At 43.2% G+C, this 57,671-nt stretch carries 54 protein-coding genes and 1 pseudogene (1 of these 55 running past the window's edge); 40 read left to right on the top strand and 15 right to left on the bottom strand.

Annotated elements, in window-relative coordinates; translation table 11 throughout:
• From ACM5QX_RS23515 to ACM5QX_RS23505, 3 genes are all read right to left on the bottom strand, one after another.
• Positions 1–614: the beginning of an NAD(P)(+) transhydrogenase (Re/Si-specific) subunit beta gene (locus ACM5QX_RS23515; RefSeq protein WP_414755751.1), read on the bottom strand. It extends 790 nt beyond the left edge of the window; 614 of the gene's 1,404 nt are visible here — the first part of the coding sequence; it begins with the start codon at positions 612–614; its stop codon lies off the left edge, out of view.
• Positions 611–904, bottom strand: coding sequence for an NAD(P) transhydrogenase subunit alpha (locus tag ACM5QX_RS23510; RefSeq protein ID WP_414755750.1), 294 nt, complete (start codon positions 902–904; stop codon positions 611–613). The genes ACM5QX_RS23515 and ACM5QX_RS23510 overlap by 4 nt, the downstream gene beginning before the upstream one ends.
• Positions 905–985: 81 nt before the next feature.
• Complete coding sequence (locus ACM5QX_RS23505) at positions 986–2,143, bottom strand: Re/Si-specific NAD(P)(+) transhydrogenase subunit alpha (protein ID WP_414755749.1); 1,158 nt, start codon at positions 2,141–2,143, stop codon at positions 986–988.
• A 731-nt stretch (positions 2,144–2,874) separates the two neighbouring features.
• On the opposite strand from ACM5QX_RS23505, the gene ACM5QX_RS23500 reads away from it, so the two are divergent.
• The 7 genes from ACM5QX_RS23500 to ACM5QX_RS23470 all read left to right on the top strand — a co-directional run bounded on the left by ACM5QX_RS23500 (position 2,875) and on the right by ACM5QX_RS23470 (position 7,029).
• On the top strand, positions 2,875–3,387 hold the full coding sequence (locus ACM5QX_RS23500; RefSeq protein ID WP_414755748.1) for a DUF2808 domain-containing protein: 513 nt from the start codon (positions 2,875–2,877) through the stop codon (positions 3,385–3,387).
• A gap of 145 nt (positions 3,388–3,532) precedes the next feature.
• Complete coding sequence (gene rpmH, locus ACM5QX_RS23495; protein ID WP_010997562.1) at positions 3,533–3,667, top strand: 50S ribosomal protein L34; 135 nt, start codon at positions 3,533–3,535, stop codon at positions 3,665–3,667.
• A 25-nt stretch (positions 3,668–3,692) separates the two neighbouring features.
• Positions 3,693–4,115: a ribonuclease P protein component gene (rnpA, locus tag ACM5QX_RS23490; protein ID WP_414755747.1), complete on the top strand. Its 423-nt coding sequence runs from the start codon at positions 3,693–3,695 to the stop codon at positions 4,113–4,115.
• Complete coding sequence (locus tag ACM5QX_RS23485; protein WP_011320155.1) at positions 4,102–4,485, top strand: PH domain-containing protein; 384 nt, start codon at positions 4,102–4,104, stop codon at positions 4,483–4,485. The genes rnpA and ACM5QX_RS23485 overlap by 14 nt, the downstream gene beginning before the upstream one ends.
• A gap of 206 nt (positions 4,486–4,691) precedes the next feature.
• Entirely contained in the window at positions 4,692–5,834 is a 1,143-nt protein-coding gene (gene yidC / locus ACM5QX_RS23480) for a membrane protein insertase YidC (RefSeq protein WP_011320156.1), read from the top strand.
• Positions 5,835–5,837: 3 nt separating this feature from the next.
• Positions 5,838–6,356: a protein jag gene (locus ACM5QX_RS23475; RefSeq protein ID WP_011320157.1), complete on the top strand. Its 519-nt coding sequence runs from the start codon at positions 5,838–5,840 to the stop codon at positions 6,354–6,356.
• Between the two features lie 163 nt (positions 6,357–6,519).
• Positions 6,520–7,029, top strand: coding sequence for a YceD family protein (locus ACM5QX_RS23470; protein WP_414755746.1), 510 nt, complete (start codon positions 6,520–6,522; stop codon positions 7,027–7,029).
• A gap of 241 nt (positions 7,030–7,270) precedes the next feature.
• Here ACM5QX_RS23470 and ACM5QX_RS23465 read toward each other — a convergent pair whose 3' ends face one another.
• Positions 7,271–8,746 (bottom strand): site-2 protease family protein, encoded by a 1,476-nt coding sequence (locus tag ACM5QX_RS23465; RefSeq protein WP_011320159.1) that lies wholly within the window; start codon positions 8,744–8,746, stop codon positions 7,271–7,273.
• A 348-nt stretch (positions 8,747–9,094) separates the two neighbouring features.
• On the opposite strand from ACM5QX_RS23465, the gene ACM5QX_RS23460 reads away from it, so the two are divergent.
• Positions 9,095–9,781, top strand: coding sequence for an MBL fold metallo-hydrolase (locus ACM5QX_RS23460; RefSeq protein ID WP_414755745.1), 687 nt, complete (start codon positions 9,095–9,097; stop codon positions 9,779–9,781).
• A gap of 178 nt (positions 9,782–9,959) precedes the next feature.
• Here the strand turns inward: ACM5QX_RS23460 and ctpA are convergent, their stop codons facing one another.
• Positions 9,960–11,213 carry a carboxyl-terminal processing protease CtpA gene (gene ctpA / locus ACM5QX_RS23455; RefSeq protein ID WP_414755744.1) on the bottom strand — a complete coding sequence of 418 codons (1,254 nt, stop codon included), beginning with the start codon at positions 11,211–11,213 and terminating at the stop codon, positions 9,960–9,962.
• Positions 11,214–11,581: 368 nt separating this feature from the next.
• Between ctpA and petB the strand changes: the two genes are divergently transcribed.
• The 11 genes from petB to ACM5QX_RS23400 all read left to right on the top strand — a co-directional run bounded on the left by petB (position 11,582) and on the right by ACM5QX_RS23400 (position 21,056).
• A complete protein-coding gene (gene petB, locus ACM5QX_RS23450) occupies positions 11,582–12,229 on the top strand; it encodes a cytochrome b6 (RefSeq protein WP_010997571.1) in 648 nt (215 codons plus the stop codon).
• 170 nt (positions 12,230–12,399) lie between these two features.
• The gene (gene petD / locus ACM5QX_RS23445) at positions 12,400–12,882 is read left to right on the top strand and encodes a cytochrome b6-f complex subunit IV (RefSeq protein WP_011320162.1); all 483 of its coding nucleotides are present in this window, start codon (positions 12,400–12,402) and stop codon (positions 12,880–12,882) included.
• Positions 12,883–13,205: 323 nt separating this feature from the next.
• On the top strand, positions 13,206–13,649 hold the full coding sequence (locus ACM5QX_RS23440; protein ID WP_414755743.1) for an ATP-binding protein: 444 nt from the start codon (positions 13,206–13,208) through the stop codon (positions 13,647–13,649).
• A 378-nt stretch (positions 13,650–14,027) separates the two neighbouring features.
• Positions 14,028–15,032: a GDP-mannose 4,6-dehydratase gene (locus ACM5QX_RS23435; protein ID WP_011320164.1), complete on the top strand. Its 1,005-nt coding sequence runs from the start codon at positions 14,028–14,030 to the stop codon at positions 15,030–15,032.
• 63 nt (positions 15,033–15,095) lie between these two features.
• A complete protein-coding gene (locus ACM5QX_RS23430; protein ID WP_414755742.1) occupies positions 15,096–16,262 on the top strand; it encodes a glycosyltransferase family 4 protein in 1,167 nt (388 codons plus the stop codon).
• A gap of 83 nt (positions 16,263–16,345) precedes the next feature.
• Positions 16,346–16,717 (top strand): hypothetical protein, encoded by a 372-nt coding sequence (locus ACM5QX_RS23425; RefSeq protein ID WP_414755741.1) that lies wholly within the window; start codon positions 16,346–16,348, stop codon positions 16,715–16,717.
• 83 nt (positions 16,718–16,800) lie between these two features.
• On the top strand, positions 16,801–16,998 hold the full coding sequence (gene rpmI / locus ACM5QX_RS23420) for a 50S ribosomal protein L35 (RefSeq protein ID WP_010997577.1): 198 nt from the start codon (positions 16,801–16,803) through the stop codon (positions 16,996–16,998).
• Between the two features lie 26 nt (positions 16,999–17,024).
• On the top strand, positions 17,025–17,381 hold the full coding sequence (gene rplT, locus ACM5QX_RS23415; RefSeq protein ID WP_414755740.1) for a 50S ribosomal protein L20: 357 nt from the start codon (positions 17,025–17,027) through the stop codon (positions 17,379–17,381).
• Between the two features lie 12 nt (positions 17,382–17,393).
• Positions 17,394–18,209: a transporter substrate-binding domain-containing protein gene (locus ACM5QX_RS23410; protein WP_414755739.1), complete on the top strand. Its 816-nt coding sequence runs from the start codon at positions 17,394–17,396 to the stop codon at positions 18,207–18,209.
• A 203-nt stretch (positions 18,210–18,412) separates the two neighbouring features.
• Positions 18,413–18,937: a tetratricopeptide repeat protein gene (locus tag ACM5QX_RS23405; RefSeq protein WP_011320169.1), complete on the top strand. Its 525-nt coding sequence runs from the start codon at positions 18,413–18,415 to the stop codon at positions 18,935–18,937.
• A gap of 136 nt (positions 18,938–19,073) precedes the next feature.
• The gene (locus tag ACM5QX_RS23400; RefSeq protein ID WP_414755738.1) at positions 19,074–21,056 is read left to right on the top strand and encodes a primary-amine oxidase; all 1,983 of its coding nucleotides are present in this window, start codon (positions 19,074–19,076) and stop codon (positions 21,054–21,056) included.
• Here ACM5QX_RS23400 and ACM5QX_RS23395 read toward each other — a convergent pair.
• The gene (locus ACM5QX_RS23395; RefSeq protein ID WP_414755737.1) at positions 21,045–22,523 is read right to left on the bottom strand and encodes an ATP-binding protein; all 1,479 of its coding nucleotides are present in this window, start codon (positions 22,521–22,523) and stop codon (positions 21,045–21,047) included. The two genes, ACM5QX_RS23400 and ACM5QX_RS23395, sit on opposite strands and share 12 nt — an antisense overlap.
• Positions 22,520–23,194, bottom strand: a complete 675-nt coding sequence (locus ACM5QX_RS23390; RefSeq protein WP_190567659.1) for a winged helix-turn-helix domain-containing protein — start codon at positions 23,192–23,194, stop codon at positions 22,520–22,522. The genes ACM5QX_RS23395 and ACM5QX_RS23390 overlap by 4 nt, the downstream gene beginning before the upstream one ends.
• A 146-nt stretch (positions 23,195–23,340) precedes the next feature.
• On the opposite strand from ACM5QX_RS23390, the gene ACM5QX_RS23385 reads away from it, so the two are divergent.
• The gene (locus ACM5QX_RS23385; RefSeq protein ID WP_414755736.1) at positions 23,341–23,922 is read left to right on the top strand and encodes a hypothetical protein; all 582 of its coding nucleotides are present in this window, start codon (positions 23,341–23,343) and stop codon (positions 23,920–23,922) included.
• A gap of 46 nt (positions 23,923–23,968) precedes the next feature.
• Here the strand turns inward: ACM5QX_RS23385 and ACM5QX_RS23380 are convergent, their stop codons facing one another.
• From ACM5QX_RS23380 to ACM5QX_RS23370, 3 genes and pseudogenes are all read right to left on the bottom strand, one after another.
• Positions 23,969–24,709, bottom strand: a complete 741-nt coding sequence (locus ACM5QX_RS23380; RefSeq protein WP_414755735.1) for an isoprenyl transferase — start codon at positions 24,707–24,709, stop codon at positions 23,969–23,971.
• A 64-nt stretch (positions 24,710–24,773) separates the two neighbouring features.
• Positions 24,774–25,703 carry a ferritin-like domain-containing protein gene (locus ACM5QX_RS23375; protein ID WP_414755734.1) on the bottom strand — a complete coding sequence of 310 codons (930 nt, stop codon included), beginning with the start codon at positions 25,701–25,703 and terminating at the stop codon, positions 24,774–24,776.
• A 319-nt stretch (positions 25,704–26,022) separates the two neighbouring features.
• Positions 26,023–26,115: pseudogene (locus tag ACM5QX_RS23370) on the bottom strand (transposase); the annotation flags it as partial.
• Positions 26,116–26,155: 40 nt separating this feature from the next.
• Between ACM5QX_RS23370 and ACM5QX_RS23365 the strand changes: the two are divergent.
• The 4 genes from ACM5QX_RS23365 (at position 26,156) to ACM5QX_RS23350 (ending at position 30,166) form a co-directional block, all read left to right on the top strand.
• Complete coding sequence (locus ACM5QX_RS23365; RefSeq protein ID WP_041456296.1) at positions 26,156–26,563, top strand: hypothetical protein; 408 nt, start codon at positions 26,156–26,158, stop codon at positions 26,561–26,563.
• A 428-nt stretch (positions 26,564–26,991) separates the two neighbouring features.
• On the top strand, positions 26,992–27,816 hold the full coding sequence (locus ACM5QX_RS23360) for an alpha/beta fold hydrolase (RefSeq protein ID WP_414755733.1): 825 nt from the start codon (positions 26,992–26,994) through the stop codon (positions 27,814–27,816).
• 115 nt (positions 27,817–27,931) lie between these two features.
• Positions 27,932–28,681 carry an SDR family NAD(P)-dependent oxidoreductase gene (locus ACM5QX_RS23355; RefSeq protein WP_414755732.1) on the top strand — a complete coding sequence of 250 codons (750 nt, stop codon included), beginning with the start codon at positions 27,932–27,934 and terminating at the stop codon, positions 28,679–28,681.
• A gap of 108 nt (positions 28,682–28,789) precedes the next feature.
• Positions 28,790–30,166, top strand: coding sequence for a dihydrolipoyl dehydrogenase family protein (locus ACM5QX_RS23350; RefSeq protein WP_414755731.1), 1,377 nt, complete (start codon positions 28,790–28,792; stop codon positions 30,164–30,166).
• 244 nt (positions 30,167–30,410) lie between these two features.
• On the opposite strand, the gene ACM5QX_RS23345 is transcribed toward ACM5QX_RS23350, so the two are convergent.
• Together ACM5QX_RS23345 and ACM5QX_RS23340 are read right to left on the bottom strand one after the other, a co-directional pair.
• Positions 30,411–30,608, bottom strand: coding sequence for a hypothetical protein (locus ACM5QX_RS23345; protein ID WP_414755730.1), 198 nt, complete (start codon positions 30,606–30,608; stop codon positions 30,411–30,413).
• A 113-nt stretch (positions 30,609–30,721) separates the two neighbouring features.
• Positions 30,722–31,051, bottom strand: coding sequence for a low molecular weight protein tyrosine phosphatase family protein (locus tag ACM5QX_RS23340; protein ID WP_414755729.1), 330 nt, complete (start codon positions 31,049–31,051; stop codon positions 30,722–30,724).
• Between the two features lie 251 nt (positions 31,052–31,302).
• Here ACM5QX_RS23340 and ACM5QX_RS23335 point away from each other — a divergent pair, with 251 nt between their 5' ends.
• From ACM5QX_RS23335 to ACM5QX_RS23310, 6 genes are all read left to right on the top strand, one after another.
• A complete protein-coding gene (locus tag ACM5QX_RS23335; RefSeq protein ID WP_414755728.1) occupies positions 31,303–33,711 on the top strand; it encodes a tetratricopeptide repeat protein in 2,409 nt (802 codons plus the stop codon).
• A 251-nt stretch (positions 33,712–33,962) separates the two neighbouring features.
• The gene (bchB, locus tag ACM5QX_RS23330; protein WP_414755727.1) at positions 33,963–35,489 is read left to right on the top strand and encodes a ferredoxin:protochlorophyllide reductase (ATP-dependent) subunit B; all 1,527 of its coding nucleotides are present in this window, start codon (positions 33,963–33,965) and stop codon (positions 35,487–35,489) included.
• Between the two features lie 257 nt (positions 35,490–35,746).
• On the top strand, positions 35,747–38,344 hold the full coding sequence (locus tag ACM5QX_RS23325; RefSeq protein WP_414755726.1) for a PAS domain S-box protein: 2,598 nt from the start codon (positions 35,747–35,749) through the stop codon (positions 38,342–38,344).
• Positions 38,345–38,493: 149 nt separating this feature from the next.
• A complete protein-coding gene (gene pabB / locus ACM5QX_RS23320; RefSeq protein ID WP_414755725.1) occupies positions 38,494–40,638 on the top strand; it encodes an aminodeoxychorismate synthase component I in 2,145 nt (714 codons plus the stop codon).
• A 69-nt stretch (positions 40,639–40,707) separates the two neighbouring features.
• Positions 40,708–41,697, top strand: coding sequence for a DNA polymerase III subunit delta (holA, locus tag ACM5QX_RS23315; protein ID WP_414755724.1), 990 nt, complete (start codon positions 40,708–40,710; stop codon positions 41,695–41,697).
• 100 nt (positions 41,698–41,797) lie between these two features.
• Complete coding sequence (locus tag ACM5QX_RS23310; RefSeq protein ID WP_414755723.1) at positions 41,798–42,271, top strand: DUF4168 domain-containing protein; 474 nt, start codon at positions 41,798–41,800, stop codon at positions 42,269–42,271.
• A 401-nt stretch (positions 42,272–42,672) separates the two neighbouring features.
• Here the strand turns inward: ACM5QX_RS23310 and ACM5QX_RS23305 are convergent, their stop codons facing one another.
• A complete protein-coding gene (locus ACM5QX_RS23305) occupies positions 42,673–43,260 on the bottom strand; it encodes a helix-turn-helix transcriptional regulator (protein WP_011320190.1) in 588 nt (195 codons plus the stop codon).
• A gap of 567 nt (positions 43,261–43,827) precedes the next feature.
• On the opposite strand from ACM5QX_RS23305, the gene ACM5QX_RS23300 reads away from it, so the two are divergent.
• From ACM5QX_RS23300 to minE, 8 genes are all read left to right on the top strand, one after another.
• Positions 43,828–44,784, top strand: coding sequence for a homogentisate phytyltransferase (locus tag ACM5QX_RS23300; protein WP_414755722.1), 957 nt, complete (start codon positions 43,828–43,830; stop codon positions 44,782–44,784).
• Between the two features lie 4 nt (positions 44,785–44,788).
• Positions 44,789–45,256, top strand: coding sequence for a tetratricopeptide repeat protein (locus tag ACM5QX_RS23295; protein WP_414755721.1), 468 nt, complete (start codon positions 44,789–44,791; stop codon positions 45,254–45,256).
• A 53-nt stretch (positions 45,257–45,309) separates the two neighbouring features.
• On the top strand, positions 45,310–46,863 hold the full coding sequence (gene cobA, locus ACM5QX_RS23290; RefSeq protein ID WP_414755720.1) for a uroporphyrinogen-III C-methyltransferase: 1,554 nt from the start codon (positions 45,310–45,312) through the stop codon (positions 46,861–46,863).
• 169 nt (positions 46,864–47,032) lie between these two features.
• Complete coding sequence (locus ACM5QX_RS23285) at positions 47,033–47,698, top strand: hypothetical protein (RefSeq protein ID WP_414755719.1); 666 nt, start codon at positions 47,033–47,035, stop codon at positions 47,696–47,698.
• 101 nt (positions 47,699–47,799) lie between these two features.
• Positions 47,800–49,125 carry a four-carbon acid sugar kinase family protein gene (locus ACM5QX_RS23280; protein WP_414755718.1) on the top strand — a complete coding sequence of 442 codons (1,326 nt, stop codon included), beginning with the start codon at positions 47,800–47,802 and terminating at the stop codon, positions 49,123–49,125.
• An 80-nt stretch (positions 49,126–49,205) separates the two neighbouring features.
• Positions 49,206–50,306 carry a septum site-determining protein MinC gene (gene minC / locus ACM5QX_RS23275; RefSeq protein ID WP_414755717.1) on the top strand — a complete coding sequence of 367 codons (1,101 nt, stop codon included), beginning with the start codon at positions 49,206–49,208 and terminating at the stop codon, positions 50,304–50,306.
• A 45-nt stretch (positions 50,307–50,351) separates the two neighbouring features.
• Complete coding sequence (gene minD / locus ACM5QX_RS23270) at positions 50,352–51,158, top strand: septum site-determining protein MinD (RefSeq protein WP_010997606.1); 807 nt, start codon at positions 50,352–50,354, stop codon at positions 51,156–51,158.
• Between the two features lie 33 nt (positions 51,159–51,191).
• Positions 51,192–51,485, top strand: coding sequence for a cell division topological specificity factor MinE (gene minE, locus ACM5QX_RS23265; RefSeq protein ID WP_011320197.1), 294 nt, complete (start codon positions 51,192–51,194; stop codon positions 51,483–51,485).
• Between the two features lie 228 nt (positions 51,486–51,713).
• Here minE and ACM5QX_RS23260 read toward each other — a convergent pair whose 3' ends face one another.
• On the bottom strand, positions 51,714–52,988 hold the full coding sequence (locus tag ACM5QX_RS23260) for a hypothetical protein (RefSeq protein WP_414755716.1): 1,275 nt from the start codon (positions 52,986–52,988) through the stop codon (positions 51,714–51,716).
• A gap of 899 nt (positions 52,989–53,887) precedes the next feature.
• On the opposite strand from ACM5QX_RS23260, the gene fmt reads away from it, so the two are divergent.
• Positions 53,888–54,892 (top strand): methionyl-tRNA formyltransferase, encoded by a 1,005-nt coding sequence (gene fmt, locus ACM5QX_RS23255; RefSeq protein ID WP_414755715.1) that lies wholly within the window; start codon positions 53,888–53,890, stop codon positions 54,890–54,892.
• Here fmt and ACM5QX_RS23250 read toward each other — a convergent pair.
• A complete protein-coding gene (locus tag ACM5QX_RS23250) occupies positions 54,875–55,243 on the bottom strand; it encodes a DUF6464 family protein (protein ID WP_011320200.1) in 369 nt (122 codons plus the stop codon). The two genes, fmt and ACM5QX_RS23250, sit on opposite strands and share 18 nt — an antisense overlap.
• 200 nt (positions 55,244–55,443) lie before the next feature.
• Between ACM5QX_RS23250 and ACM5QX_RS23245 the strand changes: the two genes are divergently transcribed.
• On the top strand, positions 55,444–57,671 hold a 2,228-nt coding region (locus ACM5QX_RS23245; protein ID WP_414755714.1), incomplete at its 3' end, for a tetratricopeptide repeat protein.

Below are 57,671 nucleotides of genomic sequence, written 5' to 3'. Positions count from 1 at the left end.
ACGAACATCACGCCCAAAACTAGGGAAACAGCAACGACTGCTAAGAAGACAGGTAGGCTATCTGGTGTGACGATTAAGTAGGCGCTTCCCGCTAGATACGCACCCAGAAGCAAGAGGTTAAATGGTTGCTGTAACGGAAAGGTAATTGGCGAACCGCTAATTAATCCTTGCAATTTGGCGAAGGCGAGGAAACTACCTGTGAAGGTGACACCACCAATCAACACATCCAATAACATGGAAATATTGACATCTAAGGGTACAGGTGCGCCTGCATCCAATAACCGCCAGAACTCAGCCACAGCAACTAAGGCGGAAGCCGCACCGCCCAAACCGTTGAGTAAACCCACCATTTGGGGCATTTCTGTCATCTGGACTTTGTAGGCAGCGATCGCACCAATACCTGAACCAATCGCTAAACCTAACAAAATCATTTCATAATTGAGGACGTGCTGATCTAACATTGTGGCGACAATTGCCAACAACATCCCCACAGCCGCAATTACATTCCCGTTACGCGCTGTCGCCGGAGAACCTAATTTTTTCAAACCTAGAATAAATAAGGATGCAGCGACTAAGTACGTCAGCTGTATTCCAGTTGGTAAAAAGTCGCTCACGCTTTCATCTCCTTCTTCTTGAACATTTGCAACATTCTGTCGGTAACGAGAAACCCACCGACTACGTTGACTGTCGCCAAAATAACGGCAATCAAACCGAGAATTACAGATAAATTGGTGTTTCTTTCTCCGGCTGCTACTATCGCCCCAATCACAGCAATGCCAGAAATTGCATTTGAGCCTGACATTAAGGGTGTATGTAGAGTGGGTGGTATTTTGTTGATGACTTCAAAGCCAATAAAAGATGCCAACACAAATACAAACAAAGCTGCAATTAATGCCTCTGTCATTTAAAACTCCTTTTTGTAATTGGTAATTGGTAATTGGTAATTGGGTATTAGGGATTTATCTTTCCTATTACCTATTACCTATTAGCGAACTACCACAGCTTGCAACGCATCTTTGACACGTTGATTGCGAATTTCCCCAGCGTGAGTAATGCAAGCAGCATCAATGATGTCGTCGGTAAAATCTACTTGTAATGCTTTATCTTTAATGAGCAATTGCAGCAAAGATGTGAGGTTCTTGGAATACAATTGGCTGGCGTGGACTGGCATTGATGAAGGGAGATTAATCGGGCCGATAATTGTCACCCCATTCCAGACAATATCTTTACCGGGTTCGGTACAAGCACAGTTACCACCTTGTTCAGCAGCTAAATCTACAATCACTGAACCGGGTTTCATTTGTGCAACCATTTCTGCTGTAACTAGCAATGGTGCTTTTCTACCTGGTACTTGGGCAGTTGTAATGACTACATCAGAATTTTTGACGTGTTCGGCGACGACTTCTTGGGTGCGCTGTTTGCTGGCTTCAGAAATTTCTTTAGCATAACCACCTTGGGCTGTGGTTTCTTCTTCGAGTTTGACTTCGACAAACTTTGCCCCTAAGCTTTGCACTTCTTCTTTCACCGCCGGACGAATATCAAAGGCTTCTACCACTGCGCCCAAACGTCTAGCTGTGGCGATCGCTTGCAATCCCGCTACACCAGCCCCCATAATAAATACTTTCGCTGGGGCAATTGTCCCTGCGGCTGTTGTCAACATGGGGAAATATTTTGGTAACGCCGCCGCCGCAATTAATACCGCTTTATAACCCGCCAGTGACGCTTGTGAAGATAAAGCATCCATCGATTGCGCCCTGGTAGTTCTGGGGATCAGTTCCATACTCAAGGCTGTGACTTTACGATTCACTAGTTGCTGCGCCACTACCGGATTACCCAAGGGATTCAGGAAACTAATTAAAACAGCACCTTCCCGTAATAAATCAATCTCTAAGCGCCCATCTTCCCGTTCTTGTGGTGGGCTAACTTTCAACAAAACATCTGTTTCGCCCCATAATTTACCAGCATCACCAACAATTGTCGCTCCTGCTGCTACATAGGCAGCATCATCAAAAAATGATCGCTCTCCTGCGCCTGCTTCTACCCACACCTCTAAACCTTGTTTTACCAATCGGGCAACAGTGTCAGGATTTAAGGCTACACGTCGTTCACAAACTTCAATTTCTTTAGCAACGGCTATTCTCATGAAATCTCCTGAAGATAAATACCTAATCTCTGCAAAATCTGCAACTTTGCTTATGAGGAATGTCATTTACTCATGGCTCTTTCTTTGAGCTATGAAAAATTGATTTTCCTTTTTGATTGAAACTTGAGCGTTCCCCTTGACTCTGGTGATGCAACAGACAAAGCTTTTCTGAGCATCTGGCAAAATTTCCAATTTGCTGATAGTTGCCAATCGCTTACATATTGCAAATTCTATTTTGATACCCCAAGTTTTATCCTTCTCTTTAGCTTATTTTCGGGATTGCAAAATTTTTATGTTTCTTTTCTATTACATACCGCAATATTCAGCAAACTTATATTTTTTTAGCTTGATTGTTTTCTAACAAATGTTTAGTTATTTTTTGAATGGTTATTGATATGATTCAAGCTGATTTTTACTAATCTATCTCAACTTAACAGGCGATCGCTAATTAGATAGCTCAATTTTTATAACAAACAACCTAAATTAAGATACACTTGTACATATTTAGAAACAAAATCACTTGTTAAGTGTGTTTCTATTTACTTTAAGTACTAGTGTTTTTACTAACAGTTGTGATTCCAGAAAAAATGGCACTTTTTGCCTCCACTGAACGTCTAAAGTGTATCACATGAAGCAAAACTAACAGAAACCTTACGTAAAACCTAGATTGAGTGCTTTTATACGTAAGTCTCGTGATATCTATAAAATTACCTTGGTGGAGGAGCCTAACTATGAAACGTTTACTTTCAGCTTTAGCCGTTACTAGTTGTGTAATAGCCGGTTTACCAACTATTACCTCGGCACAAAGTCTACCTGGATTTACATTATTTAGTGGTGTTAAAAGCGAAAATCAGCTGCCCTTTCGTTTAGATTTTGGTGGACAGAGCAATAGCTGGGATAGATATATATTAAGGATTCCTGCCAATAAAATGAAATTGGCAGCTGCTCAATTTGCCATTACCTACCCGGATTACTATAAAGGAATTTTTGATACCAAAGATATTGAAATCAGAGTGGGAGACAAAAAAGTTCCTGTCTCCGAAGTGAAATGGGATAAAGAAGGTCGTCTGTTGGAGATTTTCCCAGAAGAGCCAGTACCAGCAGGTAGCAGAGTAGAGTTAGTCCTTTCCAATGTACGTAACCCAGCATTTGGCGGAACTTTTTACTTCAACTGTCAAATTCTCTCACCGGGAGATGTCCCCTTACTACGATACTTGGGAACCTGGATTTTAAGTATCAATTAATTGAGAAGATAAAGGTAATCTAGGGATAAATGCTGACTCAGCACCTACTACTCCCTAATTACCTCTTTATAGACTATTAGCTATCCACAGTGATAAGATAATAGATTGTGATTTTTTATAAAAAATCGTCTAAGAGGACAAAAGTATGCAGAGAACGCTTGGTGGGACAAACCGTAAAAGAAAAAGAACTTCTGGGTTCCGTGCCAGAATGCGGACTCCAGATGGCAGAAACGTCATCAGAGCCAGAAGAAAGAGAGGTCGTCATCGTTTGAGCGTGTAGGGTATTTTAGGCGCAAAGAATAGCTGTGGCATTGCCCAAAGCAAATCGATTAAAATCCCGGCATGATTTTCAGGCAGTTTTCCGAGAAGGGCTGAGACGAAACAGCTCTCATTTCACATTGCGAGCATTAAAACCGTCATCTGCCAAAAAGTCTTCTTTGGATACTGCCGCCAAAACCCAACCAGTAGATGACGTACAAGATATACCTAGTACGCTTATTGGTGTTTCGATTAGTACCAAAGTTAGTAAGAGAGCGGTTGTGCGTAACCGCATAAAACGGCAAATTACGGCTGCTATGCAGCAATTATTGCCGAGATTAGCACCAGGGTGGAAATTAGTAGTAATTGTGAAGCCAACAGCCGCAGAAAGTAAGTGCGGAAGCCAGCAATTTCTGCAAGAATTAGAGCAGTTGTTGGCACAAACTGAGGTATTACATGGGCATTCGTGAAGAAGTTTATTATGAAGGCGGCCCCCACATTGGGGATCTAATTTTGAATATACTAGTTGGGCTAACTGTTGTAGGTATTCCCTTAGCAGTTGGAGCAATTGTGAGAGCATTATGGTTACGCTACCGCATCACCGATCGCAGAATATCTGTGATGGGTGGTTGGATGGGACGCGATCGCTCAGACGTAATTTATTCAGAAATTACCAAGATAGTCAAAGTTCCCCGTGGTCTTGGCATTTGGGGAGATATGGTAGTTACTTTAAGAAACGGTAGTCGTTTAGAACTGCGGGCTGTTCCCAATTTCCGCGAAGTTTATGACTACATTAATGACAAAATTGCTGCCAGAAATCCTCAATATACTGCGAAGTAGGGAATAGGGAGTGGGGAGTAGGGAATAGAAGATTTGCTTATATAAAATAAAAAATTCAGAAAATTCCCCATTACCAAACACTACTCACTACTCCCCATTTATCATCTTGTGCGGCTATCCGTAGCAGAAGATAGTCCCACAGTCATCCCGATTTAGATAAATTAGATTCAGTTCAGTTTACAGTACCTCAGGTTGAATTCAGAATAATGGATTTTGGTATCGGGTTTCTCTCGAACAACGTCATGTTGCCGATCATAGACTTTTTCTATAGCGTTGTGCCGAGCTATGGATTGGCGATCGTTGCCTTAACATTGATAATCCGCTTCGCGCTCTATCCCCTGAGTGCTGGTCAAATTCGCAATATGCGGAAAATGCGAATTGTGCAACCCCTCATGCAAAAGCGGATGGCAGAAATCAAAGAGCGCTATAAGGATGATCCGCAAAAGCAGCAAGAAGAAATGATGAACGTCCAAAAGGAGTTTGGTAACCCCTTAGCCGGATGTTTGCCGTTACTGCTGCAAATGCCAGTCCTGTTGGCTCTGTTTGCCACTTTGCGGGGTTCACCATTTGCTGGAGTAAATTACTCTGTTAACCTGCAAATCTTCCCCTCTGAGCAAATCGAACGTATCCAACCTCAAGCATTCGCCACTCCCCCCCAAAATATTTACATTGCCGATGGGGAGCATACCAAAGTTACAGCCATCCTCCCTGGTGGTAATAAGTTAGCGGTAGGCGAAAAAACTAAAATTCAATATCAGACCCTAGAGGGTAAACCATTCCCAGTTCTATTGGCCGAACACCCAGAGAGTAAACTTTCGCCTGAATGGAAAATTACCAAGGGTGAAGACCGAATTAAAATCGATGCCGAGGGCAATATAGAAGCCTTACAGCCAGGAGATGTCACCATTCAGGGTACAATTCCCGGATTAGCGGCAGATAAAGGATTTTTATTCATTGATGCTTTAGGTAGAGTAGGCGCAATCGACCCCGATAACACCATCCACTGGGATATCGTGGGAATGATCGTCTTCTTTGGTATCAGCCTGTACTTTAGCCAAATGCTTTCTGGGCAAAATTCTAGCGGTGGAAATCCTCAACAGGATACGGTCAACAAAATCACTCCCGTGATCTTTTCTGGGATGTTTTTGTTCTTCCCTCTACCGGCTGGTGTACTCATGTACATGGTGATTGGTAACGTTTTCCAAACCTTACAAACCTATATCCTCTCCCGCGAACCTTTACCAGAGGAAATACAAAAAATTGTAGAAACTCAGGAAAAACAAGCGCAGGCTGAACAAAAGACATTACCTTTTGAGCCAAAAAGTTCCAAGAAAAAGACCACAGGTTAATAAATGAGCAATAATCCCATGCAGAGAGGTCAGCAGTGGTTACAATCACTGCTGGAACTCACTGGGGTATCAGCTGAGATTCACGGTAGTGTAGAAACTGCTCAATCTCACAACGAAGATTCCCAAGAAACAGATGGTTACTGGTTGACAATTGACGCAACTAATTTAAACCCACAGCAAATTCAAACTTTAATTGGTGCTGACGGCTCTGTATTAGATGCAATTCAGTATTTAGTTAATTCCACTCTCAATATCAATCAACCCCAGGAAGGACAAGCTTCCTACACCGTGGAATTGAACGGTTATAGGGTTAAACGACAAGCCGAAATTCAACAAATCGCAGAAACAGCCGCCGAGCAGGTACGTTCTACAGGTCAAGAAGTAGAGATTAAATCCCTCAGTTCTGCGGAACGGCGTTTAGTACACACTTTCCTAAAAGACTTTGGCGATTTAGAAACCTTTAGCCGTGGTAAAGAACCCCATCGTCATTTAGTTGTGCGTCCGGCTGTGAATGAATTATGAGAGGCTAGAATTTAGAGGCTAGAGGTTAGAAAACACATATTTTACCTAGTCCCCAATCCCCAGTCTGCATATTTATTCTTCCTAAAAGCTAAACTAAAAATGGATTATCAGCAGAATTGCTGATGATTGACATAAATTCTTGTAATGATGTTTTACAAATCCTATGGACGCAATCTTTATTCCGCAGCTAACTAAAGCCCCGGAGCGGACAGAGGAAGTTCAAGTTAAAGAGTTTCTGCCAGGGTTAGAGACTTTGACACCTGTACGTGGCCTTGTCCGCGTGCAGCACTATGGTAATTACCTGCAAGTCTCGGCTAAGGCAGAAGCAATTATTACTTGCACCTGCAATCGCTGCTTACAGCAGTACAATCAGCGTTTAGCTGTAGATACTCAAGAAGTTATTTGGTTGGATGAGGCTGTCGAGCAAGAGCAAAACTTACCCTTAGAACGGGAAGTAGCGATGGAAGATTTGCTAGAAACCTTATCGCCTAATGGTTATTTTTATCCCAGCGAATGGTTGTATGAACAAATGTGTTTAGCGCTGCCACAACGTCAGTTATGTGACATTAATTGTCCGGGAATTTTAACTGATAATAGCGCTGAAAGTTCAGATCAAGGAATTGATAATCGTTGGTCTGGTTTGAAGGCACTGAAGAAACAGTTACCTGGATAATAATATTTTGCCAATGCAATTTACAAGTGTTTGTAGTAAAGACTTTAGTACTGAGGAAAATTACAATTAAAGTTTTTACTACTAATACCAAGATGAAGCTGCGCCAAATAAATAATGTAGAGACGTTGATGCAACGTCTCTACAGTACAGAATAAAGTGCATCTATGGCTACGCCAGACAAGCTACATCAAGAAACGGTATAACCTGCTTTATATGCAAAATAAATTGTTCCTTGTGATATTTAGATTTGCAATAAATTAGCGATCGCCTCTGGCATGGGTAGCACAATAATCACCAATAAAGCCATTGCCAACAAACCTAAAATATCGCGTTTGGTGTCCAATTCAGTCACATCATTTAAAGCTGGTTCATCGACTAAGGGAATGAACAATAAGATAATTGCCCATACGAAAAATTCAGATTGAACTAAAGACAGCAACAACAGCAACAGGCGGGCAATTTGACCAATAAACATAGCAGTTCTTTGCCCAAACATCGCATGGACAATATGACCACCATCTAATTGCCCCACGGGCATAAGATTTAATGCTGTGACAATTAATCCCAAAAAACCAGCTACTGCGACTGGATGTAAATCAATCGCTAATTTTGCTGTTAAGGCGCTTCCTAAAGCTAATTTAGCCAGTAAAGCCACAAGGATTGAATATTTAGGATTCAGTGCATCAGGGTTTAACAAACTAGTATTTTCAGTCAGGGGAACCAAATCTGAATGAGCCAAACCCCAAATAACTAGCGGTAATGTAGCGATGAACCCGGCTAGAGGTCCAGCAATACCAACATCAAATAAAGCCTTACGGTTGGGAATTGGACTCCGCATTTGAATAAATGCACCAAAAGTTCCCAAGAAAAAAGGTATGGGGATAAAGTAGGGCAGGGTCGAGCGAATTTTATAGAATCTAGCGGTGAAGTAATGACCCATCTCATGGATACCCAAGATAGTCATTAAAGCTAAAGCATAGGGTAATCCCTGTAAAAGTAATTTCGGGTCAGATTGCAGCCTTGTAGGGTCAATCCCGGCGATTTTTACACCTACCAGAGTGGTAGTTACCAAAGTAGCCACTAACAGTAATAAAGCCAACCCTGGGCGTGTTAATGGCTCGGATTGTCTAGCATTAGCTTTAGCAGCTTGGCTGTTGGGAACCAATACAAAGAACGGCTTACCATTAAATCCTTCTTGAAAGATGAGCAAGAAGCGATCGCCAAATTGAGCTTCAATGTTAGCTCTAATCTGCTGGTAAGCTTGAGTTGGTGTAGTTCGCAACTGCCCTCGGCAAATCACCGCCTGGGGTCTATACTCAATGTTTTGGACGTAGTAAATAGACCAGGGAAAACAGTTTCGCAGCTGGGTTTCTTCCGTGGGTTCAATGGGACGTACAGGCACTGGTTCTGCGGTAGGATGATTAGCCGATTGTGATTCTGTGGTTTGGGGTGCAGTTTGTGTATCCCTCGGCAATTGCCGTCCCCACTGAAACAAAAGCCAGTATAACAAAAGGCAGATAATTGACGGCCAAAATATCAGTGCTGGCGGCGGCGGTTGTTTTACCCCATAAACTAGTGTCCATCCAGTTAAAACCAACGCAGGTGTCATCAACACCAGCCATAACAGCCAGATGGGTGTTTTGGTGATGTTAGCAACACTGCGCTGCACCATCAGATAAGTAGCTATTCCCAATAGGAGGAGAAACCAGAATGTCATGTTTTCTACAGTAATTTTGAAAAGTGCCGTGCAAGTAGTGTTAGCACCACAGCCACCGCTACAAAGCCGACCCGCGACCCCAGATTTTTAGATAAAGTTCAACAAGGTTGATTAACTTTTGGCGCGTCAGTTGTCAGTTGTGAGCCAGTAAGGTCTTGGGCGTTTCCCCCATGAGTAACTGGCGAATCCGGAAGATCAGTTGTTTTTGGATCTGGTTTCATACCTCGTCCCCTGATTGAATAGTCTTCACCCATCGAAAACCACTGACCACTGACCACTGACTACTGACAACAACAAATTCAACTCTGTAACTATATTTTCATAACTCCTCAGGTTTGGTTTTTTCTTATGTGTCCCTTACCTCAACAGCCTAGTCATGTAGCTAAGTCACCACGGGATGTCTTGGACGGTATTTTTGCTTTTCCACCAAATCGGGACACATTAGGGGGAACCTCTTATCTCATTGTAGGAAATGAAGGGAATATCCTCATAGATTGTCCCGCCTTAGACCAAACAAATTTAGATTTTTTGCGATCGCATGGTGGCGTAAAATGGCTATTCCTCACCCATCGTGGCGCTATTGGGAGAACAGCAGAAATTCAACAAAATTATGGCTGTGAAGTTATGATTCAAGAACAAGAAGCCTATTTGCTACCAGGCTTAACTGTTACTACCTTCACTCAAGAATTTGACCTCACCCCCACAGCCAAAGCTATCTGGACACCCGGACACTCTCCAGGCTCCTCTTGCTTGTACTATAACTACCAGGGCGGTGTACTATTTTCCGGTCGCCATTTACTTCCCAACCAACAAGGCGAACCCGTTCCGTTACGCACCGCTAAAACTTTTCATTGGCCCCGACAAATTAAGAGCTTACAAACAATCTTAGAAGCCTTTACCCCAGAAACCCTGCAATACATCTGTCCCGGTGCTAACACTGGTTTCCTCAGAGGTAAACGCTCTATAGATACAGCCTACCAGCGCCTATCCTCCTTGGATTTAAAAGCTTTACTCCAAACACAACCGCTAATTTAGGGACTTCTAGATCAAAAAATGTCTCAAGTGTAGGGTGCGTCAGTGCAAAAAAACTAGCTGTACCGAGAAATTATTCATACTGACGCACCCTACTAATCGTCAATTTGGCATAATTTATGTTTTGGTCTTTCCTTAAGAGAGTGGGGAGTTACTGAGAACTTATCACTCCCCCAGCCTCCTAGCTTTTATTCCCAATCCCGGCTACTACAGAATTTTTACTCAACAGATCCAATGCTGCTTGATATTGCAAATCTGTTTCTGTGGCAATTTCATCGCGGGTGAGTATTTGCTGGGTAACAACTGTATCCGGTTTAATGCCTAACTTGTTAATATCTCTGTGATTAGGAGTTTCATACTTAGCAATTGTCACCGCCAAGCCAGAACCATCGGATAATTCAAATAAAGACTGGATTAAACCCTTGCCAAAGGTAGTTTCACCCACCAACTGAGCGCGACCGTTATCTTGGAGTGCGCCGGCGAGAATTTCGCTAGCACTGGCGGTTCCTTGGTTAACTAAAATTATTAATGGATCATCTGTCAAAGCAGGGCCAAAGGCTTCAAAGCTACCCTGAATACCTTGGCGATTGACAGTGTAGACAATTGTGCCGGAATCTAACCACTGACGGGCAATCTCAATGCCGGCTTGCAGTAAACCGCCTGGATTATTTCGCAAATCCAAAATGTAGGCAGCAGCACCTTTTTTCTCTAGACTAGAAATAGCGTGTGCTAATTCCATTGAGGCATTGGCATTGAATTGAGTGAGGCGAAGATAGCCGAAAGACTTACCTTCGGGGGATGAACGTAATTCTGCCACAACAGGATTAAGAGCAATGCGATCGCGCACTATTCTGATTTCTTTTTCCCCTTCTCCGTCACGTTCAATTACAAGGGTGACTAAACTACCTATGGGGCCGCGCATCCTGGTGGCTGCTTCATCAAGAGTCAAATCTGTCGTGGAAATGCCTTCAATTTTCACAATGTGATCGCGCGGTTTAATACCCGCTTGATCTGCTGGCGAACCCGCAATCGGAGAAACCACTTCCAACTTTCCACTCTGTGGATTTAAGGCGATTTGTAAACCCACTCCGGTCAGTTCTCCAGAAGTACTAACCTGTAAGCTGCGGTATTGCTCAGGGTCTAAAAATCTCGTAAAAGGATCACCTAAAGTCTTGAGCATATTCTGAATCGCCCCATAAGCAGCTTTATGGTCTGTAAGGGGCTTTTCCAATGCCTTCTGTCTCACATTCGCCCAATTTTGATGGTTAAACGTCTCATCCAAATAAGAGCGATTGACAATTCGCCACACTTCCGAAACTAGTTTCTGTTCCTCTGTCAATGCTGTGGCTGGTTGAACTACTACTCCTACAGCCAAACTCAAAGCCACCAATAGCGAAAATCCTAGCCGAAAAAACTGTTTTTGCATGAACCCCATTTGCAGTTTTACCTCAACCGAAATTGCCTAGAATTGCCCAGTTGCATGATCAATAATGAAATCTATCTCTCGACTATGTTACTTTTTTTATAGAAGTGGTGCATTATTCTCATCAAGTTGTTAAGGCAGCTGATATTAGTGCATCCCCTTTACCAAAAGGATTATGATCTACTTTGTACCCACCAATCGGGTTGGCTTGCAAAGAGAACGCAATATATTCCATATTTACAGAGTGTTAAGTTTGTGAAAACTCTTGACATTCTGCAAGAGTGAAAAACAGACGAAAAACTCCTCTTAAAAGAAAATCCCAAAATTGCCAATTGGGAGATTGAATCAACCGCAACCGATTTTTAGGAACTTGAGATTGTATGGCCAACGTTTACGACTGGTTTGAGGAACGCTTAGAGATCCAAGCAATTGCTGAAGATGTCACAAGCAAATACGTCCCTCCCCACGTCAACATCTTCTACTGCTTGGGTGGTATTACCCTAGTTTGCTTTCTAATCCAGTTTGCCACTGGATTCGCTATGACGTTCTATTACAAGCCAACAGTTGCTGAAGCTTACTCCTCCGTTCAATACATCATGAACGAGGTGAACTTCGGTTGGTTAATTCGTTCCATTCATCGCTGGTCTGCCAGCATGATGGTGTTGATGATGATTCTGCACGTCTTCCGCGTCTACCTAACTGGTGGTTTCAAAAAGCCCCGTGAATTAACCTGGGTAAGTGGTGTGATCCTAGCTGTCATCACCGTTTCTTTCGGTGTTACAGGCTATTCTCTACCTTGGGATCAAGTAGGTTACTGGGCTGTGAAAATCGTTAGTGGTGTACCAGAAGCGATTCCTGTAGTCGGTGTACTCATCTCCGACCTACTGCGTGGTGGTTCCAGTGTTGGTCAAGCAACCCTGACCCGCTACTACAGCGCCCACACATTTGTACTACCTTGGTTGATTGCAGTATTTATGCTGTTCCACTTCTTGATGATCCGCAAGCAAGGTATTTCCGGGCCTTTGTAATCCAGCAACCAGTTCTCAGAGCCAGTAGTTTGTTTTAAACTGATGAAAAATCAGCAATTAAGACTCATAAGTCAAAAACACTAGTATCTGAAACTCAAAGCTGTTAAAAACCTCAATAAAGGTTTGACCAAGGCTTTAACTGAATTTTAAGCAGGAGAGCGCATTCAAAAATGGCTACACAAAAAAAACCCGATCTGAGCGATCCTACGTTAAGAGCTAAACTCGCCAAAGGCATGGGTCACAACTACTATGGTGAACCAGCTTGGCCCAACGACTTGCTGTATGTATTCCCAATTGTAATCATGGGTTCATTCGCTTGTATCGTGGCTCTAGCCGTACTAGACCCCGCTATGACAGGCGAACCAGCAAATCCTTTCGCTACACCACTGGAAATTTTACCAGAGTGGTATTTGTACCCAGTATTCCAAATTTTGCGATCGCTTCCTAACAAATTGTTGGGAGTATTAGCAATGGCTTCTGTACCTTTGGGACTAATCCTCGTTCCCTTCATAGAGAACGTCAACAAGTTCCAAAACCCCTTCCGTCGTCCAGTTGCAACCACAGTGTTCTTGTTTGGAACCTTGGTAACTCTGTGGTTGGGTATTGGTGCTGCGTTACCATTGGACAAATCTTTGACCTTAGGATTGTTCTAAGCTAGTCACCTAGAAGCTTCTTGACACCTGTAGGTTTCAGGAGCGCATATCTGGAAGTTATGATGTCTAATGACAAATCACCCTAAAGGTGTATGTAGTCGAAAATGCCATTCATATCAAGGATATGCGCTCTTGAAAACACCACACAGGTGTCAATTTTAGTGATAGGGGTTGCTGAGATAAAGTTCCTAGTGTTGACCAATGACTAATGACCAAATTAAATTTTTAGCTTTGGATACAAAAAATCATCCAAAAACTAAAATAGACTGAAGACGATAGATTACATAAAATTCTTACTCATAATTACATGAAACCTACGGTCAATGCTTGGCATAATGCAGCACGACCATTTAACAATTAAGAGCGAACTGAAGCTCCTTAACCAAGTACAACAATGGTTTGAGGACTTTTCCCTAAAATATCTGTCTCAACTCGGCTGGACAGAAGGTCAACTTTATCGCCTCAACTTAGCACTAGCGGAGGGTTTTACAAATGCAGTTCGTCATGCACATCGTACTTTACCGCCAGAAACGACCATAGAAATTGAGGTCAGTCTATGGATTAACAAAATAGAAATTAGAATTTGGGATCATGGCAACCCGTTCGATCCTGATGCGATCGCTGAACCAGTACCAGGTACTCTACAGGTGGGAGGCTATGGCTGGTTTCTCCTCCGACGCTTGGCTGACCGTGTAGTCTATGAACGTAGCGAGGATGGTAGAAATTGTTTGGTCATAGTTAAGTATGCCAAGGAAGGGCAATATTAGGGAAATGAGGGAAGATGAGTAATAATTTTTACTTAGGCACATCTAGATAAAAAATATGAAAAATATACAAGGGTGCATCAGTGGGATAGAACCTAACCACACTCAGAAACTATTCATACTGATGCACCCTACCAAAACTACCAAAACTTCAATTAACCGAGTAGAGTGCTTTTCACTTAAAGCATTTTTGTATAAAAAATTATACTTATAGTAGTAGAGTTAGCATACGAGTTGCTGTGAATGCTTTGTTAAAATTAGGCAAAATTATTGTAGGCGGGAAATTGAACTGAGATGTTTATCGATAGAATAAACCCTCAGTAATTCTTCCCTAGCCTGCTGTAGCTCTTTATTGGTCAAAGAGGAGATAGGGAAGAGAATATGACTAAAACAGCCCTAGTTACAGGTATTACTGGTCAAGATGGCTACTATCTCAGTCATTTGCTCCTCAATCAAGGTTATCGAGTAGTAGGATTAGTTTCACCACATCGCCAACCGAATTTGGCAAAGTTAGGGGATTTGGCAACCAAGGTAGAAATATATAATGTTGATTTGAGAGACCCTGTAGCATTGTTGAATGCGGTCGAGCAATTGCGTCCCCAAGAAATTTATAATTTAGCTGCACCTAGTTTTGTGCCTGATTCGTGGAAAGACCCACTAGGAACTTTGGATTTGATTACTGGGACTGCTACCAGACTGTTAGATGCAGTGCGACAGGTTGGTTTATCTACAAGATTCTATCAAGCTAGTAGTTCCGAAATGTTTGGGGATGTTTTATCTTCTCCTCAAGATGAAGAAACTAGCTTTCGCCCCAAAAATCCCTACGCAGCCGCAAAGCTACACGCCCATTGGACAATGGTGCATCACCGACAGCGCTATGGTTTATTTGCTTGTAGTGGCATTTTATATAACCATGAATCACCTTTACGCCCGCCTCAATTTGTTACGCGTAAAGTTTCTTTGGCTGCTGCATCAATTAAGTTGGGTTTAGCCCAGACTTTGGAAATGGGGAATTTAGATGCTAAACGCGATTGGGGATTTGCTGGCGATTACGTCAAAGCTATGTGGCTGATGTTGCAAGCAGAGGAACCGGAAGAGTACGTAATAGGTACGGGAAAACTGCATAGTGTCAAAGAATTAGTGTCTATCGCTTTTGATTCGGTGGGCTTAAACTGGCAAAATCATGTAGTGATTAATACAGATTTGCTCAGGCAAGATGAGCATTTTCAGCTAGTGGCTAACCCTATCAAAGCGAAAAGGAACCTCGGTTGGGAAACGGAAGTTAGCTTTGAGGGACTTTTAGAGAAAATGGTGCAAACGGATGTAGAAAGATTACAAAGCGGTAATATAGCCCAAGCACCAGAAGGAAAATTACTGGTAGATTAGGATACCGTAGCGCATTTGCACTCATCACCGTACTATCTCTAAAAATCAATAAAAAGAATCTCAATGCCAATTGATACAGTGGGAGAACAAATAAGTTTAGGCACAACTTCTAGTGAACAAGCTAACCATATCTTCTTGTTCTTAGAGGTTTTTAAACAGGAAGGGGGAATTCAATCTTATGTCAAGGATATTTTTCGGGCATATTCAGGACTGAGTCAAGGTTATCAAGCAGAAGTATTGCTATTAAGGGATAGCCCTGAATGCTCAAACCCTTTTACATCTAATAATTTAAAATTTCATTACTTCCAAAATCCATCACCCCAAATAGGCAGAATCAAAATGGCTGGGGTGCTACTAAAATTTTTATTGCAGAGAAGACCACAGATGGTCTTTTGTGGACATATTAAGCTATCAGTTTTAGTACAGACACTTTGCCAACCGTTAGGTATTCCCTACACTATCCTCACCTATGGCAAAGAATTTTGGGAACCGTTAAAAAATCAAGAACGCCGTGCTTTAGCAGCCGCCAAGGAAATTTGGACGATTAGTCGTTATAGCCGCGATCGCGCCTGTGCTGTTAATGGTATAGATCCTCATAAGGTGAAAATGTTGCCTTGCGCCATAGATGGCAATAAATTTACTCCAGGAGCAAAACAGCCAGAATTAATTGAGAAATATGGCTTAACCGATGCCAAAATATTAATGACCGTAGCGCGATTGTGGTCAGGAGATATATACAAAGGCGTGGATGTCACAATTCGGGCATTGCCAAAAATTATCCAGGCGTTCCCAGAAGTAAAATATTTAGTGATTGGTCGTGGTGATGACCAACCAAGATTGGCACAGTTAGCCCAAGATTTAGGTGTAAGCGATCGCGTAATTTTTGCAGGTTTTGTCCCTACTGAACAATTAATGGCACATTACCGCCTAGCTGATGCCTATATTATGCCTTCACAAGAAGGTTTTGGGATTGTTTATCTAGAAGCAATGGCTTGTGGTGTCCCGGTGCTGTCCGGTGATGATGACGGTTCGGCTGACCCCTTGCAGGATGGTAAACTGGGTTGGCGAGTTCCCCATCGCAACCCGGAAGCCGTAGCCGCAGCTTGTTTAGAAATTCTTCAAGGAGATGATAAACGTTGTGATGGAGAGTGGTTGCGCGAACAGGCGATCGCACTTTTCGGAATGGATGCTTTACAAAAGCAGCTTTTGTCTTTAGTCCGGAGTCAATAGTCAATAGTCAATAGTCCAGAATCAGAGCTAATGACTAATGACCAAAATCGCTATCCTAGAAGGAGAGCAAGATAGTATTTAAAATGAGCCTTAACAATTCTCAATTGAATCTTTTAAACTTCCGCCCTTGGCTGACGCTGTTAGCTATTGCTTGGTTACTAGCTTCCTTGGGTTTGGGCTGGTTAGTAAATTCCTTGTTGATTATAGTGGGATTGTTGTTTTTAGCGCCTGTTGTGGCGTTTTTTGGGTTTCGCTGGTGGCTGGAACGCAATTTAGTATCTGATCAATGTCCCGTCTGTAGTTACGAATTTACAGGTTTAAATAATAGCCAGTTGCAATGTCCTAATTGCGGAGAAAACTTAACTGTACAAAAGGGACATTTTCAACGCTTTGCCCCAGAAGGCACAATTGATGTCACAGCAGTAGAAGTTCCATCCCAACGATTGGAAGAATGAACAGTTGATATATTTGCTGACCTCTCTAGCCAGAGGAACTTAATAGTATATAATGAGGGATTGTGTCGAATTAGAGCCAATCCATGCCTAAACTAAAAACACGCAAAGCCGCAGCCAAAAGATTCCGTGCCACCGGTACTGGTAAAATCGTGCGCCGCAAAGCTTTCAAAAACCACCTTTTAGAACACAAAACCACCAACAAGAAGCGCCAGTTCTCCAAGATGGCAATTGTTAACGAGCGCGACGAAGAAAACGTGCGTTTAATGCTGCCTTATTTGTAAATTTGTAATTTTTTCAGGAATAAAATATGACTCGCGTAAAACGCGGTAACGTTGCTCGTAAACGCCGCAATAAAATTCTCAAACTAGCTAAAGGTTTCCGTGGTTCTCACTCAACTTTGTTTAGAACCGCTAACCAACAGGTAATGAAGGCACTCCGCAGTGCTTACCGCGATCGCAAAAAGAAAAAGCGCGATTTCCGCCGCCTGTGGATTACCCGGATTAACGCTGCCGCTAGACAACATGGATTAAGCTACAGTCAGTTAATCGGTAACTTGAAAAAAGCCGACATCCAACTCAATAGAAAAATGTTGGCACAATTGGCAGTCCTCGATCCTGCTAGCTTCGGCAAAGTGGCAGAGTTGGCAAGTCAAGCAAAAGGTTAAGGATGGTAACGGATGAATAACGGATGTAACAGATGGCAAATAATTAGTCGGTTACATCTGATATTATCCGCCATCATTATTTGTTTCATGATTTCGGCCACAGGACTCGCTGCATCTGCCGCCGAACTGCCAGAAATTCAGCGCCGAGGCTACATAACTATAGCCGTGAAGGATAATTTGCCTTTGTTGGGTTTTAAAGATGCTAACGGCAACTTACAAGGCTTAGAAATTGATTTAGCCAAGCGTTTAGCGGCTGATTTGTTAGGTAACGCCGACGCTGTAAAATTGCAACCCGTAAATAATCGCGATCGCCTAGCTGTAGTATTTAATCATCAAGTTGATTTAGCGATCGCTAGAGTCACCGCCACAGAATCACGCTCACGATTGGTAAGTTTCAGTGTTCCTTACTACATGGATGGCACTTACTTAATTACCAAAGATGCAACTGTACAGCAAATACATGATTTAGCCAAGCGAAAAATTGCTGTCCTGAATAATTCCAGCACCATCGCCGAAGTCCGTTACTACATCCCCAGCGCCGAGTTAGTGGGAGTGAATTCTTACCAAGAAGCGCAAGCAGCAATAGAAAATAATAGCGTCGCCGCTTTCGCCGCCGATGGTAGCCTCTTGAGTGGTTGGGTGCGAGACAATCCTCAATATCGCCTATTACCCACAAAACTATCCACAGCACCCTTATCTGTAGTCATGCCCAAAGGATTGCAGTACGATGAATTGAGAAGAGAAGTTAACGAAGCGATCGCCCGTTACATCGCTCAAGGTTGGTTAAAAGAACGGATTAGTCATTGGTCAATAGTCAATAGTCAATAGTCAGTTGTCAGTTGTCAGTTGTCAGTTGTCAGTTGTCAACAGTCCATAGTCATTCTTCTTTACTTCCCCTGCTCCCTGCTCCCTCTGCTCCCTGCTCCCTGCTCCCCCTGCTTCCCCTGCTCCCCTGCTCCCCCTCCTCTTAAGAGTCCCTCAAAGACCCATAATAGAGATAGAAGACACTTTAATAATTTGATTTGAAGACAATGGATAACAGTCTAGCGGTTGTTTATCTCTCCGTGTTGGTGGGTATACTAGGATTTGCGGTTGTGAGTGTTTTCCGCCAGCTGTTCAAAACTCGTAAGCGTGAAAGTGCTTTATCTCGATTGCGTAGTAAATTGAGTAAAGACAAGGGTACGGCTCAAGAATATTTTGAGTTAGCGTGTATTTATTCAGAGAAAAAAGTGTATACACAAGCTATACCTTTGTTTCAAAAGGCTCTGAAAGCAGCCGAAGAAGAAGGAGAAGAAAATACTGCACCTATTTATAATGGTTTGGGTTACACCTATTTTGCTCAAGAGCAGTATGATTTAGCGATTCGTCAGTATAAGGAAGCGCTAAAATTTAAACCCGATTATGTAGTAGCTTTGAATAATTTGGGTCATGCTTATGAGCGGAAAAAATTGACTGCTCAGGCTTTGCAAATGTATGAAGAAGCACTTAAATGTGACCCCAATAACGCTACTGCTAAACGTCGTGCGGAATCTTTGCGGCGTTTAGTAACTGCTTGATGCTTCTATATCCTAGATCCCCTAGATTCTAGATACCCGACTTCTCAAAGAAGTCGGGTATCTGTCTTAACTATTCGGTTTTATATCTGAATTCTGGGAAATAAATAACTATAGATTTGTTTTTATATTCTCCAGAATGATGAAGCGGCTAAGACTATTTTTCTTGTTAGCTACTACTATTATTGTCTGCTGTGGTATGTCACTTATATTAATAGGAACAGTGACAGCACAACAGCCAGTAATTTCCCATCCTTTGACAGCTTTAACTGAGGCAGAAATTAAAACGGCGGTTGCGGTGATTAGAAAGGAAAAGTCTTTAACTGACATGGCTGCTTTTCCCTTAATTACCTTGGCAGAACCAGATAAACAAGCAGTTAGAAATTTTACACAAGGTCAATCTTTTGAGCGCAAGGCTTTTCTGGTAGTATATGAACGCGAGCAAAACAAAACCTATGAGGGTATTGTTGACCTGAAAACGCAAAAAATAGCCTCCTGGCAAGAGAAACCCCATGTACAACCGGCAATTTTTAACTCAGAATATGAACTAGCACGAAATGTAGTGAAATCTGATTCCCGATGGCAAGAAGCGATGAAAAAGCGGGGAATTACAGATTTTAATCAGGTTCAGGTTAGTTGCTGGGCGGCGGGAATTTTAAGTCAAGAGGAATCAGCAACAGGGGGGCGTTTGTGTCGCACTTTATTATTTTATCGGGGGGAACGCTGGAATTATTACGGCACTCCTATTGAGGGTGTAATAGCCACGGTTGATTTAAATAAAGGTACAGTCACCAATTTTATCGACCAGGGGATAGTTCCCATTTCCAAAGAAAACTGGAATTATGACTTAGAGTCTTTAGGTAAATTACTCCCACCGCCCAAACTCTTACAAATACTGCAACCAAAAGGAAAGAGTTTCCAAATTCAGGGTAATGAAATTAGTTGGCAAGGTTGGAAGTTTCGGTATGTTATGCACCCCCGTGATGGGTTGGTACTGTATCAAGTAACTTACAAAGATGGGGAAAATGTCCGACCAGTATTATATCGCGCCAGCTTATCGGAGATGGTTGTACCTTATGGCGATCCTGATCCCACTTGGTCATTTAGAAACGCTTTTGATGTTGGTGAATATAACCTGGGTTTACTAGCCAGCACAATGGAGTTAGGGAAGGAAATTCCCCAAAATGGCGTTTTACTTGACGCTGTGTTTGCCAATGAAGAAGGGGAACCCTATATTATGCCTGGGGTTGTGGGTATCTACGAACGGGATAACGGCATACTTTGGAAGCATTATGAGTATAATACTCAACGCAACGATGTGCGACGCGATCGCCAATTAGTCATTACCATCACGGCGGCGGTTGATAACTATGATTATGGTATTAATTGGATTTTCCACCAAGACGGCACTTTAGAAGTAGAGAATGATTTAACAGGTATTGTTTTGGTGCAGGGAACAGAGGCGGAAACCCAGCCTCAAGATAATTCCTATGGAAGATTGCTAGCTAAAAACATTTTTGGTGTCAATCACCAGCACTTTTTTAACTATCGCTTAGATATGGATGTGGATGGTCAAGCTAATAATGTCATGGAAATGAACGTGGCAAACTTGCCGATAGGTAAAAACAATCCTTTAGGAAATGCCATCATAGTAGAAGACACGCCACTGACAACAGAAAAGGCTGCTGTCCGTGATTTAGATATCAAACACAGTCGGGAATGGATGATTGCCAGTGCAGAGAAAAAGAATGCTTTAGGGGTTGCCCCTGCATATATGTTAATGCCAGGAGGTAACACGGTGTTTTTCCCAGTAGAAGGGGCAAAAATTCGGCAAAAAGCTGAGTTTGCCACTCATCATGTTTGGGTGACTAAATATAAACCCAATGAATTATATGCCGGTGGTGATTATCCTAATCAAGCGCCACCAGGAAAAGGTTTACCTGAATACATTGCTGATGATGAATCTTTGATGGGTCAAGATATTGTTTTGTGGTACACAATGGGTATTACTCATGTACCTAAGCCAGAAGATTGGCCTGTGATGCCGGTTCACAAGCTTGGGTTTAAACTCTCTCCCAGAGGCTTTTTTAGCCGCAATCCGGCGATTAATTTAGCGGAGTAAAGTTAGAGTCAAGCCAGTTTGACCAGAATTTTCTGCATTTAGAGTTAAGTTACCACGATGGGCGCGGACAATTTCACGGGATAGGCTCAGTCCTAGCCCGATGCCTTCTACTTTGCGTGTGCGGGCGGGATCACCACGATAGAAACGCTCAAATAGGCGATCGCGATCGCTTGGGGGGATATCTGGGGATGAGTTGGTAATGGTGATGTGGATAGTAGCTGGTGTTTGATGGGCGTGAATTTTGATCCAACCTTGGGGGAGATTGTATTTGATGGCATTACTTAACAGGTTTTGCAGCACTTGGATGAGTAGATCGCGATCGCCTTTTACCCTCAATTGCTCAGGAATTTCGATGTGTACACTCAAGTGGGGGGCGAGTAATTCCACATCCTCAACCATCTCCATCAATAACTCAGACATATCTACTTCCACCAGATACAAGCTCATTTGTCCTGCATCTGCCAAGGACAACAGCAAGAGTTTACGCATAATTCCACTCAAGCGGCCTACTTCATCTAACAAATTGCTTAAACGCTGTTGTAATTCTGAGCCGGGTTCCACCTGTTGTAGTGTGCGTTCCAGTTCACCTTGGAGAATTGTTAGGGGGGTTTTTAGTTCGTGGGCTGCATCAGCACTGAAGCGAGAGGCTTGGGTAAAACTACTTTCCAGGCGTTCCAACATTTGGTTAAACACCTGAATTAGTTCCACAAATTCAACATCCGTCGCACCGATGGGAATGCGCTGATCTAAACCTTTGGCGCTCACCTGTTGAATTACACCCGTTAATTGCCGAATGGGACGCAATGCACTACCAGAAACCAACCATGCCCCAGAGGTAACTAGTAGCAAGGCGATGGGAATGGAAACAAGATATATATTGCGAATGGCTGCCATCTCTTGATTGAAGGTTTGCAGACTAACAGCGATCGCAACCTGAGAATGAGGAAATTTAGTTGCACCAATTCGCCAACCGCCGCTTGCTGTCTGTTGGGTGACAAATTGCGGTGGACGTGGGGGGCGTAAGGGAAGATGGGGAGGATTGGGTAAAGGCCGGGGGGGTTGTGGTTGAGGTGCTAACTGGAGACTCTGAAGCAACAGACGACGCAAGTCAGAGTCAGGAGTTTGTAAGGATTCATAAAGTTTGTTGCCTTCAGCATCCAGCGCCAACAGTACAATAGGGGTTTTTGCATTTGCACCAAAGGCGGAAGATAATAATTCTTCGTAACGCTGCCAACGTTCTGGCATAGGTGGACGGAAATTTTCCCTATTGAAAAATGTAGGGGGTTCTCTAGGTGGAAGTAAATTAGGGGCTGCCTGCATGAGTTGATTTAACAGTTCTGCATCCAGGCGGCTGAGTTTAGCATCATAAATTTGCCACCAAGAAACTGCACTAAATCCTACTAGTGTGCTGCCAGCCAAAGCGGCGGATAACAAAGCAATTCGCAGCCGAAAGGAAGGTAGTTTCATATTGGCTGACGGAAGCGATAACCCACGCCGCGAATACTTTCAATCCAACCTGCTTCATCAACAGGGTCGATTTTTTTGCGAATTCTTTGAATACAAACATCCACGACGTTGGTATTAGGGTTAAAGTCATAGCCCCAAACGTGTTCTAGGATTTGGGTACGGGTAAAAACACGCCCAGGCGATCGCATCAAATACTCTAAAAGATTAAACTCCCGGCTGGTGAGTTCGATCACTCGTTGATTGCAAGTAACTTCTCTAGTGATGCGATCAAGTTTAAGTGTCCCTATCACCAACAAATTTTGGCGATCGCCTATACTGCGACGCACCACAGCATGAATCCGCGCCACCAGTTCCTCGACAAAAAAAGGTTTGGCAATATAATCATCAGCACCCAAATTCAAACCCGCCAGGCGATCGTCTAACTCATTCCGAGCTGTCAACAAAATCACTGGTGCATTCCGTCCCTTCTGCCGCAATTGTTTGAGAATCGATAGTCCATCTTTACCCGGAACCATGATATCTAGGATGATGGCATCATATTCGTTGTCTAATGCCCGCAGATATCCTTCATCACCGTTGTCGCAATAGTCCACGACAAACCCCTGTTCCTTCAGTCCAGCTTGGACGAAGTTAGCAATTTTCGCTTCATCTTCGACAAAGAGAACGTTCACAAGCCTGCATCACTTACTCATTAGTCCATTCTAAATTCGTTGTTGTGTAATGAAAATTACAAAACTGTAATTTAAAAGCAAAGTGATCTGTAATTTTGGGCGGTTTAAATCAGAAATATCAACAGCCCATCATTTGGATATCAGTTATGAAAGTTCGTAATATCTTGGTTGCTACAGCAATTCCTGTTTTAGTTGGTTTTATTTCCTTGCATCAAGTCAATGCAGCTTATCAAGTCCAGCAAATTGCTCAAGCTTCAGAACCACCATCAGGACAACGCCCACCCCGCCCTGACTTTAAAGCTGCGGCGGCGAAGTTGGGGGTGACAGAACAGCAGTTAAAAGATGCTTTGGGTGTACCTGCCAAGCCCCCTGGCGAAGGCGGCCAGCGTCCACCCCGTCCTGATTTTAAAGCGGCGGCGGCGAAGTTGGGGGTGACAGAACAACAGTTAAAAGATGCTTTGGGTGTGCCTGCCAATCCTCCTGCCGAAGGACAACGCCCACCTCGTCCTGATTTCAAGGCGGCGGCGGCGAAGTTGGGGGTGACAGAACAACAGTTAAAAGATGCTTTGGGTGTGCCTGCCAATCCTCCTGGCGAAGGACAGCGTCCACCCCGTCCTGATTTCAAAGCGGCGGCGGCAAAGTTGGGGGTGACAGAACAGCAGTTAAAAGATGCCTTGGGTGTACCTCCTCATCCACCAGAAGGAAATCGTCCTGATACAACAAGATAGACCTCCGTCGCCTACAGTGGGTCTATGCCCTGCTGTGGGTGGTATATTAGGCTGGGATTAAAGCTTTAACTTGACCGAAACGGCGATCGCGTTTTTGGTAACTCAACAAAGCCTGATGAAATGCTTCTCTGTCAAAATCAGGCCACAGAATATCTGTGAAATACATCTCTGTATACGCCATTTGCCACAGCAAAAAGTTACTCAATCGCATTTCGCCGCTAGTCCGAATCAATAAATCTGGTGGTTGATTATCTACTGTGTAGAGGTGTTGTTCTATAACGGCTTCATTGACTGCATCTGCATTGAGTTTGCCTTGTTGCACCAGTTCCGCTACTTGACGACAAGCTCTAGTAATTTCGTTGCGGCTACCATAGTTAACTGCAACGGTAAAATGAATTGCTTGATTATTTAATGTCTCTGTCATTGAGCGTTCCATTTCCATTTGCAGAGATTTGGGTAATGCAGTCAAATCGCCAATAAAGGAAATTCTTACACCTTCTTGGTGCATCTGCGATAATTCCCGCCGCAGTAATCGCTCAAATAACAGCATCAGAAAATCGACTTCTTCGATGGGACGCTGCCAATTTTCCGTAGAGAAGGCGTAGGCGGTGAGGGCTTTGATTCCCCAATCTTTGCAACAGCGCAAGAGTTCTTTGAGGGTTCTTGCGCCTTGGCGATGTCCGGCTATGCGCGGTAATCCTCGGCTGGTTGCCCATCTACCGTTACCATCCATGATGACGGCTATGTGTTGGGGGATTTTTTGGGGGTCTAAGTCTGTGGGTGTCATGTTGGTTTTGATGAGTGGATTGGGGGAAAGTTCACGCAGAGGCGCAGAGAAGAGGAGAAGAGGTTTATTCCAAGAGATTTTGTAAGTATTGTGATGTAAGGCTGTTGTGCCATGTCCACAGGCGACGCATGGTTTGGGTGGATGTGTAGAGGAGGGTGGCTTTGTTGGTGAGTGTCCAGGCGTTCCAGTTGAGTGTATTCATCATGCGGCGTAGGGTACGCATGAGGTTGTTACGTTGATAGGTTTGGGAACGGGTTTTGATGAGGGTGCGCCCTACTCGCATTAGTCCTGTGTCGGGGAAAGCCCAAACTCCAAAGCCCCAGAATTTGGTCATGTGGTTGATTTCGTCTTTTGTGAGTTCTTCGAGAACGTCTTGGAGTGCGCCTGTTGTGTGCGCCATCAGCCACAGGTAAAGGCAGGTTGCACCGTATTCTGTGGCTACGCGGTGTAAGCCGTGGCGATAGAGGTCTTCTTGGGGGTCATCTGTGGGGAGGTAGCCTCTGATTGTGCGATGTTTGGGGGTGATTTTCTCCCCTGTTAGTTGGGTGTAAATTTTGATTAGTGCGGGTGTGTGTTGACGTTCTTCTTTTTCCCATAAACCAAGTTCTTGGAGTTCGCCACCTCCATCGACTGTTCCACCGACAAACCGCGCCATCTGGGGATGTAACTTCTCTAAATATTGCCGACTGGTTTGGGTGTAGCCTCGAATGGGAGCTTCTGTGTCCATTGCACCTATCAATATAGATAAAAATACTTCTGGTTCTATACCGATAATTTGGTTGCGGTTAATGGCTTGCCAGTCAATTGGTTTCCAAGGACGTGCTTGGGGATTGGCAAATTGTATCGGTAAATCTTGCAGGCGATCGTGTAGTATTTCGACTGCAATATATTGATCTATCAGGGAGCGAATACGGCGCTGTGTTTGCCAGTAGTGAGGATGAGCATAGCTTTGTGCCGCCGATGCTTCTAGCTGTGGGCTGGTGGTATCAAGCATAATTTTTATACTATGACTTCTATGCCCAATAGCCTAAGCGATCGCACTTTCTTTTGTCAGTCGGCTGAAGTCGGCAGTTTTATGACGAGATAGTAGGAATGGTCAGGAAAAAGCCGGATTTTAATTGTACTGATTTGATACTGAGAATAGGCTGGCCAAAAAAAACTCTTGACGAGTTGCGCTCTGCACTCTACTTTCAGATTGGTAATTTAACCACATCTATCATTGCATTCATTGCTAGGCGAAAGTATATTCTTGAGGCTTTATCTGTTGCCGGATTTTAGAGAATTGGTATTATGGCTTACGCCACGCTGCGCTATCGGAAATATGTGTACACTGTTTGCCAAGGAGGAAAATCCCCAGGTAGCGATCTCCATCTCACTCCTTCTAGCAGCAGGACATAGAAGATCGCTATATGCCATCCAAATCTACCAGAAAGGCTATTTATGTTCATGACATTGATTTCTGCATTTTTCCTTGGGTTAGTTGCGGGACTGCGAGCGTTGACAGCCCCTGCTGCTTTATTTCTGGCACGCGGCGGCATTATCGGGATCGTTCTGGCTGTACTGGCAGTGGCTGAGTTGATTGGCGATATGCTGCCGCAAATTCCCTCTCGCACCAGTCCCCCTGCGTTGATTGCTCGGATTCTCAGTGGTGGCATTGTGGGATGGCTAGTCACCGGAGCAAACAGCAGTTTTGCACCTGTTGGAGCACTCTTTGGCGTTGTAGGTGCAGTGGTCGGTGCGTATGGGGGTCGGGCGGTGCGGATAGCCGCTATTGAACGGATTGGTGCAGTTCCTGCTGCCCTTGCTGAGGATGTTGTCGCGATCGCTCTGGCTGCCTTTATCGTTACCCGTTGATATCACGAAGTTTGTAAGCTCTAAGTTAAATTGAAGAATGAACACAACTGATTAATATCAAGTCCGGCTAATTAGTTATAATTCCCGAATCTATACAGAAAGCCCGAAAACCCTGCACCTCTGCCCCTCGGTCACTGAGCGACTTGCCTTGAGCTTGTCCTGAGCGTAGTCGAAGGGCGAAGGCGAAAGAAGCCGAAGTGCTGCCCCTCTGCGCTCTCAATGATAAGTCTTTAACCGAACACGATATAAAAGGTAGATAAGCTACCTGAGCGAGCAATCAGGTCATCAAAAGAAAACTGCTGAAATCAGTTATGTATCAACTAATCTAGTAGCAATTGATCGATCAGTTACCGATCGCGGATACAGTTATCTTGACAGTCCAAACCAGATACAGATTGGGAAACTCTCACAATTTACTCAGAAGCCACATGAGCACAATCACGACTAAGGATGGTACGCAAATCTATTACAAGGACTGGGGCGTAGGACAGCCCATTGTCTTCAGCCACGGCTGGCCACTGAGCGCGGATGCTTGGGAATCGCAGATGTTTTTTCTCGCCTCACACGGCTACCGCTGCATCGCCCACGATCGCCGAGGTCATGGCCGGTCGAGCCAACCGTGGCACGGCAATGACATGGATACCTACGCCGACGATCTGGCGGAGCTTTTTGAGGCGCTGGATATTCAGGATGCGGTCATGATCGGACACTCTACAGGCGGTGGTGAAGTGGCGCGCTTCATTGGACGGCATGGCACCAAGCGTGTTTCCAAAGCTGTGCTGATAGGTGCGGTGCCGCCGCTCATGCTCAAGACAGAGGTAAATCCAGGTGGGCTACCCATTGAGGTCTTTGACGGCTTTCGTGCGGCATTTTTGGCTGACCGCTCGCAATTCTTCTTAGATGTAGCCAGTGGCCCGTTCTTTGGCTTCAATCGACCCGATGCCAAAGTCTCCCAAGGGCTAATCTATTCATGGTGGATGCAGGGGATGATGGCTGGCCATAAAAATGCCTATGACTGTATTAAGGCGTTTTCAGAAACAGATTTCACGGAGGATTTGAAGAAGTTTGATGTGCCGACGTTGATCATTCATGGTGATGACGATCAGATCGTGCCAATTGGTGCTTCTGCCCTTTTGTCTGCGAAGCTCATCAAGAATTCGACTTTGAAGATATATCCCGGCGGATCGCATAGTCTGGGCGACACGAGCAAGGAACAGCTCAACGCCGACCTGCTGGAATTCGTCAAATCCTGATGCGGATACACGGATGTGAGATATCACTGTTAAAAATCTGAATGGGTACATTCTTGCAGGCTTGCACCTGTTTCGGATAGATATTTGAAACCCAACAACCACAAGAATCACAGCCATGACAAAACTAGATGGAAAAATCGCAGTGGTTACAGGTGCTTCTAAAGGCATCGGTGCCTCGATCGCCAAACATCTGGCAGCTGAAGGTGCAAGCGTTGTCGTCAACTACGCATCCAGCCAAGAAGGAGCCAATCGTGTGGTTGACGAGATTGTTAGCACGGGCGGCCGAGCGATCGCAGTCCAGGCGAATGTAGCCAAAAAGGCAGAGATCGAACATTTGTTTGCACAGACGCAGCAAGCATTCGGCAAGCTTGATATTTTGGTCAACAATGCGGGAATTTATGAATTTTCCCCACTTGAAAACATCACGGAAGAACACTTCCACAAGCAATTCGATCTGAATGTGCTGGGATTAATCCTCACTACACAACAAGCCGTCAAGCACTTCGGCTCGGCGGGCGGCAGCATTATCAATATTAGTTCCATCGTTAGCACCCTCGCGCCCGCGAATGCCTCAATCTATAGCGCTACCAAAGCGGCTGTTGATGCCGTCACGAAGTCGCTAGCCAAAGAGTTGGGTTCACGTAACATCCGTGTTAACTCCATCAATCCTGGTATGGTGGACACGGAGGGGACACACACAGCAGGAATTACCGAGAGCGAAGGTCGCCAGCAGACTGAAGCGCAAACACCATTAGGTCGCATTGGACAGCCACAGGACATCGCCCCTGCCGTTGTCTTCCTTGCTTCCTCCGATTCGGGCTGGATCACTGGCGAAACGCTCTACATCACGGGTGGGCTTCGCTAGCTTTAGATGTCATAACTCAATCCAAACCCTACCTCAATGGCAGAGAATTTTTGACTTTGAGTGTGAGAGTTTTATGAAAGCAAACTATCCCCAAGGAGTTTAGCACTGATGGAAACAGCAGATGTCATTGTCATCGGCAGTGGTCAAGGAGGCATTCCACTGGCGGCTGATTTTGCCAATGAGGGACGTAAGGTTGTTTTGTTTGAGCGCGATGCTTTAGGCGGCAGTTGCATCAACTATGGCTGCACTCCCTCTAAAGCATTCTTAGCAGCAGCTCATACAGCAGGTCGAGCAAGCCAGGGCAAGAAGTTAGGCATCCACACGGAGGTAGAAGTGGATTTTCCCGCCGTCATGGAACGAGTTCGGGAAATCCGCAGCAGCTTTAATCAGGGGATTCGCCAGCGATTGGAGAGTGCGGGTGTCAAAGTCATTTGTGCCGAAGCTGCTTTTGTGGGTGAACGGACAGTCAAAGGTGGGGATGTTACTCTTCAGGCTCCTCTGGTAATCATTAACACGGGCACATCATCGCTGATTCCTGACATTCCTGGACTTGCAGGAACTCCCTACCTGACCAACCGTAACTTCTTTGACTTGAACACCTTACCAGCCCGTTTATTGGTGATTGGAGGCGGCTATATTGGCTTGGAATTGGGGCAAGGACTAGCGCGTTTGGGCAGTCAGACCCACTTAATTGTCCGGGGCGATCGCGTTCTTGGACAGGAAGAGGCTGATGTTAGTGAGGTGTTAGCAGAAGCACTAAAGCAGGATGGAATTGGACTTCACTTTGGAGTCAATGTGAATCACGTCGCCCACGAGAATAATGTGTTTAAGCTGACCCTGAGCAGTGGCGAACAACTCCAGGGAGAAGCGTTGCTGGTTGTGATTGGACGGAAACCCAATACAGGTGCATTAAATGCAGCGAACAGTGGAATTGAGCTAGATGATAAGGGGTTTGTCAAAATTGATGACCAGTTCCATACCACCTGTTCTGGAGTCTATGCGATCGGGGATGCTGCCAAACAACCTGCCTTTACCCATGTGTCGTGGGAGGACTATCGCCGCTTAAAAGCAATTCTGTGTGGAGAAAACCGGATACGGAGCGATCGCGTCCTTGGGTATGCGGTCTACACAGAACCCCAGGTTGGGCGAGTGGGTATGACCTTAGAACAGGCTCAAAAACAAGGCATCAACGCGCGTGCTGTGACGTTACCCATGAGCCAAATTGCGCGTGCGATCGAGTGGGGGCATGACCTCGGATTTTATCGTATGGTAATCGACAGCGACACAGACAAAATTCTGGGAGCAACCCTAGTGGGGTACGAAACTGCTGAACTGGTGCATGTATTTTTATCCCTGATAGAAGCAGGAGCAACCTGGCAGTTATTAGAGCGATCAGTTCACATCCATCCCACCTATGGGGAAGCTTTACCCAGTCTGGCACGGTTGCTGCTTGGAGATAATATGCCAGGGTGTCCGAATATGTGAGGAGGTTTTATTGATGCACAACGTCAGTTGGCATTGATAAGTAGGGTCTGCTCCCTGACTGTCTAATTGATGTTGTTTACAGGTAAGCTGAAAAAACATCGGTGGTGCATCAGCAAAGTGTGGGATAGCTAATCAAGTTATGCCAACTCCAGGGAGCGATCGCTACCTGGATGCCTAAGCCAGAAAGTCACCCCCCTGACTCGGCTACAAAACCGTGCATGAAACGTTAATTTCGCACGGCTCCTCAGTGATTTAGTGGGGTGGCCGCCGAGATATTGAACAAGTTTGGCAACCAGTCTTTAAGGTTTGCCCAAATATATTCCAGTAAGAATAAGAGCAAATTGGGAATAAAATTTTGGTCTTCGTTATCCACAGGAATATCTTCTGAACAAGGAAGTTCAGCACTGCTAGGTAAGGAGAAGTGAGGGTCGGATTTCACCATAGATAGTGATGGTGTTGAGATGACCTAATGATTTTTATTGTATTCGACAATAAAGCTTTATTGTTTGCACTTGTCAGTCAAGTGCAGAAAAGTCTAGGAGAAAATCGGATGTCTTAATATGTACCTAACAACGGCAGCACTTTTTTCTTTAATATCTCAATTAAAGCTGGTTCCATATACTCAAATTCATCTGGTATATCTAAACATATAACTCTTTTATTTTTGAGAAAAGGCTGGAAATTTTTGGCTAATTTCTGTTTATGTAGCCGCTCCATAACAAAAATAATATCAGCCCATTCGATAGCTTCTGAGGAAACTGGAACCTCTGCATAATGGTCTAAACCCGCCGAATCCGTTTCCAATCCTTCATATTCAGCAAATACAACCTCAGCAGTGGGACTACGCAATCTATTTTGACTACAAATAAATAAAATTTTTTTCATGATTATAAAGTCAGAAAAGTCTGGTAAAAAGTCGGATTCATCGAATCTTATCCGAAAGATGGGGCAGAAGAATTGTAGATTAACCTATAGTTCTCAAATTTAGAGGACTTACGGATGAAAACGAAAAATCAAGGGTTTGGACAAGGGTGTAGGGGTGTAAGGGTTTTATACCCCTATACCCTTACACCCAGTCTCAACAGACAACCTTGGTGCGTAAGTTCTAATTTAACTACCCTCGTCGTTGCATAATAATGGACGCTGAAGCAGCATTAGCATGGTTAGACACCATAATTCCTGCTCAGACCGGGGAACGGTTGAGCGATTTGCAAAAAGTTATTGTTGTGCAGGTTTGGTTGGGTAGGAAATATTTGGATATTGCCCGTGCTTATGGCTGTACGGAAGGACACGCTAAGGATGCTGGCTCACATCTATGGAAACTGCTTTCTCAAGTACTGCGACAGAGGATTACCAAGAGTAATTGTCGCGCTACATTGGAACGGGTGCTGAGAAAAACTACGGCGATATCTGGTCTAATTGATTACCCAAAAGTAACCCAAGAACTTACACCTAAATTAGAAGATAGCAATTTTTTGGGTAGGGAGGGAGCGATCGCTCACCTAAATTCTCTGGTAAATCAAGGGTCAAAAGTGATTGTTATCCAAGGTGAGGGGGGTTTAGGGAAAACTACTCTCGCCCAGCAATATCTCCAAACTCAGGGTTTTGAGTTGGTTTTAGAATTGCTGATGGCGAAGGAAACCCAAAACATCACCCCGGCGGAACGGGTGGTGGAGGAATGGCTGAAACAAGACTTTGGGGAAGAGCCAGGGGTGGAGTTTGGGGTGACGTTGGGACGACTCAAGCGCCAACTCCACAATCGGCGGATTGGGGTGTTAATTGATAATTTGGAACCTGCATTAGATCAACAAGGTCGGTTAATTCCGCTTCACCGCAATTATGTAGAATTGTTGCGGGTTTTGGCTGACGTTAGGGTGCAGTCGGTAACGTTGATTACTAGCCGCGATCGCCTGTGCGAACCTGGGTTAAATGTGCATCATTATCGGCTTCCAGGTTTGGATCAAAGCGCATGGCAAAAGTTTTTTAGTAACCGTGGATTAACCATCAACTTACCTACCTTGCAACAAATACATCATACTTACGGCGGTAATGCCAAAGCAATGGGGATTCTCTGCGGGGCGATGCTGGAGGATTTTGGCGGGGATATGGCGCTTTATTGGCAAGAAAATCATGGTGATCCTTTAGCCGCAACGGACTTAAAGAATTTAGCGGTGAGTCAAATTAATCGTTTGCAGGCTCTTGATCCCCAAGGCTATCGCCTACTGTGCCGTTTAGGATGTTATCGTTACCAAGATATACCCACCATCCCCTCATCAGGACTGTTTGCTTTACTTTGGGATGTCCCCACGGCTGAACATCGTCAACTAATTGCTTCTCTGAGAAATCGCTCTTTAGTCGAGTGTCATCAAGGTGAATATTGGCTACATCCGGTAATTCGCGCCGAGGCGATCGCGCGTTTACGCACTAGTGATGAGTGGGAAATAACCAATCACAAAGTTGCTGAATTTTGGACAGCTAGTGTTAATAAAATTGCTACATTTCCAGATGCTTTGCAAGCCCTAGAAGCATATTATCACTACATAGAAATTAACGAATTTGAGTTAGCAGGTAGAGTAATTCTCAAGAGTCGCAATAATCAATGGCAACAGTTTTTACCCTTGGGAAGTACGCTATATCGGATGGGTTTTATTCAGCCGATACTGACTGCGATCAATCAAGTCGTCAAGAATCTTGGGCATGAACAAGACTTAAGTGAACTATATAATATATTGGGTGATTTATATTGGATTACAGGTGAGATTAGTCAGGCGATCGCCTGTCAAGAAAAAACCATCGATTTGACAACACAAGCGCTGAAATCACTAGTACCACAACCAGAGAATAAACATAAAGTCTACTATTTGAGAATGTTAGAGGTAGATTCTCTCTTGAGTATTGGTCTTTATAAAATAGATTTGTGGGAACTGGAAGACGCTGCCAAATTATTTCAACAAGTAATTTACCTAGCCCAAAATACAGACCATCATCGCTGGGCGGAAAAAGCATCTGTATGTTTAGCTTTAGTAAATTCATACTTAGGGTTATGCGATGCCGCTTATTTATTAGCAGATGTAGCTTACCAAAATATTAAAAAAGAAGAGATTATAGAAACAGGAAGATTTGCTTACTTCATTCAAATCTTAGGTCAAACCTATGTTAATTTAGGAGACTTTACCAAAGCAAAGGAAATGTTTCACCAAGCGTTGACCTTCGCTGAAGAAAGCCATTATATGCAGGTAAAAGCAAAAACTCTGAATGGATTAGCAGAAATTCATCGCCAACAAGCAGATTATCCATTAGCTCTTGCTTATCATACAGAAGCAATCGAACTTTTAGAGAAAATCGGCGCTAAATGTGACCTAGCCGAAACCTATTTTCAGTTAGGTTTAACTTATCAAAAAATGGCAAAATCTGATGCCAGCCAAAAGTATTTTTCTCAAGCAACACATTTATTTACAGAAATCCAAGCCCCCAATCAAGTTAAAAAACTCAGCGCCCCTCCGCGTTCACCTCAGCGTTCCTCTGCGTTGAAAACTAGTAATTAATACTCACAGCTTATTGATAACAAAATTTGCTGAACTTTAAGATTCATGTAATTTGCCAAGCCTGGAGTTGTTTCCCTTGCAACCTGAATCATAATCAGGAAGTAGTTTTGAGCGAATCGCCACACCTAAAGACCCGAAACACCCCACTTCATGGCGGCTACAAGTTTTGGGACAATCAGCATCAACAAACTAATCAAGCACTTATAGTCCCGTTTTGATGATTATTCAAGTTTACAAGGGAGTAAAACATAATGAAATTGGCTTACTGGATGTATGCAGGCCCAGCCCACATTGGCACTTTGCGAGTCGCAACTTCATTTAAAAACGTCCATGCTATTATGCACGCGCCCCTGGGTGATGACTACTTTAACGTCATGCGCTCAATGCTATCGCGGGAGAGGGACTTCACACCAGTAACAACCAGCGTGGTTGACCGCCATGTTTTAGCCCGTGGTTCTCAAGAAAAGGTGGTAGAAAACATCACCCGCAAAGATGCAGAAGAACACCCAGATTTAATTGTCTTAACTCCCACCTGTACCTCCAGTATTCTGCAAGAAGACCTGGAAAACTTTGTCGAACGCGCCCAATTGGATGCGAAAGGGGATGTGTTACTAGCGGATGTAAATCACTATCGGGTGAACGAACTGCAAGCAGGCGATCGCACTCTCCACCAAATTGTTCAATACTATATTGAAAAAGCCCGCAAAAGAGGCGAACTCCCAGAAGGGAAAACAGCCAAGCCTTCAGTTAACATCATCGGTATTTCTACCCTGGGTTTTCATAATAACCATGACTGCACCGAACTAAAAAGGCTGATGGCTGATTTGGGAATTGAGGTCAACGCGGTCATTCCTGAAGGCGCTTCTGTCCACGAATTGAAGAATTTACCGAGGGCTTGGTTTAACCTCGTTCCTTACCGGGAACTGGGTTTAATGACAGCTAATTACCTAGAAGCGGAATTTGGTACACCTTGCATAGATATTGTGCCGATGGGTGTAGTAGAAACTGCCCGTTGTATCCGTAAGATTCAGGAAGTAATTAACGCTCAAGGCGCTGATGTTAATTACGAAGACTACATCAACGAGCAAACCTTGTATGTATCCCAAGCTGCTTGGTTCTCCCGTTCCATCGACTGTCAAAACCTGACTGGTAAAAAAGCCGTGGTTTTTGGCGACAACACCCACGCCGCCGCCTTGACCAAAATTTTGTCACGAGAAATGGGGATTCACGTTGTTTGGGCGGGAACTTACTGCAAGTATGATGCTGATTGGTTCCGTGAACAGGTAAGCGAGTATTGCGATGAAGTGCTGATTACGGAAGATCATGGGGAAATTGGGGATGCGATCGCCCGTGTTGAACCCTCCGCCATCTTCGGTACACAAATGGAACGCCACGTTGGTAAGCGTTTAGATATTCCTTGTGGTGTGATTGCTGCACCTATTCACGTACAAAACTTTCCCATCGGTTACAAGCCATTCTTGGGTTATGAAGGGACAAATCAAATCACCGATTTAATCTACAATTCCTTTACTTTGGGTATGGAAGACCACCTATTAGAAATATTTGGTGGACACGATACCAAGGAAGTAATTACTAAGGGTATTTCTGCTGAATCTGACCTAAGTTGGACAAAAGATGGCTTGGCAGAACTGAACAAAATCCCTGGTTTTGTGCGGGGAAAAGTCAAGCGCAATACAGAAAAATTCGCACGCGATCGCGGTTTTAAAGACATCTCAGCAGAGGTGTTATACGCAGCCAAGGAAGCAGTAGGAGCGTAGTAGAAACTGGGTAATGGGTAATGGGTAATGGGGTAATGCCGAATAATAATTTCTTCTCCTGCCTCTTTCCTTTTACCTACTGCCCCTACCCATAGCTAGATGCAAACAACTAATATTTATCGTTAGTTATATTTTGTAGGTTAATATTCTCTGTATCTTGAGAGATATTGCATTGTTATTTGAGAAAATCCATACTCAATAAGACTTATGGAGTGCATACTACAAGATATATATATTAATTGTGAGTTGTTTGCCCGATGTCAAATGTGGATCAAGTCAACTATGAACTTGCTGATGAAGTAACAGCTTTACGACAACGTATAGCTGAATTAGAACAACTAGAAAAACAGTATCAGTATAAGCAAGTAGAACTTGAACGGCATATAGAAGATTTGCAAGCAAAACTAAGAACACCAAATATAGCCAACTTTGACATCGAAAGGCATCCAGAACCTGTTACTTTGCAGCGACTCCAGCAAGAAATTTCTCAAAGACAACAGGTAGACGCAGCTTTAACGGAAAGTGAAGAAAGGTGGAGGCTGGCTTTAGATGCTGCCAATTTGGGTTTTTGGGATTGGAATGTCCTGACTGAAAAAGTGGTCTGGTCGGAAAATCACGAGCTGCTGTTTGGTCTAGTTCCGGGTAGTTTTGATGGCGCTTATGAGACTTTTTTATCCTGTGTTCATCCCGAAGATAGAGAATCTGTCATACAGGTTATTAGTGCTTGCTTAGATAACAAGACGGATTACTATGATGAATTTCGTATTGTTTGGCCGGAAAAAAGCATACATTGGATTGCCGCTAAAGGTAGATTTTTCTATAACGAGCAAGGACAGCCAGTGCGGATGATTGGGGTTTGCATGGATATTACCGAAAGCAAACGCTCAGAAGAAAATACTCGACAACTAGCAACCCAAGTTCAAGAACAAGCAAATATCTTAAATGCCATCCTCGCTACATCCGTTGATCATATTTATATCTTAAATAGCACCGGACACTATCAGTATGTCAGTCATGGTGGTGCTGCTGTTTTGGGTCTTCATCCACAGCAGATGATTGGTAAAACTGTACAAGAAATTGATTTACCTCAAGAATTAATAGACAAGATAAATGGTCAATTCCTAACGGTCATGAAAGTTGGGGAACCAATCAAAGACGAATGTGAATATGTAGCGGAAGATGGTACGCATTATTATGAATATATTTTGACACCGTTACGCAACGTTAACCACAGTATTGAGGGTGTGATTACAGTCTCGCGCGATATGACCGAACATAAACGCGCTGAACAATCTATCCGCAATAGTGAAGCCAGATTCCGCCGTTTGTTTGAGTCTAACTTGATTGGGGTAGCTTTTTGGAATGTGGATGGTTTTATTACCGATGCTAATGATGCTTATTTACAAATAGTTGGCTACACCCGTGAAGAATTTGACACCTTAGGCAAAATTAATTGGCGAGAACTCACCCCTCCAGATTGTGAACATTTGGACACTCGCGCGATCGCCGAAGTCAAAGCCAATGGAATTTCTCGCATTTACGAAAAGCAATACATTCAACGCAATGGTAGACGGGTGTCCATTGTGCTGGGAATAGCTTTACTTGATGACTCTGATGAGCAAGGTGTGGCTTTTGTCCTAGATATTAGCGAACGCAAGTTGGCAGAACAACAACGCGATCGCCTATTATGTGCTGAGAGAATAGCCCGTAAAGACGCAGAAATCGCTAACCGCATCAAAGATGAGTTTTTGGCGGTTCTCTCCCATGAACTACGTACCCCCCTCAACCCGATTTTAGGCTGGTCAAAATTGCTACGCTCTCGTCAGTTTGATGCTGCAACTACAGACCGCGCTTTAGAAACTATTGAACGCAACGCTACACTACAAACGCAGTTAATTGAAGACTTATTAGATGTTTCCCGTATCCTCCAAGGAAAATTAAGCCTCAATGTTTGTCCTGTGAGTTTGCCAATTGTCATTGGAGCAGCAATTGATACTGTGCGGCTAGCAGCAGAAGCAAAAGAGATTAAAATTCAAAATGTCTTTGACCCAATTCAGGGTCAAGTTATGGGTGATGCCAATCGTCTACAACAAGTAGTCTGGAATCTTCTTTCTAACGCAGTTAAATTTACATCCCCTGGTGGTACAGTAGAAATCCATCTCAAAGCCGTTAATGATCAAGCACAAATTCAAGTAATTGATACGGGTAAAGGAATTACACCAGAGTTTTTACCTTATGTGTTCGATTACTTCCGTCAGGCTGATGGCACGACGACACGCAAATTTGGTGGCTTAGGTTTAGGACTAGCAATTGTGCGTCAAGTCGTAGAACTGCATGGAGGCACAGTTCAGGCCACAAGTCCAGGGGAAGGATTAGGGGCTACTTTTACGGTTAATTTACCACTCTCACCCAAAAATGAAGCAATGAACCATGAGGATAAAAATCCTGTATCAGCTAACTTGCAACCCGCCACTCTTTCAGGCGTGAGAGTTTTGATTGTAGATGATGAACCAGACATCCGCGACTTAGTTACCTTTATTCTGGAAGATTATGATGTAGAAGTTATCGCTGTCTCATCGGCACAAGAAGCCCTAGAAGCCCTATCCCAATCTCTACCAGATATTATAGTTAGTGATATTGGAATGCCAGATGTAGACGGTTATATGCTGATGCGTCAACTCAGACAACGATCGCCTCAAGAGGGAGGGAATCTGCCGGCGATCGCCCTCACAGCTTACGCCGGAGAAATGAATCAGCAGCAAGCCCTAGCTGCCGGATTCCAACTACATATATCTAAGCCCGTAGATCCAGATGCTTTAATTGAGGCGATCGGTAATTTGGTCAATAGTCAATAGTCAAGGTCATAATTACGATTTAGCTGGGAAACTGCACGACATTAGCGATCAGCTGCGCTGGGTGTTTGCGCCAACGCCTCAATTATAGTAGGACTTATGGGGTAAATAAATACCTGTGTGAGTGCAACTTCTGGTTATCTATTATTCAAATGGGCGATATCAAAACACTAATTATTGACAACTACGACTCTTATACTTTTAATCTCTACCAGATGATTGCTGAAGTCAACGGAGAGTTGCCCCTTGTTATTCATAATGACAAATTAGACTGGTATGAATTAAAACAACTTGTTTTTGATAATATAGTCATTTCTCCTGGGCCTGGTCGTCCTGAAAATCCTCAAGATTTCGGTATTTGTCAACAGATACTACAAAACTATTTAGATGTTCCCTTACTTGGTGTTTGTCTTGGTCATCAAGGAATTGGTCATTATTATGGTGGTAAAATAATTCACGCACCAGAACCTCAACATGGTCGATTGAGTCATGTTTATCACAATGGTTGTGATTTATTCCAAGAAATTCCTACACCTTTCTCTGTTGTTCGTTATCATTCTTTGCTGGTTGCTGAAGAATTACCCAGTTGTTTAGAAAAAGTAGCGTGGACTGAAGACGGTTTAGTGATGGGGTTGCGTCATCGTCATTTGCCATTGTGGGGGGTGCAGTTTCATCCAGAGTCTATCTGTAGCGAGTATGGATATAAACTTCTGGAAAACTTCCAGGCTATTACTAAAGGATTCATCCGCCAAAATGGTGGACATCGCCCCAAATTAGAAAACAAAATTTTCTCTATTTCTCCTAACTCCCTCACTCCAACAACACCCCAAGAATTTACTGTTTTTAGCCAAAAACTAGATTATTATCCTGATACAGAACAGGTATTTGTGCATCTTTTTGGTGAAGATCCTCATGCTTTTTGGCTTGATAGTAGCTTTGTAGAACCAGGATTATCCCGTTTCTCTTTTATGGGGGGAAGCGGGGGGAAAAACAGTTTACTCGTTTCTTACTGCACCCAATCTCAAGAACTGACGATTACACAATCGGGTGAGGTGACACGCACTCAAGAGAGTATTTTTGACTATCTCAAACGAGAAATTAATCGTCGCCGTTGCCCATCTGATGAGCTACCCTTTGATTTCAATTGTGGTTTTGTGGGCTACTTTGGTTATGAACTTAAGGCAGAATCCGGGTCTGGCTTAGAACATCCCTCATCATGTCCCGATGCTATCTTGCTTTTAAGCGATCGCCTGATTGCTTTTGACCACCAAGAGCAAACCACTTACTTAGTTTACCTCGCCCCTGTGGGTGAAACTGCACCAGCTAAAGATTGGTTTGAGCTAACTGAGAAACGTCTGCGGACACTCCCACCTCTTCCTCCCCTCGTCCCTAGTACTACATCTCACCCCGTTACTTTCCGTTTAAGTCGGTCATACCAGACATACAAAGATGATATTTCCAGGTGTCTCAAAGAAATTCGTGAGGGGGAAACTTACCAAGTCTGCCTGACTAATCAATTACGCACAGACACAACTACTGATCCACTGACATTTTATCGCCGATTACGCCAAGTTAATCCGGCTCCCTACTCTGCTTTTCTACGCTTTGGTGAGATGGCGATCGCCTGTTCTTCCCCGGAGCGATTTCTGCAAATTGACCGTCAAGGCTGGGTAGAAACCAAGCCGATCAAAGGTACTGTACGCCGGGGACAGACTCCCGAAGAAGACTTCCTACTCCGGGAAAGTTTGCGTAGCAGCGAAAAAGAGCGAGCTGAAAACTTGATGATTGTTGATTTATTACGCAACGATTTGGGGCGAGTTTGCCAAGTTGGTACTATCCATGTTCCCAAATTAATGGATGTGGAAAGTTACGCGACGGTGCATCAACTTGTCAGCACTATCCGTGGTTTCTTATCCCCCGACATGGACGCAACCGACTGCATCCGGATGGCATTTCCCGGCGGCTCTATGACAGGTGCGCCTAAACTGAGAACTATGGAGATTATTGATCAACTTGAGCAAGAGGCGCGGGGAGTTTATTCTGGGGCGATCGGTTTTTTGGGTGTAAACGGTGCAGCCGACTTGAATATTGTCATTCGTACCGCCGTGCTGACACCAAATCAAACTTCTATAGGGATTGGGGGTGGGATTGTCGCACTCTCTGAGGTGGAAATGGAATTTCAGGAAACTATCCTCAAAGCTGATGCTTTAATTCAGGCGATGCTCTTAACTGTTCACGGAGAATATCATCCCAGTCTCTACCGCATTTTAGGAATGCCAACAGAGGTTCTCTGTTGAGACTAGATATAAGGGTTTTCACTGATTTAAATTTCCAGACTTGCTGCTAAATTTCTTTGAGGTTTTCCTATGCCAATTTATGTTTACTGGGGTGAGGATGACTTTGCGATCGCCAAAGCAGTGACAACTTTACGCGATCGCGTCCTTGATCCTCTGTGGACTAGTTTTAATTACACTAGTTTTCCCCCAGAAGACAGCGAAGCACCTATCCAGGCGTTAAACCAAGTTATGACACCAGTTTTTGGCGCTGGGGGAAGGTTAGTGTGGCTGATGAATACTAACCTCTTACAAAATTGTCCTGAGAATGTATTGGCGGAACTGACGCGCACTTTATCAGTAATTCCCGAAAATTCTTTTTTATTGCTTACCTGTCGTAATAAACCAGATGAACGCTTAAAATCCACAAAATTACTGAAGCAATCCGCCACTGAATTTCGAGAATTTCCCCTCATTCCACCGTGGAAGACGGAGTTACTGATCCAAGCCGTGAATCAAGCTGCTCAAACTGTAGGAGTAAAACTTACACCAAAATCAGCCGAACTTTTAGCAGAAGCTGTAGGTAATGATACACGGCTGCTTTACAATGAGATGGAGAAATTACGCCTGTACGCTGAGGATAACAATCGGCCTATTGAAGAAAATACTGTTACTCGGTTAGTCAGAAATACAACCCACAATAGCTTGCAACTAGCCGCAGCGATTAGAGTGGGGGACACAGCTAAAGCCTTAACTATTTTGGCTGATCTCATCAATGCTGCTGAACCAGAATTGCGGATAATAGCCACCTTAATCGGTCAATTTCGCACTTGGTTATGGGTGAAACTGATGGTAGAAAGTGGAGAACGCAATCCCCAGGCGATCGCCCAAGCTGCTGAAATCGGTAACCCTAAACGTATCTACTTTCTCCAGCAAGAAGTCCAATCACTTTCTCTCAGGCAATTAATTTCTTGTCTACCATTATTACTAGAGTTGGAGGTTACTGTTAAACAAGGCCGGGCTGAGATATCAATACTTCAAATTAAAATCATAGAACTCTGTCAACTATGCCAACGCATCTAAAAAAATATTTTCATAGATGCTATGAGTTGCCGGAACTTATCACTCACAAAATAAATCAAAGTTACTAATATATCCTTGCTGTCTTTCTGTGTCAGACCTGATGAAGATGATAAATCAACCTTTTTACCGACGAACTAGTATGCAAAAGCTGCTTGTCAAAACTTTGTTTTTTGGCATTTTCACTAGTACTAGTTTGTTTATCAGTACTGTGAGCTTAAAAGCTAATGCTCAAAATCAATCGTTTAATAATACGGAAATTACTGGTTATGCTCAAGCTGTATTAGCAATGGAGCCAGCGCGTCAACAAGCCTTTGGAGAAATTAAAAGAATTGTCGGTGATAGAGATGTTCCCAAGATTGTTTGTAATGATCCTAATAGCGTGAATGCTCTACCTGGTAAAGCTAGAGATATAGCTGTTAATTACTGTAATCATTCTCAAAAAATCGTCAGCGATTACGGTCTGACTATAGACCAATTTAATAGAATAACCCTGGAAATCCAAAGTAATAACAACTTAAAACGGCAGGTTTACAATACATTAATCCGCCTACAAAAAAATACTAACTCTCAATAGTTAAAACTATCATTTCACTTGGTCCTATTATCTTGGCGTAAATATTCTAAGTTACTATAAGGACGACAGTAAAACAATTTTATTCTAGTAGATGTTTTTGGCGGAAAATAAATTTTAAATTATAGTGACATGACCGAGTTGAAATATTGCATTATAATTTGATTTGATCATAGGCATCTTACTTCTTCTCGGCGGGCAAGATGCTCATCTCATAACAGTTTTATTGATGTACGTGATTTGTACTATATCAATATGCTGGAAGATGTCTAACAAAAACATGATACTACTAAAATTTATTACTGAAATGAAGATTACTTGAATATTGACACTGCAAAAACCTTAATTCATAAGTAAAAAATTGGATAAAATAATTTTACTTATGAATTAAGATTTTCATTGATTCATTGGTGAACTGCTAGGAATGCCTGGCGTTTAGCGTGAATATTCTTCATGTGTTTCTTGACAGTATTGATAGTAATGTAAAGCTGGGTAGCAATTTCTTTATAGCTATTATGAGAGCGATAAAGTCGCCAGATTTCAGCTTCTCTAGGGGTGAGATCGTATTTCCTGATTTCGGCTAATGCTGCGCTTTTTAAAGATTCATACTGATTTTCAATAGTTACTAATAAACAAGATGTGATGAACTGTTCTAGCTTAATTAATCTGACGCGAACTCTCAATGTATTTGATTTGTCGAGCATAATCTCATCAGATAAAATAATATTTTTTTCAGGATATAAATTATGAGTATTGAGCAAGAGTTGGCACAATTTCCAAATCATCGGCGGAATAAGGTTAGAATCAAGACTACCTTGACTTAGCTGGCAACATAAATCATAAGCTGAAGCATTGGCATGAACTATTTCTCCGGCATTAGTGACAATAAGAATGCCATCTTCTAGTCTTTCCATGACTTCTTGTAAAAAGTTGGCTTTCGTTTCTTTTGATGAAACTTCTATTTGCTCCGATGTCTTTGCGAAAGTCATCATAGATTTTTCTCAATTTTCGTAAAGGAAAAGAGTTGATAGAGTCGGCAAGAATAAATTGAAAAGTGTGAACTAATGTAAAATTATTGTAATTAGGTTGATAGTAAGAATCTGCATCCTCAAATAAGGACTTATCACTCAGTTTTTCCATAGATTAACTTTGCTATAAACCTTTATTTTTCTATGCAGTCCTAGCTAAATTTGACAATGTTGTTAATAGTAAGTAGAACGACTTGAAAAACCAACCTATATTAAGTGATGTAAAAATACTAGACTTCAGTGCGTAGTAAGGACTTTATTCCTTGTTTGAGAACTAAATCCCTCACTACAAACATTTAATTATTTACCCTGTTCTACTTATCAATAAAATACAACTGTTCAATTCTCTATTTCGGATATATCTGCCAAAATCGGGTAGTAGGAACCGAGTAAAATTCTTCCTTATCTCCCCATTGTCATAGGGAAGCGACGATTTGTGTCTGTAAGTAACTGCTAAATGTTTGGATAATGGCAAAATTCTGTGACAATAGATGAACAGTAAGCCGGAATATCTACCTATCCAAGCTACTTATGAACCAAAGTTCCCAAAACAGACCATTGCGCCCTAAACCATTGCAATCATCTTTCCAGTGGCTTTATGCTTTTTGGAAATTTTCCCGCCCACACACAATTATTGGCACGAGTCTCAGTGTTTTGGGCTTATATTTAATTTCTATCGCTGTTAGTTCCACAGGTTTTGCTCTAACTCAGATAAACTCCGTTTTAGGAGCATGGCTGGCCTGTGTATGTGGCAATGTTTATATTGTGGGGTTAAATCAATTAGAAGATATTGAAATTGATAAAGTTAATAAACCTCATTTACCTCTAGCGTCAGGGGAATTTAGCCGTAAACAAGGACAGATAATTGTAATTCTGACGGGAATTCTCGCCCTAGCATTAGCTTGGTTAAATGGCCCTTATTTATTTGGTATGGTGGCGGTGAGTTTAGCTATTGGTACAGCCTATTCTTTACCACCAATTCGTTTAAAACAGTTTCCCTTTTGGGCGGCCCTGTGTATTTTTTCAGTACGGGGAACGATTGTTAATTTAGGACTATATCTGCACTTTAGTTGGCTACTACAAAATAAACAATCAATTCCTCTGCCTGTATGGATATTAACGGTATTTATTTTAATATTTACCTTTGCGATCGCCATCTTTAAAGACATCCCTGATATGGAAGGCGATCGCCTCTACAATATTACCACTCTCACCATCCAACTAGGGCCGCAAGCCGTCTTTAATTTGGCTATGTGGGTATTAACAGTTTGTTACTTGGGTATGGTCATAGTCGGTGTGCTGCGGCTAGGTACAATTAACTCAGTGTTTCTGGTCACAACTCATCTCATAATCCTCTGTTGGATGTGGATGCAGAGTTTAGCCGTAGATATACATGATAAAACAGCGATCGCCCAATTCTATCAATTCATCTGGAAGCTATTTTTCTTAGAATATTTAATGTTTCCCATTGCCTGTCTTTTAGCTTAAAACTATGCTCGACAATCTTCAATTAACTGACCTTTTGGCAACTGTTGCCGTCCTTATTAGTATCACATTCCTAATTTATTTCGCCTGGAAAACCTTAGTTACCTCCAACTTCTTTCAAAAAGGAGTAAATCTCTATCAACAAAAAGATTATCCAGGTGCAGAAGCAGCTTTCCGCAAAGTTATAGCTATCAACTCTACTAATGATGTAGTCCGCTTATTTTTGGGAGATGTTTTAAAGGAACAAGGTAAAGTCGCAGAAGCAACAGAATTATTTCAAGAAGTCATTAACCGTAGCCCAAAAAATCCTCAAGGTTACTTGCGTTTAGCAACTATTCTCATGCAGCAAGAAAAACAAGCAGAAGCTAAAACTAACTTACAAACAGCCCAAGAATTATTGCAAAAACAACGTCAACCAGAAACAGCTAAACGGGTTGCTAAATTATTAGAGCAAATGAATACTAAGACAATCTGATGAATCTGACTGATGTCTACGATGATGCTACACCTACGCACTAATCTAAAATCATGACTCAACAAAAGGGCAAAGTCTACCTTGTGGGTGCAGGGCCGGGAGATGTGGCATACCTCACAGTGAAAGCTTATAATCTACTGGCTACGGCTCAAGTGTTGGTTTATGATGCCCTAGTTGATGAGCAATTGTTGCAGTGTGTATCACCCGATTGTCTTAAAATAGATGTAGGTAAGCGTGGCGGTAAACCCAGCACACCACAAGCCGATATCAATCATTTACTAGTCAAATACTGCCAAGAAGGTGCATTAGTCGTTAGGTTGAAATCAGGCGACCCGTTTATTTTTGGACGCTGTACCTCTGAAATTGAGGCTTTGAAAGCAGCAGGTTGTAAATTTGAGGTAGTACCGGGAATTTCCTCAGCCATAGCCGCGCCTTTATTAGCAGGAATCCCCCTGACTGACCCCGTGATGAGTCGTTGCTTTGCAGTGTTGACAGCCCACGAACCAGAGGTTTTAGACTGGGAGGCGCTATCAAGGTTAGACACCCTAGTCATACTAATGGGTGGGAAAAACTTAGCAGATATAATTAATGAACTTTTAAGAAGAGGCCGATCGCATCTCACACCCATAGCTATTATTCGCTGGGCAGGAAGCCCCAGTCAACAAATCTGGACTGGTCAACTGGGCAATATTCTTGAACAAACAAGGGGTTTATCTCTCTCCCCCGCAGTCATCGTCATTGGTGAAGTTGTCGGGCTACGCAAGTACCTACAACCTGAGAAAATATTTCCAGAGAACTCAACTACACCTATGTCCAGCAACCAACCTCTCACAGGGAAAACCATCCTCGTCACCCGTTCATCTGGTCAATCGAGTCAATTTAGCGATCGCCTAACTACACTTGGCGCTACAGTGATAGAAATGCCAGCATTAGAAATAGGCCCCCCTTCTAGTTGGGAACAGTTAGATCAGGCGATCGCTAATTTATCTCACTTTGACTGGTTAATTCTCACTTCCACCAACGGCGTAGATTATTTCTTTGAAAGGCTACACATCAAAGGTAAAGATACTCGTACTTTAGCTGGGTTAAAAATTGCCGTTGTTGGGGAAAAAACCTCCCAAAGCCTCAAACAAAGAGGAATCCAAGCAGATTTTATCCCCCCTAACTTTGTGGCTGATTCTTTAGTAGAGCATTTTCCCGAATCATTGCTTGGTCAAAAAATTTTATTTCCCAGAGTCGAAAGCGGTGGAAGAGAAATTTTAGTTAAAGAACTATCAGCTAAAGGCGCAGAAGTAATTGAAGTAGCTGCTTATCAATCTTGCTGTCCTAGTAGTATTCCCCTAGCAGCAGAACTAGCCTTAAAAAATCACACAATAGATATAATCACCTTCGCCAGTTCTAAAACTGTGCAATTTTTCCATCAACTTGTAGACAACATATTTCCCCACAATATCCCCAACACTTTAGCAGGAATATGTATTGCTTCTATCGGCCCCCAAACCTCGAAAACTTGTCATACCCTATTAGGTCGAGTAGATATAGAAGCTGAAGAATACACTTTAGATGGATTAACCCAATCAATTATAAATTGGTCATTAAAAGTTTAAAATTCGCCCCGTAGAGTCACCAACAACAATACTTCCCACTCATCTCGAAAATCCTCCGCGTTACTTTGCGCCTACCTCCCATCCCTCCGCGTTTAAAAAAGTTACGAATTGTCGCTCCAAACCACATTAAAATAATGGCACAACGCTCACCCCACAGGAGTATCCAGTTGTGCAGCCGGACTTAATGGGTTTAGAAATCAGTAAAGGAGAACTGAGACGCTTAACTGGGGTGTCACCAGAGAGAGTCCTTCGTCCTGGTATGGTCGCTAACCGTCAACAGCGCTTAAAATTTTGGCAGAATGAAATCTCGTTAGTATTTGTACTATCTGTAGTCATTGTTGGCTTAATTTACGGCTTGATTATTCTGCCAACAATTGGTTCAGCAATTCAACTGGGTATAGTTTTATTTATTATAGTTGCAGTAGTGCTGTTACTAGGGCGATCGCTCTGGCAACGTCTCCAAACCCCAAAGGTACTTATAAAGCTTTTAGATGCAGTTGACCAATATCACGCCTTAATCGTAGCGGTGGATGTAAACGACCAGTTGGCAGTGTCTGGAGATTTAGATAATAGCCTGGATGATAGAGAACAAGTTATCACCACCCTGCAACTGTTACGAGAAGATTTAGTCCAAGCTTTGAAAACAGCGCGGCTTTTGCGGGATAATAAAAAACTGCTTGCTAATCAACAAGAGCTATTTGTCAATAATGTCACCAATATTCAAGCCATTAAAGAAAATACTCAGGCTAGCGAATATGGTCAAATTATCAATCAATTATTGCAGATTGATCTTGATGTACAAGCAGAATTGAGAAAATTACAATCTCAGTGCTGAGTAATGAGTAAGTCATTCATTGCTGATGGGCTTGCTACAAGACCCTCATAACCTTGCTTTTAACTTAGCACTCTTAACTCCGCACTCACCCACTCTTCATTATGAGCAACAAACCCAAAATAATCGTCTTGGATGATGATCCTACAGGTTCTCAAACAGTCCATAGCTGTTTGCTGCTGATGCGTTGGGATGTGGAGACTTTACGCACAGGCTTGCGGGATGATGCACCGATTTTTTTTATCCTTACCAATACTAGAGCCTTACCGCCAGAATCAGCCGCATCTGTGACAAGAGAAGTCTGTCAAAACTTGAAAGTAGCGCTGGCTGCTGAAGCCGTGAATGACTTTCTCATTGTCAGCCGTTCTGATTCTACCTTGCGCGGACATTATCCCATTGAAACCGATGCGATCGCTCAAGAATTAGGCCCATTTGATGCTCATTTTCTTGTCCCTGCTTTTTTTGAAGGGGGACGCATTACCTGCGACAGCATACATTACCTAACTATTGATGGTGTACCTACCCCAGTTCACGAAACTGAATTTGCTCGTGATTCTGTATTCGCCTACCATCACAGCTACTTACCTAAGTATGTGGAGGAAAAAACTCAAGGCGGTATTAATGCGGATTCTGTAGAACGTTTCTTACTAAGTGACATTCGTGCTGGAAGCTTAGAACGCTTACTCAAGCTTACAGATAATCAGTGCGCTGTGGTGGATGGAGAAACTCAAGCGGATCTCAACCGTTTTGCTGTAGATGTATTAGCAGCCGCCAGTCAGGGGAAACGTTTTTTATTCCGCAGTGCTGCCAGTATTCTAACCGCCTTGGCTGCCTTACCACCCCAACCCATCGCTGCCGAAAATATGGCTGAGTATGTGCGAAAAGGTAAACCAGGAGCCGTAATAGTCGGTTCCCATGTCAAAAAAACAACACAACAACTAGAAGCACTGTTACAAGTTGCGGGAACAGTGGGAATTGAAGTCAATGTGTCACGATTACTTGATGATCAGGTAGATGCAGCTGATATACTGTTATCTCAAATTAAAACAAGTGTCGAGGAAGTACACGAATCTGGTAAAACACCGGTAGTTTATACGAGTCGTCAAGAACTCACATTTAAGGATGTTAAAACCCGGTTGGATTTTGGCATCAAAGTATCAAGTTTATTAATGGATATTGTCCGCAATTTACCCCCTGACATTGGATTTCTCATCAGTAAGGGGGGAATTACTTCTAATGATGTATTAAGTACTGGATTAGCTTTAACTTCTGCCCGATTGCTTGGTCAAATTTTACCTGGTTGTTCGATGGTGCTAACATCGTCTAACCATCCTCAATTTCCCGATTTACCAGTAGTGTTATTTCCAGGGAACGTTGGTGATACTAACGCCTTGGGAAAAATTTATCAAAGATTAACTAAAAATACTTAAGTGAGGATGTTGTTGTAATTAGCAACTAGTTTAATATTGGTAATTACCGGGTCTGTCCCTCGTCTTTTGGCTGGTACTGCATGACTTCTGATTCTGCCATCCCCAATTTAGGGTCAAATTCTGCATTTTCGGATGCAGAGTCTAATTCTACCGTTGTCAATCCCAAGTCAAATTCTGTGTCTCCTGATGCAGAATCTAACTCGGTAATTCCTGATGCGGAACTAAATTCTGTTCTTCAGTACTTAAAGTTAAATGCTGAAGTTACTAATGTCGAGTCCGATGCGCCAATGGTGGATGAGCAGGTCAATTCTGCACCTGCTGAGATAAACTTACCCGACCTCGACTTAGATTTAGAACCAACTTCTCAGGCGACAGATGTAAACTCTAACTCTGGTTGGTTGAGTCTGAATGCTCCTGAGTCAGTGGTGGATAATAAAGTTAAAAATAACATCCAAGTACAATTAAAAACAGAAGCTGGACGACTATTAGTAGTTTTACCTACTGAATTACAAGTGCCTGCAACCGAATTTACTTGGTCTGATATTTGGCAACAATTAAAGTTCCGTTTAAATGCAGGCGATCGCCTGCGTACCCGGAACACAACGGTACATTTAGTAGCATACGATCGCCTATTAGATGGTAGGCAACTGCAACAACTCGCGGAAACCTTTAGTGAAGTGCAATTGCAACTCAAATCTGTGGCTACCAGTCGGCGACAAACGGCGATCGCTGCGGTCACATCCGGTTATTCTGTAGAACAATTACAACCAGAAACCGTCCTCAGTTCGCAACCAAAAGCAACTTCCACACCCCAAGCCGACGCTCTGTATCTGGAAATGACCATCCGTTCTGGTGTGGAAATTCGTCACCCAGGTACAGTAATTTTATTGGGAGATATCAATCCAGGTGGTATCGTAGTGGCAGATGGCGACATTCTGGTGTGGGGTCGTCTGCGGGGAATCGCTCATGCTGGGGCTGCGGGTAATCGTGATTGTCTCATCATGTCCTTGCAAATGGAACCAACCCAATTGCGTATCGCTGATGCTGTAGCTAGAGCGCCAGAAAAATCACCGACGCAGTTTTTCCCTGAAGTAGCACATATTACTTCTCAAGGAATACGCATCGTCAGAGCTACTGATTTTTCCAGAAACCAAATAAGTAAGATCAATCAGACACCATAAATATTTAAGATATTTGTCTAACCATAAATCCAGCACATAGTTATCATGACTCGCATTATTGTAATTACCTCCGGTAAAGGAGGGGTGGGTAAAACTACAGTTTCGGCAAACTTGGGGATGGCCTTAGCTAAAATGGGTCGTCAAGTCGCCCTAGTAGATGCGGATTTTGGTCTGAGGAATTTGGATTTGCTACTAGGGCTAGAAAATCGCATTGTCTATACGGCGGTGGAAGTTCTTTCTAGAGAATGTCGCTTAGAACAAGCATTAGTCAAAGATAAGCGCCAGCCTAACCTCGTTCTCCTACCAGCAGCCCAAAACCGGACAAAAGATGCGGTAACGCCCGAACAGATGAAGTTATTGGTGAACGCCCTGGCGCAAAAGTACCAGTATGTGATCATCGATAGTCCAGCCGGGATTGAAAACGGCTTTAAAAATGCGATCGCCCCAGCAAAAGAAGCTCTCATTGTCACCACCCCAGAAATTTCCGCCGTGCGTGATGCTGATAGGGTCGTTGGCTTACTTGAAGCCCAAGGCGTTAAGCGCGTTCACTTGATCATTAACCGGATCAGACCAGCAATGGTTCGGGCAAATGATATGATGTCTGTTCAAGATGTTCAGGAACTTCTGGCAATACCCTTGATTGGAGTACTTCCTGATGATGAGCGTGTTATTGTCTCCACCAATCGCGGCGAACCTCTGGTATTAGGAGATACTCCTTCCCTAGCCGCCGTAGCCGTTGAAAATATTGCTCGCAGATTGGAAGGAGATACAGTTGAATTTCTCGACCTTGACGCACCCCACGATAGCATCTTCGCTCGTTTGCGGAGGTTGTTATGGACTAAGATTGTGTAACCTACTTTCCAATCTCTGCATACTTAATTGGCAATGATCCTCGAATTATTAGACAAACTTTTTTTACGTACTCCCGACACCAGTCGTTCTCACGTCAAACGTCGTCTACAATTGGTGATCGCTCATGACCGCGCCGGCTTAGATCCCGAAACTCTAGAAAAAATGCGCAAAGAGATTTTAGATATCGTCTGCCGCTATGTAGAAGTAGAATCAGACGGTCTAGAGTTTGCCTTAGAAAGCAATCAAAGAACAACCGCCTTGATTGCTAATTTACCTATTCGCCGGGTGAAGCCAGAGCTACCCGCCTTCGACGAAACATCACAGTAGATGTACTGTTTCTATGATTTATGAACGAGTTTGTCAATTGACAATATATCGTTAGATTATGCTGCTCAATAATTTATACCTAACAATGGTTTTAGGTGATTCCCCGAAAACCATAATATATACCTAAACTACATTTGGCATCACTAGGATTATTAACCATGCCCCTTGGCAAAAAAATTCCCGTCATCAACAGTAGTGACAACGGGAATTAGTTATATTTGCTGCCTACTAGCGAGAAGCTACCTGTGGCCCCGCCCAGACTTGTGTCAGCTTATCACCATAAGTAATTGGTTGGTCTGCATCCGTTGTCGCTGCTGTTTTACCGTCAATAGCAACTTTTACTAAAGGCCATTCTTCCTCACCCATTTCGCCAGCACGGAAGATTACGTGATCTGGGTCGTTTTTACTCCAACCTAATAACACAGCAATTTTTTCATGGTCATCTACTTCTTGAGCAGGAGCAACTGTATTAGTTTGATTCTTTTGGCGATCCCAAATTACAGCTTGATCTGTTGAATCCCCAGTGTTGAATATACCTTCAAACTTGCGCGCGAGAAAGCGATCGCTTTTTTCTGACCAACTCACAGGCACTAAAACCCCTATTTTGCCATCGCTATCAGCTGGTTCTGCTGATACTTGCTGTGTATCTAATAAAGGATCATTGGTAACAGTCGTGGCAGCCATCACCCGTAATTTCTTTGTTTGTCTATCCTCAACAAACAAAACACTATTCACTTTAGTGTTGTGCATTTCGGGTTTAACTTCAATTTGTACCCGACTGTAAACAGCATACTTACCATCAGGAGAAACTACAGGCACACTACGGTAGTAACGCACTCCCGAACCACCTCTAGAACCTATGGCTTCTTGAGTTGACAAAATCCATTGCCAAGGAATTGGATGAGGGCTACCAATGGGGTCTGCTTGTGCCTCTGCTCCCTCTTGGGGTTCATCTATTGATATATCTGGAGTGGAGGTTGGTGTTGATGGTTTCAGGCTGGATGCAACTTGACTCGCCACTAATGAATGAGCTTCCGACACTGCGTTCAAAATTGCTTGGTCTTGTTGTTTGAGGGATTGAACAGCTGATTTTTCACCCACAGGTAACTCTGTCGTTGGTGCGAGTTCAACTGCTGCTAGGAGTTTGTTTGTATGGGAGTATTTTTTCGCTACTAGAGACTCTAGGTTGTCGGCTGGTAATATTTGTGGTTTCTCGTCAACCACTATTTCCTGTGGAAAACCTGCAAGTCCTTCCATTCTGGAGTTGACTGGACTTGCTGTTAAGACTTCCGCCAAATTTTGTTCACTAATAACAGCCGCTTCCTGTGGTACCGCATCAGGTGTCTCTGTTTCCGTAGTGGTTTTAGCGATCGCCTTCGATGGCTTTGCTGAACTAGAATGACCTGATGCTACCACCAAGGGAGCAATCAACATGATAACAACAACATAATTAAGAAATGGTTGCACGCGGAACCATCCTGACAGCAAGAGGGGTTTAAGCATGGGTGGGACTCTCCAGAGGGGCGGTTGCTGTATGAGGCGCAAGTTTATTCGACTAAGGAAGCAGGCTGTTGATTACAGGTATAACAACAAACTCAAGGATTTAACTAGATTAAATGAAATTATTTTTTTAAATTTGCAGATTTTTACAAAAGTACAGTTTCATTCTTTACACCTTGGAATTCTAAACTATCGGTTATTACTGAAAATTGCCAACAAAAAACATCAGCAGATTTACTGCCGATTTATGACTTAGAATAGGGATTTTCTACTCCTCAGACGAAGAGCATTGAAGGGATAGTCTGAGCCACAGATTTCTGATAGCTCAAAATATAAACGATAGCTGGACTGTCCGGTTAGCGTGGTTAACAGCGAGGCATGAAAAATTGCTCTGTTGATATTCCGCTACAACAGTACAGACCCTGATAATGGTTTAAGTGAGGCGTTACTTTGAAAATTGGGAAAGCTGACGCACAAGATATATTACCCGAAAAACCACATTATCATCTACCCTTAGATAGAAATTAATCTGGGATTTTTGAGTAACTCCGCTACAATCTTAGCTAAATAGCTGAGAAAATAGCCACAGAAATTTGCTTGGTAGACGTAGCTAAATAGTTAAAGTTACTAGCTGCATAGACAGTTATTAGCTGCCTAGATGCTGGTCAACTTAGTCACAAGTTTACCAAGAAAATCTTAGTTTTGCCACCGTATATTCAATTATTCATTGCCAATCAAAAGTGCTTAGTTGGGTTATGGGAAGTGTTGAGGACAAAAATTAGGCGAGATGGGGGAGAAGATATACTGACAACTGTACGGGCGGGTTTACAGATATCCTCGCTCTCGGACGATGATCTTTATAAACCCGCCCCTACTGACAACTGACTATTGACTAATAACTAATGAAAATTGTATTTTTTGGTACACCTGAATTTGCTGTCCCTACTTTAGAAAAACTGTTACTGAATCAAGAATTTGAGGTTTTAGCAGTAGTTACGCAACCGGATAAACGTCGAGAGAGAGGGAATAAATTAACGCCTTCGCCTGTCAAAAATATGGCGATCGCTCATGATTTACCAATATGGCAACCGGAAAGGATAAAAAAAGATACTGAAACTCTCAAGAAACTTAAGCAATTAGACGCAGATGCGTTTGTTGTAGTTGCCTATGGGCAAATTTTGTCACAAAAAATCCTCGATATGCCCAAATTAGGTTGCGTGAACGTACATGGCTCAATTTTGCCCCAGTATCGAGGTGCTGCACCTATTCAATGGTGTTTATATAACGGCGAAACAGAAACGGGGATCACGACAATGTTAATGGATGCCGGTATGGATACTGGGGCAATGCTACTGAAAGCAACCACACCCATAGGCTTACTTGATAATGCTGATGATGTAGCCCAGAGGCTATCTGTGATTGGTGGAGATTTATTAATAGAAACCTTGTACAAGCTACAGCAAAAGGAAATTCAACCAATCCCGCAAGATAATGCTGCTGCCACTTACGCCTCTTTAATTCAAAAACAAGATTATGGTTTAGATTGGTCAAGAAGCGCGTTGCAACTGCACAATCAAATTAGGGGATTTTACCCAAATTGTACAGCTACCTTCCGTAACCAACCTCTGAAGATTACAGCCTCCTTTCCCCTTGGTGCTGCATACAATGACGAGCTACCACCAGAATTACAAAAAATGTTGCAAAAACTACCTGATTTATCACAGATATCGGGTAGCCCAGGAGAAGTAGTCAGCATAACCAAGGGAGTTGGTGCGATCGCTCAAACTGGTGAGGGACTTTTACTTTTACGGGAGGTTCAGCTACCTGGCAAACGCCCCCAGTCGGGCTGGGATTTTGTGAATGGTACGCGGCTGACGGTGGGAGAAGTGTTAGGAAATGGCAGCTAGTGAGGTTTCATAAGAACGGCAGGACTCACAAGGGCCGTGGGGATTGACTGCACAGCGAATGATTTCTGAGTGGGCATTAAATCTACAGGTGGCATCACCTACTACCCAACGCCCTGCTACTAAAGTTTTTTCTGATGGTCTTTGGGCAGACTGGACGTAAAGAGCTATATTATGCAAACGATAACGCCCTGATTTAAGTTGATATCGATGGCGGCGTTCCAGAACTGCGTAGGTGTTGCCTTCAAAATCGAGATAGTTTCCGGGTTGGGGTGTCCAGTCAAGTTGGACTTTACCGAGGGAGCGACGTGGATGCGTCAGAATCACCTCGGTTGGTAAAGAATCTGGCTCCATGAGTTTATGTGATGTGGTTTACATTATAAAAATAGTATCGCAGCAGCCTACTTTTGCTGATCCGACTTCGACTATAATTAATAATTCACTCTATTATTGAGAAATTTGTCTGTAGCGATCGCCTCACGCCTACAATCGCCGCAAAGCAAGCTAAATCGTTTAAATTAATACCATAAGCATATTCTCTGATGTCTGCTGGCATGGGTATTAATTCCAGAAAGCGATCGCTCATTGATGGCAATCGGGCGTTAAATTTATTTACAGACCGTCATGAATTAACTAGTGTCTTTGCTGCGTATTTACATGACGAGCCAGCAGAGAAAGTATTATCTTTTTCAGGCGATGGTGGTAACGGTAAATCTTTGCTACTGAAGTTTTTACGCACCAAGTGTTGTAAGCGGTTTGGTGCGGATGCTTGGCAGAATTTAAAGACTAAAACGGCGGCGGAAATCGCAGATTATATAGAGTCTGCGGATACTGATCAGTGTGACCTAGTACCAGCGATTCTACAGGACTTTGGGCTACAACCTAATGGTGATGAGCAACCCCAAGACCCATTTTATGGGTTGTTGATGCTTAGGCGATCGCTTTCACGGGCGGCGACAGAATTAGGATATCGACTGCGGTTTCCTTTGTATGACTTTGCCTGTGTTTGGTATCTCAAACAAAAAAATCGCCTCACACGGGAGAAATTAGCAGAATTGTTTCCCGCCGAAGAAATGGACTTGCTGATTGAAATCGTCAATGCAGTCAGCGACACCTCTTGGGGAACTATCGGTAAAGCTGTTTTCGGAATTTTTAATAAGCATTTGGGAGAAAACTTGCTGTTGCATTGGCAGAAGCGAGGACTTAAGAAAGAGGATATAGAGGAAATTCGGGGGATGGATGCGGAAACCGAATTGATGAACGAACTACCGCGCTATTTAGCCCAAGATTTGAATGCGGCAATGTCGCAAGAAAACGCACCACCAAGAATTGTTTTGTTTTTTGATACTCATGAAGCCTTTTGGGGTGGGCAACGCCAACAAACGGGCATACTATACTTTCAAAGGGATGAATGGCTGCGGTATTTTTTAGCAGAGTTGGACTTTAAAGCCGGGATAATCGCCGTTATTGCTGGAAGAGAAGCACCTCGTTGGGCGCAAGCTGATAATTTCCAGATTCCGCAAAAATATATTGATATTCAGTTAGTCAATCATCTTTCATCGACTGATGCAGACGTGTATTTGCAACGTGCTGAAATTGGGGATCAGGCTTTGCGGCAAAGTGCGATCGCCTACTCTAGCGTCACAGCCAATCAAGTACATCCCTTGCTGTTGGGTTTGTCTGCGGATGTGATATTACAGGCGCAAGAACACCTCACACCAGAAGATTTTCCCAAGCAAGAGGCGACATTAAATAAAGCCAAATACCTCATTAACCTGCTGCTGAAATATGCAGATAGAGAATTTGGTTATGCTGTTCATGCTTTAAGTGCTTGTCGCTCATTTAACTTTGAAATTTACCGTCTGCTAGCCGAGGAATTGCATTTTTCCACCACCAAACCAGCCTTCGACATCCTCACAGAATTTTCCTTTGTTTGGGATGTGGAACAGTTGGGTGAAAATTGGTATCGCATCCACGACTTGCTGCGGCGCTTAAACTATGAAAACAGTAATGAAATTACTCAACAGGCTCATGTTGTTTTAGAAAAACACTACCGCCAACAGGGACAAGTCGCAGAAGCAATTTATCACGCTAACCGCTTAGATTGGCGGCGGGGTGTGGATGAATGGGAAGAAGTGTTTGAGCAAGCCTTGCGGCTGAGTCATTATGCACAATGTCGTTCACTGTTGGAAGTGAGGAGTGAGTTGGTAATTAACAGCGATTTTCAAATCGGTAGAGTGTCCCAATCTGAAGGTGATTACTTTGCTCAATTAGCTAAATATCAAGAAGCGCAAACAGAATATTTAGAGGCTGTAGCTGCATACAACCAAGAATTAAGCATTACCCCCGATGATACCGCCACTCTCAACAACAAAGGGTTAGCGTTAGAAAGTTTAGGGAATTTGCAAACACAACTAGCCCAGCATAACCAAGTCATAGAATCCTACACTAGTGCGATCGCTGCCTATGACCAAGCCCTCAATCTCGCTCCTAACTACACCCAAACTATCAACAACAAAGGGTTAGTCTTAAAAAATTTAGGGGATTTGCAAACAAAACTCGCCCAGCATCCCCAAGCCATACAATCCTACACTAGTGCGATCGCTGCCTATGACCAAGCCCTCAATCTCGCTCCTGACTATATCAATGCTCTCAATAACAAAGGGGTAGCGTTACAAAGTTTAGGGAATTTGCAAACAAAACTCGCCCAGCATCCCCAAGCCATACAATCCTACACTAGTGCGATCGCTGCCTATGACCAAGCCCTCAATCTCGCTCCTGA

This window comes from Anabaena sp. CCY 9910 (assembly GCF_963920875.1).
GTDB lineage: Bacteria > Cyanobacteriota > Cyanobacteriia > Cyanobacteriales > Nostocaceae > Trichormus > Trichormus variabilis.
The sequence above is the reverse complement of the archived record's forward strand: the minus strand, read 5'-3'. Positions and strand labels throughout refer to the sequence as shown.

Coding starts and splice junctions, on each gene's coding strand:
- bchB (WP_414755727.1), top strand. CDS start 33,963: ATGAAATTGGCTTACTGGATGTATGCAGGCCCAGCCCACATTGGCACT.
- rpmI (WP_010997577.1), top strand. CDS start 16,801: ATGCCTAAACTAAAAACACGCAAAGCCGCAGCCAAAAGATTCCGTGCC.
- ACM5QX_RS23345 (WP_414755730.1), bottom strand. CDS start 30,608: ATGGTGAAATCCGACCCTCACTTCTCCTTACCTAGCAGTGCTGAACTT.
- ACM5QX_RS23410 (WP_414755739.1), top strand. CDS start 17,394: ATGAATAACGGATGTAACAGATGGCAAATAATTAGTCGGTTACATCTG.
- ACM5QX_RS23425 (WP_414755741.1), top strand. CDS start 16,346: ATGAGCCTTAACAATTCTCAATTGAATCTTTTAAACTTCCGCCCTTGG.
- ACM5QX_RS23500 (WP_414755748.1), top strand. CDS start 2,875: ATGAAACGTTTACTTTCAGCTTTAGCCGTTACTAGTTGTGTAATAGCC.
- ACM5QX_RS23375 (WP_414755734.1), bottom strand. CDS start 25,703: ATGCTTGATACCACCAGCCCACAGCTAGAAGCATCGGCGGCACAAAGC.
- ACM5QX_RS23470 (WP_414755746.1), top strand. CDS start 6,520: ATGGACGCAATCTTTATTCCGCAGCTAACTAAAGCCCCGGAGCGGACA.
- ACM5QX_RS23280 (WP_414755718.1), top strand. CDS start 47,800: ATGAGCAACAAACCCAAAATAATCGTCTTGGATGATGATCCTACAGGT.
- ACM5QX_RS23485 (WP_011320155.1), top strand. CDS start 4,102: ATGGGCATTCGTGAAGAAGTTTATTATGAAGGCGGCCCCCACATTGGG.
- fmt (WP_414755715.1), top strand. CDS start 53,888: ATGAAAATTGTATTTTTTGGTACACCTGAATTTGCTGTCCCTACTTTA.
- ACM5QX_RS23310 (WP_414755723.1), top strand. CDS start 41,798: ATGAAGATGATAAATCAACCTTTTTACCGACGAACTAGTATGCAAAAG.
- ACM5QX_RS23350 (WP_414755731.1), top strand. CDS start 28,790: ATGGAAACAGCAGATGTCATTGTCATCGGCAGTGGTCAAGGAGGCATT.
- ACM5QX_RS23325 (WP_414755726.1), top strand. CDS start 35,747: ATGTCAAATGTGGATCAAGTCAACTATGAACTTGCTGATGAAGTAACA.
- ACM5QX_RS23435 (WP_011320164.1), top strand. CDS start 14,028: ATGACTAAAACAGCCCTAGTTACAGGTATTACTGGTCAAGATGGCTAC.
- ACM5QX_RS23300 (WP_414755722.1), top strand. CDS start 43,828: ATGAACCAAAGTTCCCAAAACAGACCATTGCGCCCTAAACCATTGCAA.
- ACM5QX_RS23385 (WP_414755736.1), top strand. CDS start 23,341: ATGAAAGTTCGTAATATCTTGGTTGCTACAGCAATTCCTGTTTTAGTT.
- petB (WP_010997571.1), top strand. CDS start 11,582: ATGGCCAACGTTTACGACTGGTTTGAGGAACGCTTAGAGATCCAAGCA.
- ACM5QX_RS23475 (WP_011320157.1), top strand. CDS start 5,838: ATGAGCAATAATCCCATGCAGAGAGGTCAGCAGTGGTTACAATCACTG.
- ACM5QX_RS23430 (WP_414755742.1), top strand. CDS start 15,096: ATGCCAATTGATACAGTGGGAGAACAAATAAGTTTAGGCACAACTTCT.
- rpmH (WP_010997562.1), top strand. CDS start 3,533: ATGCAGAGAACGCTTGGTGGGACAAACCGTAAAAGAAAAAGAACTTCT.
- holA (WP_414755724.1), top strand. CDS start 40,708: ATGCCAATTTATGTTTACTGGGGTGAGGATGACTTTGCGATCGCCAAA.
- ACM5QX_RS23260 (WP_414755716.1), bottom strand. CDS start 52,988: ATGCTTAAACCCCTCTTGCTGTCAGGATGGTTCCGCGTGCAACCATTT.
- ACM5QX_RS23380 (WP_414755735.1), bottom strand. CDS start 24,709: ATGACACCCACAGACTTAGACCCCCAAAAAATCCCCCAACACATAGCC.
- ACM5QX_RS23305 (WP_011320190.1), bottom strand. CDS start 43,260: ATGATGACTTTCGCAAAGACATCGGAGCAAATAGAAGTTTCATCAAAA.
- ACM5QX_RS23405 (WP_011320169.1), top strand. CDS start 18,413: ATGGATAACAGTCTAGCGGTTGTTTATCTCTCCGTGTTGGTGGGTATA.
- ACM5QX_RS23360 (WP_414755733.1), top strand. CDS start 26,992: ATGAGCACAATCACGACTAAGGATGGTACGCAAATCTATTACAAGGAC.
- ACM5QX_RS23355 (WP_414755732.1), top strand. CDS start 27,932: ATGACAAAACTAGATGGAAAAATCGCAGTGGTTACAGGTGCTTCTAAA.
- rplT (WP_414755740.1), top strand. CDS start 17,025: ATGACTCGCGTAAAACGCGGTAACGTTGCTCGTAAACGCCGCAATAAA.
- minC (WP_414755717.1), top strand. CDS start 49,206: ATGACTTCTGATTCTGCCATCCCCAATTTAGGGTCAAATTCTGCATTT.
- ACM5QX_RS23510 (WP_414755750.1), bottom strand. CDS start 904: ATGACAGAGGCATTAATTGCAGCTTTGTTTGTATTTGTGTTGGCATCT.
- minE (WP_011320197.1), top strand. CDS start 51,192: ATGATCCTCGAATTATTAGACAAACTTTTTTTACGTACTCCCGACACC.
- ACM5QX_RS23335 (WP_414755728.1), top strand. CDS start 31,303: ATGGACGCTGAAGCAGCATTAGCATGGTTAGACACCATAATTCCTGCT.
- ACM5QX_RS23505 (WP_414755749.1), bottom strand. CDS start 2,143: ATGAGAATAGCCGTTGCTAAAGAAATTGAAGTTTGTGAACGACGTGTA.
- yidC (WP_011320156.1), top strand. CDS start 4,692: ATGGATTTTGGTATCGGGTTTCTCTCGAACAACGTCATGTTGCCGATC.
- pabB (WP_414755725.1), top strand. CDS start 38,494: ATGGGCGATATCAAAACACTAATTATTGACAACTACGACTCTTATACT.
- ACM5QX_RS23340 (WP_414755729.1), bottom strand. CDS start 31,051: ATGAAAAAAATTTTATTTATTTGTAGTCAAAATAGATTGCGTAGTCCC.
- ACM5QX_RS23440 (WP_414755743.1), top strand. CDS start 13,206: ATGCTTGGCATAATGCAGCACGACCATTTAACAATTAAGAGCGAACTG.
- ACM5QX_RS23250 (WP_011320200.1), bottom strand. CDS start 55,243: ATGGAGCCAGATTCTTTACCAACCGAGGTGATTCTGACGCATCCACGT.
- cobA (WP_414755720.1), top strand. CDS start 45,310: ATGACTCAACAAAAGGGCAAAGTCTACCTTGTGGGTGCAGGGCCGGGA.
- ACM5QX_RS23295 (WP_414755721.1), top strand. CDS start 44,789: ATGCTCGACAATCTTCAATTAACTGACCTTTTGGCAACTGTTGCCGTC.
- ACM5QX_RS23465 (WP_011320159.1), bottom strand. CDS start 8,746: ATGACATTCTGGTTTCTCCTCCTATTGGGAATAGCTACTTATCTGATG.
- ACM5QX_RS23400 (WP_414755738.1), top strand. CDS start 19,074: ATGATGAAGCGGCTAAGACTATTTTTCTTGTTAGCTACTACTATTATT.
- petD (WP_011320162.1), top strand. CDS start 12,400: ATGGCTACACAAAAAAAACCCGATCTGAGCGATCCTACGTTAAGAGCT.
- minD (WP_010997606.1), top strand. CDS start 50,352: ATGACTCGCATTATTGTAATTACCTCCGGTAAAGGAGGGGTGGGTAAA.
- ACM5QX_RS23365 (WP_041456296.1), top strand. CDS start 26,156: ATGACATTGATTTCTGCATTTTTCCTTGGGTTAGTTGCGGGACTGCGA.
- ACM5QX_RS23460 (WP_414755745.1), top strand. CDS start 9,095: ATGTGTCCCTTACCTCAACAGCCTAGTCATGTAGCTAAGTCACCACGG.
- ctpA (WP_414755744.1), bottom strand. CDS start 11,213: ATGGGGTTCATGCAAAAACAGTTTTTTCGGCTAGGATTTTCGCTATTG.
- ACM5QX_RS23395 (WP_414755737.1), bottom strand. CDS start 22,523: ATGAAACTACCTTCCTTTCGGCTGCGAATTGCTTTGTTATCCGCCGCT.